A 57,671-nucleotide genomic window follows, 5' to 3' on the forward strand; every position below is an offset into this window, starting at 1 on the left:
AGATGACAGATTATACGACTAAAGAAGAAAAAACAATGCCGATCAGAGAAGAAGAATTAAATGTAAATAAGGAAGATGTTCAAACCGGTGAAGTAGAAATAGGTAAAGACGTCAAAACAGAACAAAGGGATATGGATATACCTGTGAAGCATGATGAAATTTACGTAGAACGCCGTCCAGTGAATGATAATACTGGTGAAGCTTCTCCTGTAAATGACTCAGAAACAATCAGAGTCCCGATCGTTGAAGAACAGGTAGAAGTAACAAAAAAACCGGTTGTAACCGATGAAGTCGTTATCGGAAAACGAACTGTGGAAGAGAATGAGCATGTATCAGAAACAGTGAAGAAAGAAGAGCCTCGTCTCAATAAAGAAGGACATGTCCGGAATCTAGATGATGATGACGATGCTTTAAATCATAAATAACTCTGTATCACCGTAAAAAGACTGATCTAAAAGATATTTTAGGTCAGTCTTTTTTTAGGATAAACATTCATATCTATACAAAAAACCTCAAACCCTTGTTTAACCAAGAAGTTTGAGGTTTTTCTTTCGGTACGTCCCAGGAGAGATTCGAACTCCCGACCGACGGCTTAGAAGGCCGTTGCTCTATCCTGCTGAGCTACTGGGACATGTTTTTGTTTTTTTCGCTTTAAGTATCAGCGACAAGATTTATTATATTAGGATTACAACAATAAGTCAACAGGTTTTTAGAATTTTTTTCATGAGGAAGAAATATTTCTCCCTCATGCTATGTTTCAAATGTGAAATGGCTTTGTAAGCCGGTGATTTCTTGCCCTGTTTGGTCGTAAAATGTTACTGTCGCTTCGTTTTCTGCTAGAGTCAGTATAGCATAGCTTTTTACGTTCCGCACCCGCGGCAGACGTATGCTGCCCGGGTTGATCATGAGTTTTCCGCGCAGCATTTCGCTTCCTGCGATATGTGAGTGTCCGAAGCAGATAATGTCTGCTCCCAGCTCCTCGGCACGATAGTAAACGGTTAAGAGAGACTGTTTAATGCCGTGCAGATGGCCGTGCACCACCAGAATGCGCTTTGACCCGGCTGACAGGATCAGCTCTTCCTCAAAATTACCGGTAAAGTCGCAATTGCCTTTCACAACGGAAAAAGGCCCTAATGCCGGATTCTCCGATTCAAGCTCAGAGTCGCCGCAATGAATCATGAGATCAACTTCTTTTTCATGGCGTTTTGCGATCATGTTAAGCTCTTCTTCCAGCCCGTGGCTGTCGCTGATGATCAGAACTTTCATTCTGCAAGCTCCTCCTTATTCCTCAAGCAGCTGTGACAACTTTTTCAGTGCGTTGGCTCTGTGGCTGATTTTATTTTTTTCATCACTGGTCAGCTCTGCCATTGTTTTATCTTTATCCTTTACGATAAAGATCGGATCATAGCCAAAGCCGTTTTCGCCTTTCGGCTCTTCTGCAATGTAGCCCTCGACATGCCCTTCGACTGTTTTTGTCTCTTCACCCGGAATACTGACGGCAAGCGCGCAGCGGAATCGGGCCGTACGCTGTTCTTTTTCAATGCCTTTCAGTTCCTGAAGCACTTTATTGATATTCGCCATGTCATCTTTTTGTTCGCCTGCATATCGGGCCGAATAAACGCCCGGGCTTCCGCCTAGATTGTCCACAGATAAACCTGAATCATCAGCAATGACCATTTTGTTCACTGCCTTGGCGACGGCTTCAGCTTTGAGAACCGCATTTTCTTCAAATGTGTGGCCGGTTTCTTCGATTTCTTCCAAAAATCCGATGTCCGCTAACGATTTGACATCGTACCCTTTTGGCGCAAGAATGTCTTTGAACTCTTTCACTTTTCCCGGATTGTGCGTTGCAATAATCGCTTCTTTCATGATGATCAAGCCTTTCTGTCTTTATTTCAGTTCTGGCAGGTAATCCCCCAGCACCGCTTTTTGCTTGTCAATCAGCTCTTGGATTCCTTTTTCTGCGAGGCTGAGAAGCCCGTCCAAATCCTCGCGTGAAAACGTCGCTTCCTCTCCGGTTCCCTGAAGCTCAACAAAGCGGCCGCTTCCCGTCATGATGACGTTCATGTCTACTTCCGCGGCGGAATCCTCCGTATAATTTAAATCTAACAGAAGTCCCCGCTCCTTATCAATTCCGACAGAAATCGCTGCTAAAAAGTCAGTGACTGGAGTCTTTTTGAGCACACCTGATTTTACTAGTTTTCCGATTGCGATACCCATTGCAAGAAACGCGCCTGTGATGGAGGCTGTTCTTGTCCCGCCGTCCGCCTGAATGACATCACAGTCTATCCAGATCGTCCTTTCACCGAGCTTTTCCAAATCGACGACCGCACGCAGCGCACGTCCGATCAGACGCTGAATTTCCATCGTTCTTCCGGTAACTTTCCCTTTTGAAGATTCTCTGATCGTCCTTTGATTGGTTGCCCGCGGCAGCATGCTGTATTCCGCCGTAATCCACCCTTTGCCTTCACCGCGCAAAAATGGCGGAACGCGGTCTTCCACAGATGCATTGCAGATCACTTTCGTGTTTCCCGCTGTAATTAAAACAGAACCTTCCGGATGGCTGATAAAATCCAGATCAAATGTGATCGGCCGCAGCTCATCGTGTTGTCTTCCGTCGTGTCTCATGTTTTACCTCCGATTGTATGTACATAAACCTTTTTTGTCCCGGAACTGAATAAAGAAAGAGGCAGCCGGAACGCTAACCTCTTTCTTACTAGTATATCAAAAATCCTAAATTAAAAACTACCCGTATTCACTTGCGACGGTCTTGATACCGGTTTTGAGAGCTTTTCACCTTTTTCATTGACCAACTCCGCCTTACCATTCACTTTTACAGACACGCTCTTCACATCGGGTTGCTCCGTTAATGTCAACACGATGCTGTTTAAGACCTCTGATGAGATCATCTTTGTCTTTTCGTCGGCACTTCCGTAAATCGAGCTGTTAAAATCAAGCGTAACATGGCCCTCTTTGAGCTTTGGTTTGCTCACGAGCTTCACGTTTTCTTGGAAATCCGTTAAAAGGCCGCTTGCCTTGCTCGGGCCATCCGCCAGCTCATTGATTGCGGCTGTAATGTCATTTGTCTCTGAATTGTCGATTCGTTTTGTCACAGGCACATAGTACTCGCTGTCATCTGTTTCTGCTAAATAATAGACTGTCACCGGGTGTGTAGCCGTCATGTCATTGACCCCGGCTGTCTCGATATTAATGCCGTCTTTTCTGCTTAAATCGTCTGAAATCGGAGTGCCGCCCACAGGCATTTCTTTCAGCTCATGCCCGTTAATTCTCATCTTCACTTTATCTACTGAACTAAACTGAGTGAGCGTCCATGTCACCGATTGGACAATTTTTTGTTCATCTTCTTTTTTATAATTTTTAAATTCATTGGAGAAATCAGCTACCGCAGTGCCGTCTTTTTTGATATCAACATTTACCGTTGTATCAGCCGGCAGAACAGCTCTGAACCCATTCGGCAGCATTTCTGTCACAGGTCCGCCTTGAACGAGGTATTCAAGCGCCTGTTTAGCGGTTCCCTCACTTTTTGGAAGGGGCAGCGTCTGTGCTACGACATATCCATTTTTATCAATCAGATAAAGCTCCCTCATGACTGTGGATGATTCTTGATCCGCTTTAGAGGTATCGCTTTTTTTGCTGTCGGTTTTATTTAAATCCGCCCCCGCTTCATCCTTTACATATGAAACATCTTGCGGCGGATCAATTTCCTCGGCTGTTTTATCGGATTGAAACAAACCGCATCCAGATAAAAGCAAGGCAGAGGTGAGACATGTTGCGGCGATGACAGTAGATCCTTTTTTCAGCATACTTTTCCCTCCTAAGGCTGTTTGTACTACTATGTATACGAGCCCTTTCGGGAAATAGACCGTAATCTTTGAATTTATGGCATAAGAAATAAAAAGAAGCGGCAAAAACCCCGCAGCACTTATGCTGCGGGGTATACAAACTATCTATTTACCGGTTCTTGAAGAGAGATGCATTCTACATGACCCACTTCATGGCCGAACCAATCATCAGCAATTTTTGCAAAACGGCTGCGCTCTCCGGTTGTGAGGAATTGATGTTCCGCCGCAAACGGAGACTGATTTAATAAGCCTTTATACGAAAGGATCGTGCTCACTTCCCGTGCGGTTTCATCGCCGGAAGAAATGATTTTCACATGCTCTCCCATGTATCTCTGAATCGCATCTTTTAAAATTGGGTAATGAGTGCATCCTAAAATAAGCGTATCAATGGTTGTGTTTTTCAGCGGGTGCAGTGATGTCTCGACAATTTCATCAGCTGTTTTATCAAGAAATTTCCCGCTTTCTACAAACGGCACGAGCAGCGGGCAGGCAAGATTTTCTACCTTCAGCTCTGTATTTAAAGCCACAAGCGCTTCTTCATAGGCGCCGCTTTTAATCGTATTCTCCGTGCCGATCACACCGATTGTTTGATTCTTCGTTACTTTGATCGCCGTTCTCGCTCCGGGCTGAATGACGCCGACAACAGGAATATCCACTTCACGTTTAATCGCGTCTAAAGCGATCGCTGTTGCGGTGTTGCAGGCAATCACAAGCATCTTAATGTGATGGCTGTTTAATAAGTACTGCGTTAATTCCCGCGTATATTGTAAAACTTCTTCTTCAGGACGCGGGCCGTACGGGCAGCGTTTCGTATCCCCTACGTATATGATATTTTCTTTTGGTAGCTGTCTTATGATTTCCTTAGCAACGGTTAACCCGCCAACCCCGGAATCAATGACTCCAATTGGTTGATCCAACAAAATCGCCTCATTTTCTTTTCATTTCTTGCTGCAGTTTCAACAATGATGTTTCGAAAACGACCACTTCGTCTTCTGAAAACGTCTCAAACATATCGCACAGATATTCCTGCCTTTTTTTGATCACTTCTTGAATAATGCGTTCTCCTTCAGGAAGCAGGTGAATTCTGACGACGCGTCTGTCCGACGGGTCCTTTACCCGCTCGACAAGCGCATTTTTTTGCATACGGTCAATAAGGTCTGTTGTCGTGCTGCATGCCAGATACATTTTCCCCGACAGCTCGCCTATTGTCATGTCTCCAAGTTCATAAAGCCATTGCAGGCCGACAAATTGAGGCGGTGTGATCGCATATTGATTAAGGATTTCTCTTCCTTTTTGTTTAATGATCGCGGCAATGTGGCGGAGTGACTTTTCAATGTCCGCAACATGCTCCAACTGTTTTGATGTCATATGTCCATCCCTCACTCAAGGATTTCTTGACGCAAATAAGCGTTCCGTGTCTATTTTCCTTCTTTTTTAAATAAAATGCAAGACTGATGAAGAAAAAGACGGGGTTTTCAGACTAATGACAAATAACCGGTTCCCTCTTGTAAAGAAGGAATACCGGCAAGAATTAGAGCTCTAGCTCACCCATTCTAAGAAGCTCAACAACGGCTTGCGAACGCCCTTTCACACCCAATTTCTGCATGGCATTTGAAATATGGTTACGAACGGTTTTCTCACTGATAAATAGCTCGCTTGCAATCTCCTTTGTTGTCTTATCTTGAACGAGCAATTCGAACACTTCTCTTTCTCTTTTTGTTAGCAGCGGCTTTGATTGAAATTCTTTCTCCTTCAAGTATTGTAACCCTCCTTGCTAAGGTGAGAGCGAATCTGAAACGAATGGGTTTTGATATAGTCAAGATATCTTATGTAAGGAGCGCGCGGGAGGTGACGTTTACACGAGAAATAGTTCATTGTTTATGCAAGGAGATTTGCTTTTTCACCTTCTGTCCAGCTGACAGCCTTGCCGCTTTTTTTGGAAATCTGCACCATGACAACTGAACCCGTAAAGCAAGGCTCGCCTTCTTGATTTTCTCCGAGGTAATGCAAGGTAAGAGATGCATTGCCGACAGCGCTTGTTTTCACAAAAATGCGCAGCGCTTCATAGGGCATGACCTGCCTCAAATAATCGCATTGCTGGTTGGCTACGACAGTCATTGTTTCTCGATTTTCATTCATCATGTGCAGCTTCTTGAAATAGGAAATCCTGGCTTCTTCAAAATAAATGAAAGGGGTTACATTATTCATATGGCCAAACATGTCTGTTTCTGAAAACCGAACCGATACTTCATCATAAAAGGAAAAGGACGCTCTCCATTGTTCAAACGGTCTATCTATATAAGCCGGCAGTTTCACTACATTCATCTCCTTTTTATCAAAAATAAGCCTCTTCCATGCGGAAGAGGCTTATAATTCTTATACTCTGTCGCTTCCGAAGAAATTGCGGAATGCTTGTAAATTCGTATCTCTGTTTAAGGCTGCAATAGAAGTTGTCAGCGGGATGCCTTTCGGACAGGATTGAACACAGTTTTGTGAGTTCCCGCAGTCTGCAAGACCCCCGTCTTCCATGAGCGCTTCCAAACGGTCGGATTTATTCATCGCCCCTGTCGGATGAGCGTTAAAGAGGCGAACCTGAGACATAGGAGCCGGCCCCATGAAATCAGATTTGCTGTTTACATTCGGGCAAGCTTCAAGACAGACGCCGCATGTCATGCATTTAGATAATTCATATGCCCATTGGCGGCGTTTTTCCGGCATTCTCGGACCGGGTCCTAAATCGTATGTTCCGTCAATCGGGACCCACGCTTTTACTTTTTTCAATGAATCAAACATTCTGCTGCGGTCTACTTGCAAATCGCGCACAACCGGGAATGTTTTCATCGGCTTTAAGCGGATCGGCTGTTCAAGCTGGTCAACAAGCGCCGTACAGGACTGGCGCGGCTTCCCGTTAATGACCATTGAGCATGCGCCGCATACTTCTTCAAGACAGTTCATGTCCCATGTGACAGGAGTTGTTTTTTCCCCTTTCACGTTGACCGGATTTCTGCGGATTTCCATTAAAGCTGAAATCACATTCAGATTCGGACGATAACCGATTTCAAATTCTTCATCATAAGGCGTGCTGTCGGCTGTATCTTGACGGGTGATAATAAACCGTATTGTCTTTTTTTCACTCATGATTATTTCGCCACCTTTTTCTTCGAGTAATCCCGTTTACGAGGTGTGATCAGTGAAACATCGACATCCTGATAATCAAATTCCGGCGCCTCAAACTGCCCAACGTGCTTAGCCATTGTTGTTTTGAGCCACTCATCGTCGTTACGCTCAGGATAATCCGGTTTATAATGCGCACCCCTGCTTTCGTTACGGTTATAAGCGCCGAGTGTAATGACCCTGGCCAGCTGCAGCATATTCGAGAGTTGGCGGGTAAACATCGCACCCTGGTTGCTCCATTTTGTGGTGTCATTGATATTGATTTTTTGGTACCGTTCCATTAATTCCTGAATCTTATCATCGGTTTTCAAGAGCTTGTCATTATGACGGACAACCGTTACGTTGGCAGTCATCCATTCACCAAGCTCTCTGTGAAGCACATAAGCATTCTCGTCGCCGTCCATGCTCATAATATTGGCCCATTTTTCTTCTTCTTTTTTCGTGTGGGCATCAAATAAAGCTGAAGACATATCTTCGACTGAAGATTCCAGGCCGTTTACGTATTTAACCGCATTCGGACCTGCTACCATGCCTCCGTAAATGGCGGAGAGAAGAGAGTTCGCCCCTAAGCGGTTTCCTCCGTGCATAGAGTAATCACATTCACCGGCTGCAAAAAGGCCCGGGATATTTGTCATTTGATCGTAATCCACCCATAATCCGCCCATTGAGTAATGGACTGCAGGGAAGATTTTCATCGGAAGCTTGCGCGGGTCGTCGCCCATAAATTTTTCATAGATTTCAATGATGCCGCCAAGCTTGATATCAAGCTCTTTCGGATCTTTATGAGACAGGTCGAGATACACCATGTTTTCGCCGTTAATGCCTAGTTTTTGATTGACGCATACATCAAATATTTCGCGTGTCGCAATATCCCGGGGCACAAGGTTTCCGTACGCCGGATATTTTTCTTCAAGGAAATACCACGGTTTCCCGTCTTTATATGTCCACACACGTCCGCCTTCACCGCGTGCTGATTCACTCATCAGTCTCAGCTTATCATCACCCGGTATTGCTGTCGGATGAATTTGGATAAATTCTCCGTTCGCGTAATATGCACCCTGCTGATACACGATTGAAGCTGCAGAGCCTGTGTTGATCATAGAGTTCGTTGACTTTCCGAATACAATGCCCGGTCCGCCCGTTGCCATGATGACCGCGTCTGAACGGAACGACTCAATTTGCATATTTGTCAGATTTTGCGCGACAATCCCGCGGCATGTTCTGTCATCATCTAAGACAGCGCCAAGGAATTCCCAGCCTTCGTATTTCGTAACAAGGCCTGCGACTTCATATCTGCGGACCTGCTCGTCCAGCGCATATAGCAGCTGCTGTCCAGTCGTCGCGCCCGCATATGCAGTTCTGTGATGCTGAGTGCCTCCAAAACGGCGGAAATCAAGAAGTCCTTCAGGCGTACGGTTAAACATAACGCCCATCCGGTCCATTAAATGGATGATTGACGGCGCCGCGTCACACATTGCTTTTACCGGCGGCTGATTCGCGAGAAAGTCTCCGCCGTACACTGTGTCATCGAAATGCTCCCATGGAGAGTCGCCTTCCCCTTTTGTATTAACCGCTCCATTTATTCCGCCTTGCGCACAAACTGAGTGTGAGCGTTTGACGGGAACTATAGAAAAAAGCTTAACTGCCGTTCCGGATTCCGCTGCTTTAATTGTCGCCATAAGGCCGGCCAGACCCCCGCCGACTACGATAATGCTTGATTGACTCATGATAGCCCCTCTCCCTCTAGTAATCTAATACTCTTATACAAATGCCAAAATCGCTTTTAATCCTACGTAAGACAATGCAACAAAAATGATCAGCGTTACGTACGTCGAAATTTTTTGAGAACGCGGTGTCACAGTAATACCCCAAGTAACCGCGAACGACCATAACCCGTTCGAAAAGTGGAAAATGGTAGATATCACACCTACAATGTAGAAGCCCAGCATAAAAGGAGAGCTTAAGATATTCGCCATCATATCGAAATTGACTTCAGCGCCAAGCTGTGCCGCGATGCGCGTTTCCCATAGGTGCCAGCTGACGAAAATAAGAGTGATGATACCGGTTACACGCTGCATGACGAAAAGCCAGTTTCTCATATAGCTGTACTGGCCTGCATTGTTTTTTGCAGTAAATGCTATGTACACGCCGTAAACCGCATGATAAATTAAAGGTAAGAAGATAATAAAAATTTCCAAAGCATACCTGAATGGCAGGCTATCCATAAAATGAGCCGCATTGTTGAATGCTTCCGCTCCCCTTGCGGCAAACTGGTTGACAACTAAATGCTGAATTAAAAATATGCCGACCGGTATGACGCCGAGCAAGGAATGCAATCTTCGAAAATAAAACTCTCTGTTCCCAGACATTACTTTACCCCCTAGTTTGATAAGTGCGAAATGTGATAAATCTCTGTCCCCCGCTTCTTTCAATTGTAAGCACTTTATTAAGATTTATTGACAATTTCATTTTACTCCTCCCTCAAAAGGTCGTCAAGAAAACGCGTACATAAATTACAATTTTCCGAATTAAATAGTTGGTTTGAAAATTTTATTTTATTAATATACGTTTATCCTTTATTTTTCACGAGAAATAAAGGATCATTCTGTCAACCTTACCCCTGTTTAAGCTATAATAAACGAAGGAGAGAGGGGAGACATGTTATGAAGAATAAATATGAAGAATCAATACAAAACCTAAAAGAAATTGAACTCAACGCCTACGCCTACGAACTGATCCGAGAGATTGTCCTCCCAGACATGCTTGGCCAAGATTATTCATCCATGATGTATTGGGCAGGAAAGCATCTAGCCCGCAAGTTCCCTCTTGAATCATGGGAAGAGTTTCCGGCTTTCTTTGAAGAAGCCGGCTGGGGAACCCTCACAAATGTCAGCAGCAAGAGACAGGAGCTTGAGTTTGAGCTGGAGGGCCCGCTCGTTTCAAATCGCCTTACATATCAAAAAGAGCCGTGCTTTCAGCTTGAAGCAGGTTTTATCGCTGAACAAATTCAATTGATGAATGACCAGATCGCTGAATCATATGAACAAATCAAAAAGCGGGCAGACAAAGTGGTTCTGACCGTGAAATGGGATATGAAAGATCCTGTTTGATCAAAAAAGGGCGAAGACTTTACAGTCTTCGCCTCTTTGCTTGTCCTTTACACGACCGACGCCTGCTTTGATAGTTCAAACGCATCGTGTAACGCTTCTACCGCTTTCACCATGTCATTTTCGCTTATCACCGTTGAGACTTTAATTTCAGAAGTGCTGACCATTTTTACTTGAATATTCTTTTTCGCAAGGACCGCGAACATCTCAGCCGCTACTCCCGGGTTAGATACCATACCGGAGCCGACGATTGACACTTTGGCCAATTTGCTTTCGGTTTCAATTTGGTCGAATTTCAACGCATCTTTATACTCATCAAGCACGGCCACAGTATTGTCAGTGTCTTCGGATTTGACGGAGAAGGAAATGCCGGTTTTATTGTCGCCTGCCGCTGTTTGAATAATGATATCCACGTTAATGTTCCGTTTCGCAAGTGCGGTGAAAATAGTTGAAAGTGTCGTCAGGCCGTTTGCCAGACCGGAGACTGTAACCCTTGTAATCTGATCCTCAAATGCAATGCCTCTGACAATTAAATTCTGTTCCATGGATGGTTCCTCCTCAATTAATGTTCCCGCTTCGGTTTCTGTACTTGAACGCACTTCTAAAGGCACTTGATAATTCTTCGCAAATTCAACGGCTCTCGGGTGAAGCACGCCTGCTCCTAAGTTGGCAAGCTCCAGCATTTCATCGTATGAGATTCCCGACAGCTTTCTCGCCGATTTCACGTAACGCGGATCGGTTGTAAATACACCGGGCACGTCCGTATAGATATCACACTTATCCGCTTTTAATGCGGCTGCCAAAGCGACAGCGGTTGTGTCTGAACCGCCCCGTCCCAGCGTTGTGATTTGGCCCTCTTCTGTCATGCCCTGAAATCCGGCGACAACGACGATCTTGCCTTCACTGAGCTGATCTTCAACGGCAGATGTGTTGATATCCGTAATTCTGGCGTTGCCATGGACATGTTCTGTGCGGATGCCGGCCTGCCAGCCTGTATAAGAAACCGCGTCATAGCCTTGTTCTTGAAGCGCCATGGAAAGGAGTGAGATTGTAACCTGCTCTCCTGTCGCAAGCAGCATATCCATTTCTCTTTTGCTCGGCTGAGCGGTAATCTGCTTTGCAAGGCTGACTAATGAATCTGTTGATTTGCCCATAGCAGACACCACGACAACGACTTGATGACCTTGTTTTTTTTCAGCAATGGCGCGATTGGCCGCATTTTGAATTTTTTCGGCTGAACCGACAGAAGTACCTCCGAATTTTTGTACGATGAGACCCATACATACCACCCTTTACATTTTGGTTCGTGCGGATGAGGAGAAAGAGCGCTTTGTTCACAATAAAAAAAGCAATGAGAGGAATTCGCTCTCATTGCTTATCAATTAATCATCACGATGATTATGAACAACGAGATAGCCCTCCAAGAAAATGATTTCTTGACAGCCTTACATTTTTTCAATGCACGGCCAGCAAATAAAACAGATGGGGTTTTATTTACTTCGGCGACGCTCCCCTTTCAGCCTTTTTCACAGAAACCATCTTTCTCCAAAGGCTTACTCTTGAAGTTCGCACCTCTATCTTCACCATATTACACGATCTAACTTATGAAATTAGTTCACATTTTATCAGACTTCTTTAAAAAGGACAACGTTATTTTTTCAATTTATCATAAAGCAGCTGCGCCGCCGCGGAAGGAACGCCCGCCTTTTGGATGTCTTCAAGGCTTGCTTCCTTCATTTTTTTGACTGAGCCAAAATGCTTTAATAGCGATTTTTTTCGTTTTTCGCCTATGCCCGGGATGTCGTCCAATACAGATTGAAAAGCGCTTTTCCCCCTGATTTGCCTGTGGAAACTGATCGCAAACCGGTGAACTTCGTCCTGAATCCGCTGAAGCAGGTAAAATTCCTGGCTGTTCCGTTCAAGGTAAATGGCCTCCAGCGGATCGCCTATTAATAAATTCGATGTTCTGTGTTTGTCATCCTTGGCCAAACCGGCAATCGGCACATCCAAGCCAAGTTCATTTTCGAGCACGTCTTTCGCGGCGTTAATTTGGCCTTTTCCTCCATCAATGATAATCAAATCAGGCAGCGGCAGGTTTTCACGAAGCACTCTCGAATACCGCCTTCTGACGACTTCTCTCATTGAGCCGTAATCATCCGGACCTGTAACCGTTTTGATTTTGTATTTGCGGTATTCCTTTTTGTTCGGTTTTCCGTCAATAAACACAATCATGGCCGATACAGGATTTGTTCCTTGAATGTTTGAGTTATCAAATGCTTCAATCCGGTGGGGCGTATAAATATTTAACGCTTCTCCCAATCTCTGAACAGCCCCGATCGACCGCTCCTCATCACGTTCTATCAGAGAGAATTTTTCCTTCAGCGCGATTTTCGCATTTTTATGCGCGAGCATCAGCAGCTCTTTTTTCGCTCCTTTTTTCGGCTGGTGTACGCTTGTTTCCAGCAGCTGCTCAATCATGGTTTGGTCGACACTGTCAGGCACTAAAATTTCCTTCGGCAGGAAGTGATTGTTTTTGGAATAAAATTGGCCGATAAAAGTGAGGAATTCTTCATCCGCTTCCTGATACATCGGAAACATGCTGACATCACGTTCAATGAGCTTGCCTTGCCGGATGAAAAAGACCTGCACACACATCCAGCCTTTGTCATACGCATAGGCGAACACATCACGGTCAACAAGGTCGTTCATCGTCATTTTTTGTTTTTCCATCGTTGATTCAATATGGGCCATTTGGTCGCGGAGCTCCTTCGCCCGTTCAAATTCAAGATTTTCAGCCGCTTCGTGCATTTTTTCTTCCAGTTCTTTTTTGACTTGATTGTAGCCTCCCTTTAAAAAACGGGTGATCTCGTCAACCAGCTGTCTGTTCGTCTCCTCGGAAATATCTTTTACACACGGAGCGAGGCATTGGCCGAGGTGATAATACAGACAAACACGGTCCGGAAGTTTTGAACACTTTCTGAGCGGGTACAGGCGGTCGAGAAGCTTTTTCGTTTCCCTTGCTGCCTGCACGTTCGGGTAAGGGCCGAAATAACGCCCTTTGTCTTTTTTTACATTGCGGGTGACAATCAGTCTCGGATGGCGTTCATGAGTGATTTTAATAAACGGATAGGTTTTATCATCTTTGAGCATGATATTGTATTTCGGATCATGCTTTTTGATTAAATTCATTTCTAAAATCAGCGCTTCCAGATTGGAGGAGGTTACGATATATTCAAAATCCTCTATTTCCGTCACAAGCCGTTGGGTTTTGGCATCATGAGAACCGGTAAAGTAAGAGCGCACTCTGTTTTTGAGCACTTTCGCTTTCCCCACATAGATAATCGTTTGCTGGCGGTCCTTCATTAAATAACACCCGGGCTGATCGGGAAGGAGGGCGAGTTTCTCTTTTATATGTTTGTTCATGCGGTACCCTTCCTTATATTAGTCCTGATTTTTCATTTATATTAAGTGTAACACGAACATTTGTTTTTCACCATTTTCATAATCTGAATATAAAAAAAGCGATCCCGAGTTGGAATCGCCCTGCATCGCCGCAGCCGAATTACATATGTTTGTTTACAAGCTCTTGAAGCGCTTCTTTCGGTTTGAAACCGACAGATGTTTCAACAACCTCGCCGTCTTTTAATACTAGAAGCGTCGGAATACTCATAACGCCGTATTTGCCGGCTGTTTCTTGGTTTTCATCTACGTCGATTTTGACGATTTTCAGTTTGTCGCCCATTTCTTGATCAAGCTCTTCAAGAACAGGTGCAATCATTTTACAAGGTCCGCACCAAGGCGCCCAGAAATCTGCCAGTACGACACCTTCGTTTGTTTCAGCTGAGAACGATTGATCAGTTGCTTTTACGATAGCCATTATTTAATTCCTCCATTTGTGAAATGATGATTTTTAGTATAGCATCTCCCATTCGTTCTTGCTAATTAAATGCTTGAAAATTATGTTTCCCTGTTCAATATTGATTTACTCAGCTTTTTAAGCTGCAAGATCACATGTATTTAACTTGTTTAAAAAACGAATCTAATAATAGCTCCAATCACTACGATGGCTCCGATAATCATTAAAATGGTGCGAAGCATAGGACAACATCCCTTCTATATAAGCATGATACTTTATTATGCCCCGTTGCATGATTTTCAAAACCTAAAAACCCCTGAGCGCTATGACAGGGGTTTTTGGAGCTGCAGCGTTATGCCCCGACGGTGATTAAAACGATTGACATCGGAGGAAGCTTCACTTTCAGCCGGCAGTCTTCGATCGTAAAGCGGTCAAATGCTTCCGGCTTGATGCTGTCCGGCTTGTCAAATGTATTATGGGCGTTCATGTGCTTCGCATGGAGAATGACCCCCGAGCTTTCGTTTATGTTCTCAAGCCCCCTGAGCTTTATCTCCGCATCAGCTTTGTTTTGATGATCAATATTGCAAATGGTGATATTGATGGCGCCCTTTTTGTTTTTCGAGGCTGATATATTGATTTGGGGCATTCTTTCCCCCTTCCATTCATACTCAGCAGCCGTGACGTCTGTCGCCAATAGAGACGCGTCCTGATGCACTTTAAACATCTCGAATACATGGTACGTCGGAGTCAGAAGCATATTTTCTCCATCAGTAAGAATCATGGCCTGAAGCACGTTTACAGCTTGTGCGATATTCGCCATTTGAACACGGCTGCAATGCTTGTGGAAAATATGAAAATGTGAAGCAGCAACCAGAGCATCACGAATGGTATTTTGCTGGTACAAGAAACCGGGGTTGGTGCCAGGCTCAGGATCAAACCAGGTACCCCATTCGTCGATGATCAGTCCGACACGCTCATCGGGATCATATCGGTCCATGATCGTGCTATGCTTTCGGATCAACTCGTCCATATAATCTGCCTTTTTCATCGTAATGAACCATTCATCTTCAGTGAATTCTGTCGCAGAGCCCTTTCCCTTCCAAAAGTCTCCCGGAATAGTGTAATAATGAAGGCTTAATCCGTCCATGAGATTGGCCGCCTTGCTCATGAGTACTTCTGTCCATTTAAAATCATCCACATTCGCTCCGCCGGCAATTTTATAGATTTCATTTCCGCTGTAATTGCGGACATAGGTTTGAAAGCGGCGATATAAGTCAGCGTAGTACTCAGGATGCATATTGCCGCCGCAGCCCCAGTTTTCATTTCCCACGCCGAAATATGTCAGCTTCCACGGGTCCTCTCTTCCGTTTTGTTTTCTCCAGTCTGACATCGGTGTGCCGCCTTCAAACGTCATATATTCCACCCATTCTGACATTTCTTGAACGGTTCCGCTGCCGACATTTCCGCATATATACGGTTCACACTCAAGCATGTCGCACAGCATCATAAATTCATGGGTGCCGAATTCATTTGACTCAATCGTTCCGCCCCAATGAGTGTTCAGCATAGATTTACGATCGCCTACTCCGTTAGCCCAATGATACTCATCCGCAAAGCATCCGCCCGGCCACCTGAGAACGGGAATTTGCAGCCGTTTTAAAGCTTCCAGCACATCTTTTCTTACGCCGTTGACATGAGGAATCTCTGAATCTTTTCCAACCCAAATTCCCTCGTATATCCCTCTTCCTAAATGTTCAGCAAACTGGCCATATATGTTTTTGTTAATGGTTCCTTTTTCAATATCCGTTTGAATAACCGCAGTATTTTTTTTCATCCCCTGACCATTCCTCTCATGTATAAAATGCAGAAGCACCCTAGTGATCTGTCAATCTGCTTTATGTTTACCACAGTTTTACTTAAAGTTTTTGTAAGCGATTTCATAAATCTATCCTATTATATATATTCGTACATGTCAATTAAAAAAGTGAATTTTATATTATTTGTACGTATGTATTTTCAAACACAAAAAACCCCCAGACTCTACAGCCCGGGGGTTTTCTTCTTATGAATGAATATTGATATTTTTAAATTCTTCAGTTAATAAAGGAACGACTTCAAACAAATCACCGACAATCCCGTAATCCGCAATTTTAAAAATTTCAGCTTCCGGGTCTTTATTAATCGCAACAATAACCTTACTGTTCGACATTCCCGCCAAATGCTGGATGGCGCCAGAAATACCGCATGCAATATAGAGATCTGGTGTAACGACTTTGCCAGTCTGCCCGATTTGCAGCGAATAGTCACAGTAATCAGCATCACATGCGCCCCGCGATGCGCCTACAGCGGCTCCTAAAACATCGGCAAGCTCTTGAAGGGGCTGAAAGCCTTCTTCGCTTTTGACTCCCCGGCCGCCGGCGACAATGATTTTAGCTTCTGATAAATCGACGCCTTCTGCGGTTTTTTTGACCACATCCTCAATGATCGTACGCAGATCGGCAATGGATACCTGAACGCTCTCTATGTCGCCTGACCTGCTTTCGTCTTTTTCCAAAGCTTCAATATTATTCGGCCTGATGGTCGCGAACATAAAAGCGTCTGTAGAAATAACGCGTTCAAATGCTTTTCCTGAATAAATCGGCCTCGTAAACACCACATTCCCTCCGGTAACGCTTACATCGGTGGCATCAGAAATCAGACCGGTTTCGAAGCGAGCGGCGAGTTTCGGCGACAAGTCCTTCCCCATTGCCGTGTGCCCCATTATGACGGCATCTGGTTTTTCTTGTTCAATGATTGTACGCAACGCTTGACTGTAGCCGTCTGAAGTATAGTTTGCAAGCTGCGGGTCCTCTGCGGTCAGAACCTTATCCGCTCCGTAATGAATGAGCTGAGGCGCATGATTGGAGACGTTATCTCCGATGAGTACGCCGATGACTTCGCCATTATCAGAAACGGTTCTGCCTGCTGAAATGGCTTCAAAGGTCACATTCCGCAATTCACCGTCTCGAATTTCTCCCAATACGAACACTTTTTTTCCCATCCTAACATCCCCCTGTTTCATTGAATATACGGTTTGCTGGCATTCTAAATGACTTTGGCCTCACTGCGAAGCAATGATACAAGCTCTTTTGCCTGCTCAGCCGGTTCTCCTTCTAAAAGCTTGCCGGCTTCTTTTTTCGGCGGAAGAAAACGCTCGATCGTTTTAATTTTTGCAGAGACATCGTCCTCGTCTAAATCCAGATCGTCAAGTTCAAGCTCTTCAAGCGGTTTTTTCTTCGCTTTCATAATTCCCGGAAGCGACGGGTAGCGTGGTTCGTTTAAGCCTTGCTGTGCGGTGACAAGCAATGGAAGCGATGTTTTTATTTTTTCGACATCCCCTTCTACGTCTCTTTCCGCGTTTGCGTCTTTGCCGTTAATCTCAAGCTTCGTAATCGTTGTTACATAAGGAATATTCAGCAATTCAGCCAGCCGGGGCGCCACTTGCCCAGAGCCTCCGTCAATTGCTACGTTTCCGCCGAGAATCACATCGAATTCCTGATCTTTCATATAGTGATACAAAATCGTGGACACTGCATATTGGTCCGGTTCTTCCAGATCATCCTCAATATTGATCAAAACCGCTTGATCACATCCCATCGCAAGCGCTGTGCGAAGCTCTTTTTCAGCCTCTTCCCCGCCCACGGTGACAGCGGTGATACTTCCCCCGTGCTGTTCTTTTAGCTGCATCGCTTCTTCGATTGCGTATTCATCGTACGGATTAATGATAAATTCCGCTCCCTCATCCTGAATCTTTCCTGCTTCAATGGCGATTTTTTCCTCAGTGTCAAACGTCCGTTTCATCAGTACAAATAGATTCATGATCATATCCCCTTTGCCGCTGCTTTTTTATTCGCCTCTGAATTGAGGCTTTCTTTTCTCAAGAAACGCTTGGATTCCTTCTTTAGCGTCCTCTGATTCAAACGCTTCTCCAAACCTTTTCGCTTCAAGCTTCAGGCTGCCGTCATAGGAGTACACCTTGTTTGAATACAGCAGCTCGATGATTGCTGCCATCGTTTGCGGGCTTTTTTCTGCAAACTTTCCGGCAAGAGCCTTTGCTTTTTCAAGCACTTCTGTTTCATCTTTGGCGCCGATTGACACGAGGCCGAGATCAAGTGCCTCCCGTCCGGTAATCGGTTCTGCCGTTCCCATCATTTCAAGCGCTTTTGCCGGTCCTACATACCGCGGCAGCCGCTGTGTACCCGCAAATCCCGGAATGATGCCGAGATTCAGTTCCGGAAGCCCAAGTTTGGCGTCTTCGGCCGCAATCCTGATATGGCAGGCCATCGCCAGTTCCAGTCCTCCTCCTAAAGCGGCCCCGTGAATGGCAGCAATAATCGGTTTGGAGAAACTTTCAATCCGCTCCATCAGCTGTTGGCCGCGATCCGCCAGAAGCGAGGAGTCTTCACTCGATCTGAGTGAAGTAAATTCTTTAATATCAGCGCCGGCCGAGAAAAACTTGCCCTCTCCGTGTATAATGATACTTCGCACATTCGCGTCGGTCTCAAATTGATCGAGGCAGGTTGACAGTTCGTCTAAAATGCGGCTGGAAAGCGCATTTGCCGGCGGATTGTTAATTGTCACTACAGCAACAAATTGATCGACTGCTAATGATATGGTATTCATATGACAGACCTCCTTTTTATTCTTTATGAAATCCGAATACTAATAAGTCTAATACTTTGTCCGCCAGGGAGGTAAGATCGTATTTTTGATCGTTCATCACCCATGTCGTCACTGTTTCATCAATTGTTCCAAAGACCATCTGCCGGGCGAGGCGAATATCGAGATTTTTCTTAAATTCACCTGACTCGATTCCTTCTGTCAGAATCGATTCTAAAATATTTAGATAGCCTTTTAAAATATCATTAATTTTCTGCCGGAGCTCTAAATTGGACTGGCGGAGCTCAAGCTGAGTCACAATGGCGAGATGGCGGTCATCTGCGAGCAGTGAAAAGTGCTTCGTGATCACCAGTGCGAGCTTTTCTTTCGCAGTCTGTTTTCCTTTGATTTCCTCTTCCATACGCTCAATGAATTGTCCCATTTTTTCTTTAAAGAGTGAAATCAATATATCTTCTTTGTTTTTAAAATAAAGGTAGATGGTGCCGTCTGCGACTCCCGCTTGTTTTGCAATCTTGGAAACTTGTGATTGGTGGTAGCCGTTTTCCGCTATTACTTCTACTGCTGCGTCAATAATCTGCATATACTTGGGTCGTTTTTGTTTCAATGGTCATCGTTCCTTCCTATCTAAATGAATGACTATTCATTCATACCCTTATGATAAAAAGGATTTCTTGCTTTGTCAAGTGATTCCTTTCTTTATGTACCGCCGCCTGACTGAAAACGGACGGCGCTGTCTGTTACGTGATGCGGTTATAATTCGCAGTGTCTTCGTCTGCGACCAGATTTCTTCTTAAAATTTTACCGACTGCGGTTTTCGGAAGCTCCGCTCTGAATTCATACAATTTCGGCACTTTGTAGGGAGCGAGGCGGGCTCTTGCGAAAGCATCCAGCTCAGAAACATCGGCTTTTGCGCCCTTCTTTAATACAACAAATGCTTTGACTGTCTCTCCCCTGTACGAATCGGGCACGCCCGCTACGACAATCTCTTGGATCGCTTCGTGTTCGTACAGCGCCTCTTCGACTTCGCGCGGATAAATATTATAGCCGCCTGCAATAATGACATCCTTTTTCCGATCAGCGATATAGAAAAACCCCTCTTCATCCATATAGCCCATATCCCCGGTGAACAGCCATCCGTCTCTGAGCACCGCAGCCGTTTCTTCGGGATTATTCCAGTAGCCCTTCATAATTTGCGGGCCTTTTACAATGATTTCCCCATGTTCATACGGCCCGACGAATGTGCCGGTTTCTTCTGAGTATATACCAGCATCTGTATTCGGCCAAGGACAGCCGATGCTGCCGGATTTATTTTTTCCCCATAGAAAATTGGAATGTGTGACAGGGGAAGCCTCGGACAGACCGTATCCTTCGACAAGCTTGCCGCCCGTTACTTTTTCGAATTGCTGCTTCACCTCGACAGGAAGTGCCGCCGACCCGCTGAGACAGCTTTTAATGGAAGACAGATCATAACGCTGCAGATCGGGATGATGCAAGAGCCCGATATAGATTGTCGGCGCCCCCGGAAACAGCGTCGGCTTTTGTTTGTCAATCGTTCTGAGTGTGGCCTGCGGATCGAACTTAGGCAGAAGAATCATTTCATAGCCCATTTTCATTGATAAATTGAGAACGGCGGTTAAACCGTATACGTGAAAAAACGGGACGACACCAAGCACTTTTTCGGTCCCTTTTCCCATTTTATACATCCAGGCCGCAGACATCTCGGTATTTGCCTGAATGTTTCGGTGAGTGAGCATGACGCCCTTGGGCGCGCCGGTCGTTCCCCCGGTATATTGAAGAACGGCGATATCATGCTCCGGATCAATCTCCGGTTCAAACACGAGCTCTGATTCCTCCGGCTTTAACACGGACGCAAACGTGTGAATGTTCTCATTTTCGTGATAATCAATATACACTTTTTGCTTTTGGGTGAGCGGATAGAGGATATTTTTCGGAAACGGCAAATAGTCCTTTATGCCGCTCACAATGATATGCTCCACAATTGATAACGTTTTCATTTTTATCGCTTTCGGAAAGAGCAAATCAAGTGTGATGATCATTTTTGCCCCGCTGTCTTTGAGCTGATATTCCAGCTCATGTTCCGTGTATAGCGGATTCGTTTGTACGACGATGCCCCCTGCGTATAAAACGCCGTAATAAGAAATGACCGATTGCGGGCAGTTCGGCAGCATAACAGCCACTCTGTCTCCTTTTTCCAGGCCGTTTTTTTGCAAAAAGGATGCAAGCTTCAAAGCGTCTTTGAACACGTCTTGATAGGTGAGTCTTTTTCCGAGAAAATAAATGGCGGTTTGTTCAGAGAATTGTGCGGCGGAGTTTGTCAGGATGGATTGCAGCGTTTGATTGGGAATATGAAGTTCATGCGGGATGTCATCAGGGTATTCAGAAAGCCATGGCTTTTCAGACTGCATAAAACCTCTCCTTTCTGTTTTGGGTGCGCCCTATTATTATATCAGATGATTGCTTAAAAAAGGAAAAAGAAAGGCAAAACCTCACCTTTCTTTCCTTACGCTATAATGAACAGATAAATAAGACCGATTAACAAAAAAAGTCCCGCTGCCGCGAGCAGCATTTTTGCAAGCTTTTCCATTCATTCCTCGCCCCTTATATACCGGCTGCCACAACAAATGAGAGCCCGACGGATATGACAAATGAGATAAAGCCGACAGCCCGGTTATCGTTCTCGATTTCTTTATCAATTTTAAAACGCGGCGTCAGAAATTCAAAAATAAAATAGCTGACAAGCAGCATAATAAAACCGTATACGCCCCAACCGATCATTTGCAAAAGAGAATTGTGCTGCGCAATGGAGTGCTGAAACACATTCGCAATCCCCAAAATTTTTCCTCCGGTTGCCATTGCCACGGCGAGATTCCCTTTTTGGATTTCTTCCCAGTTTTTATAGGTTGTCACCAGCTCAAAGATACTCAAAAAGAGAACGAGGCACAGTACGGCCACACTGTAATAAGCGGCGATTTCAACAAGCTCGTTTTCCCAAAAATCACTCATGACGATACTCCCTTTTATTTTAATTCAACAATGGTAATTCCGGATCCGCCTTCTCCCGCTTCACCGAATCGGGAGTTCTTCACACTGCGGTGGTTTTTTAAAAGGTCTTGTACCCCTTTTCTTAAGGCGCCGGTTCCTTTGCCATGAATAATGGACACTCTCGGATAGCCGGCCAGAACCGCGTCATCTAAATATTTTTCGACCCGGCTGAGGGCATTTTCGTAGCGTTCTCCGCGCAGATCCAGCTCCAAGGCCACATGGTAATCCTTCCCTTTGACCGCAGCGATTGTTTTTTCCTTTTTAGGTTCAGGAGAAGATTTCATAAACTCTAAATCTTTTTCTTTCACTTTCATTTTGAGAATGCCGATTTGGACATTCCATTCGCTGCTGCCTGTTTTTTCGAGCAAGGTTCCTTTTTGTCCGAAAGTCAGCACCTTCACTTCGTCTCCCGGCTTCAGCTCGCGTTTTTCTTTTTTCTGTTTTGACGGCTGCTTTGATTTCTCAAAGGCGGGCACGGCGTCTTCCAAGCGTTTTTTGGCGTTGATCAGCTCATGGTCCTTGAAGGATTTATGTTCTGATTTGATCAACCGCAGCTCTTGAATGATGTCTTCCGCTTCTTTTGTCGCCGCATTTACTTTTTCAATCGCTTTTTGTTCCGCTTCTTCAAGCAATTTATCTTTTTTGCTGTTCAGCTCAATAATTTGCTGTTGTAGTTCTTTGTGAAGCTTTTCCGCTTCTTTTCTGATTGATTCTGTTTCTGAAAGCTCTGCTTCCGCGCGCTTTTTGCTATGCTCAAGAGAGGCAATCATCGTATCGACTTCGTTATGCTCGGCCGTCATTTCTGATTTCGCTTGTCCGATAATATGCTCTGGAAGGCCGAGACGCCTTGAGATTTCAAAAGCATTGCTTCGCCCGGGAACACCGATTAAGAGCTTATAGGTCGGCGACAGTGTTTCAATGTTAAATTCAACGCTTGCGTTCATGACGCCGTTTCGATTATACCCGTATGCTTTTAATTCGGGATAATGGGTTGTCGCAATAACTCTGGCGTTTGTATGGTGCACCTCATCGAGAATACTCATCGCAAGCGCCGCGCCTTCTTGCGGGTCCGTCCCCGCTCCAAGCTCGTCAAACAGCACAAGGCTGTTTTCATTGACACGCTCTAAAATGCCGACAATATTCACCATGTGGGATGAAAAGGTACTTAAGCTTTGTTCAATCGACTGCTCATCGCCGATATCCGCAAATACATGTTCAAAGACCGCCGCTTCCGATCCTTCTTCCGCAGGAATATGAAGGCCGGACTGCGCCATGACCGTTAACAACCCGAGTGTTTTTAAAGTAACGGTCTTCCCTCCGGTATTCGGCCCCGTAATCACGATTGTCGTGAAGTCGCCGCCCAGTTCAATGTCATTGGCAACGACTTGTTCTGGCGGGAGCAGCGGATGGCGCGCTTTTTTCAAACGAATAAAGCCCCTGTCATTGATAAGCGGTTTTGTTGCTTTGGATGCTTTGGCGTATTTCGCCTTTGCAAAAATGAAATCCAGCGTTTGCAGCACTTGCAGATTTTGAAAGAGCTCATGCGTGTGTTCTGCCGTATGCTCTGTCAGCTCCCGCAAAATTCGTTCGATCTCCTGTTTTTCTTTTACTTTCGCCTGCTGAAGAGAGTTATTCATATCGACAATCGCCTGCGGTTCAATGAATAGTGTCGCGCCTGAGGAGGAGGTGTCATGGACGATTCCTCCGTAGCTGGATCTGTATTCCTGTTTCACCGGTATAACAAATCGGTCGTTTCGAATGGTGACAATCGTATCCGACAGCATTTTAGACGCGGACGAGGAACGCAGCATAGAATCGAGGCGGTCTCTGATTCTTGACTCCAGCGTTCTGAGCTGGGTACGGATGCCTCTTAATGTTTCTGAAGCATGGTCGAGCACTTCACCGTAATCATCGATACACGAATTAATTTCCCGCTCTAATTCGGACAATCCGATTAATTGTTCCGTATATTGATTCAGGAGAGGAATCTCTACACCGTCCTCATACATTGACCCGAGGAAATTCTTCATCTGTTTCACGGCATACAGCAGCCCTGAAATGTCCCGGAATTCCGCAGGGCTCAGCACGCTGCCGATTTCTGCGCGTTTTAAGGCGGCTCTGATATCTGTGACTCCGCCAAACGGAGCCTGTCCTCTCAGACGGATGACACTAGAAGCCTCGTCAACTTCCTCCAGCTGTTTTGTAATCTCTTCTATCGCCGTTGAAGGTTTTAATTCAAGGAGCTTCTCTTTTCCAAGCGAAGAAGCCGCATGCTGGATAACCTGTTCTTTAACTTTATGAAATTCAAGCGATGATAAAACTTTCTGCTGCACGGTTGTGTGAGCCTCCTTACTTAATCGTTGCGCTTCAGGAATGCCTTTACCTCTTTAAGTGACCGGGCATTTAAGACATGTTTCTTTTCAGTCCAGCCTTTGCGCGCGGCGGTTACGCCGGTTTTCATATCATTCAGCATATCTATATTATGGGCATCGGTGTTGATCACCAATGTAACCCCATTGTCATTCGCCTTGATTAAATGCTCTGTCCGCAAATCGAGCCGCGCGGGATTCGCATTTAATTCCAAAGCCGTATTTGTTTTTTTCGCAAGTTCAATCAGCTGGTCGATATCAATCTGGTAGCCTGCCCGTCTGCCGATCAGACGCCCGGTCGGATGCGCGATAATATCTACATGCTTACTCGTCAGGGCCTGTTCGAGCCTTTTCATAATGACGTGCTCCGGCTGGTTAAAGCTTGAATGAATAGATGCGATGACAAGGTCCATTTCTGATAACATGTCATCGTCATAGTCAAGCGTCCCATCAGGAAGGATATCCATCTCGACACCTTTGAAAATATGGAAGTTTTCAAATTCAGCGTTCAGTGCGTCAATTTCCTTTGCCTGCAGCCGCAGCCTTTCCGCCGTCAGCCCGTTTGCGACTTTCAGATATTGTGAGTGATCGGTAATCGCCATATACTCATAGCCTTTTTCCATACAGGCTTTCGCCATTTCTCTGATGGAAAACGCCCCGTCGCTCCATGCCGAGTGCATGTGAAGGTCTCCCTTTATATCATGCGTCTCTATCAGTTCAATCCCATCATGATAGGTGTCCACCTCTTGTCCGCTCTCACGAATCTCCGGCGGAATCAGCGGCAAACCGAAATGCGCGTAAAAGGCCTGTTCACTCGGAAAAGTTTTAACCTCTCCGGTTTCGACTGTTTCCACGCCGTATTCACTGATTCTTTCGCCGCGTTCCTTGGCAATCTGGCGCATTTTAATGTTATGGTCCTTTGAACCGGTAAAATGGTGAAGCGTTGTCGGAAACTGTTCCTCCGTGACAAGGCGGAAATCCACACTCGTTTCATATTCAAAAGAAAGAATGACAGAAACCTTGGTGTCTCCGCTTGCGATGACACTCTTAATAGTTGGAAGCTTCAGCAGCTGCTCTCTTACTTCGGCGGGATTGTCAGTCGCAATAATATAATCAAGGTCTTTTACTGTTTCTCTCGCTCTGCGGAGGCTTCCGGCCCGGGAAAATTTGATAATGTCCGTAAAACCGGACAAGTGCTCTTCAATTTCACCAGCCACACTGAGCGCGTAGCCGATCGGAAAGCGTTCAGGCTGTGTGCCAGCTTCTCCGAGCGCCTGCAATATTTTCTCTTCGGTTTTTTTACCGAATCCGGCAAGGCCTTGGACCTTCTGCTGCTCGCATGCTTCTTTCAGCGAGTCAGCATCATGAACGCCCAGCTCTTTATAAAGCTTGGCGATCTTTTTCCCGCCCAGCCCCGGAAGTTTCAATAAAGGAACCAATCCTTCCGGAACTTCTTCTTTCAGCTTCTCAAGAGTGCCCGACGTCCCTTCATCTATATACTCTTTGATGACGCTGTATGTTCCTTTCCCTATGCCTGAAAGCGACATCATATTGTCCATTTCCGACAAACTGCGGTCATCCTGTTCTAAAGCGGCCGCCGCTTTTCGAAAGGCGGCTATTTTAAACGGGTTGTCCCCTTTTAGTTCCATGTATACTGCAATCGTTTCAAGCAGATTAATAATATCTTTTTTATGCATTTTACAACCCCCAGACATTCACACGTTTCCTGCTTCTCATCATACAAATTTTTTTCATATGGCACAACAAACTTACAATACAAAACCGCTTTAAAAAAACTTCTCCGGGCAAGAGAAGTTTTTATCCGCCGTATTGCGCCCACAGCTCTTGTACAAGCCCTGACAAATACGGTGTATGGTGTATAATGACGTTTGCCAGAGACGATTGCCCCATCATTTGCTGAACGGCATCCACAGGAAGAACCGATGCCACATAAAGCAACACAAACGTAAATAGATAGATTTCCAAAAAGCCGAGAACCGCGCCAAGCGCTTTATTGATTTGTTTAATAACGGGTATACTCGCGACGATATTTAAGAACGACCCGATGATTCTGAGCAAAATTTTGGCGATAATGAATAGAATCACAAACGCGATCGCATTATAATACGCCGTTTCCAAATTCCCCGAGAAAAAGGAGAGCGCCTCTTGGCCCCCGGTAAAATCAGGCGCGGGTATCCATTTCAGATTCGGCGCTACATTTTTGTAAAAAAGCGCCGCGAACGCAATCGAGAGGATAAAGCTCGTTAAATAAATAAATTGAAGAATAAATCCTCTCCTCAGTCCCATAAATGTGCCCATCAGGAGCAAAATCAAGATGATGATATCTATCATAGTTGTTCAATCCTTTTCTTTAAGCTGACGCTCCAGTTTTTCGTATTCCTCTTTTAATTTAATGTAATCATGCACAACATTTACCGCCGTCAGCACAGCGAGTTTATTTATATCCAAATATGGATTTTTTTCATTCATTTCTCTCATTTTATCATCGACAATTCCAGCCACATGCCGCATGTGCGCCTTGCTTTCTTCACCGATAATGGTGAAGTGCTGACCGTAAATGTCAACTGTCGTTTTCGCTTTTCTGCCGTCAGACAACGTTTCTCCTCCATTCCGTGAGAATCCTAGTTCTTATCATACCATGTTTATCAATTGAATGGAAAGACGAGCCTCGCACTGTTATGATACACTGGTATATACAGTGAAAAGTGTAAAAAAAGGAGATTGCTACGTGTCCCATTCAGTGATAAAAGTATCAAAATCTGTTATTGAACAAATGAGAGCGTCTTATGGTAGCTCTCTTAGCCCATCTGTCCCTCAGGGAGCCGTTTTTCAGGCAAAGCCCCCCGGCTGTACCATTACAGCTTATCAATCCGGCAAGGTTTTGTTTCAGGGAAAAAACGCCGCCGCAGAATCCGGACGATGGGGAACTGCAGAAGTTCAGAAGGAAAAAAAGACAGCCGTAAAAAAAACGGCAGATCCGCGCTACGTACCGCCTCAAACGATCGGAATGATGTCAGTCATCGGCTCTGATGAAGTCGGGACAGGCGATTATTTCGGCCCTATGACTGTCGCTTGCGCGTATGTTGATAAATCCAAGCTCGCTTTAATGAAGGAACTCGGTGTAAAGGATTCAAAACACTTAAAGGACCCGCAAATTATCGAAATCGCCAAAAGCCTGATCAAAACCATTCCCTACAGCCTGCTGATTCTGAACAATGAAAAGTACAACAAGCTGCAGGAAAAAGGCATGAGCCAGGGAAAAATGAAAGCACTCCTGCACAATCAGGCAATCGGACATCTATTAAAAAAAATGGACGGCATAAAGCCGGAAGCGATTCTCATTGACCAATTCGCAGAGCCTAGCATTTACTTTAAGCATCTGGCCGGCAAAGACATCGTGAAAGAACGCACTTATTTCAGCACAAAAGCGGAGGGCATTCACCTGTCCGTCGCCGCTGCCTCAATTATCGCGAGGTACTCCTTCTTAATGGAGATGGATAAACTCTCGCGCGAAGCAGGAATGGTGATTCCCAAAGGAGCCGGCCCGCACGTTGATGAAGCTTGCGCAAAACTGATTTTGAAAAAAGGAGAAAGCGCGCTCAGAACGTTTACAAAGCTTCATTTTGCAAATACACAGAAGGCGAAGCGCCTTGTTGAGCGTAAACGATGACCGCATAAAAAAGCTTGCAGATTTCTCTGCAAGCTTTTTATTTAGCCTCTTAAAACAGCCTGATACGTGTCTTCCAAAGCTTTCAGCACTTTTTCATGCGCTTTTGTCACTTCTTCTTCAGTCAATGTTTGTTCAGGGTTTAAGTATTGAAGCGAGAAGGCGACGGATTTTTTGCCTTTTTCCATATGCTCACCTTCGTATACATCAAAGACGGATACTTCTTTCAGAAGCTTTCCTCCCGCTTCTTTAATGACACTTTCAAGCTGGCCGCTTGAGATGGCTGTGTCTGTGACGAGCGCGATGTCACGTGTAACGGATGGATATCTTGGAATAGCCGTGTACACAACAGGCTCTGTTTCCGCTGTTAACAGCGCGTAAAGGTCAAGCTCGAATACATATGTTTCTTTCAAATCAAGTTCTTTTTCCATTGTCGGATGCACTTGGCCGATAAAACCGACCAGCGAGCCGTTCAACAAAATATTCGCTGTCCGGCCGGGATGCATGTTTTTACGCTCTGACTGTACAAATTCAATGCTCGTAAGCATATTTAATTTATCTAACAGCCCTTCTACGATCCCTTTCACCACATAGAAATCAACCGGCTTTTTCTCGCCTTGCCATAGATTTTTATGCCACAATCCGGTTACCGCTCCCGCGACGCGTTCTTTCTCCACCGGCTTTGTGTTCTCCTCCTTCGTTAAGAACACGGAACCTACTTCGTACAGCGCTACTGAATCAGTCTGTCTCGCCAAGTTGTAAGAAACGGATTCAAGCAGATTCGGAATCAAGCTGTGTCTGAGAATGCTTCTTTCTTCACTCATCGGAAGAGACAGCTTGGTGTGAAGTGATTTTTCAATCGCAAATGCGGCTGCTTTTTTTTCATTGGTTAATGAGTATGTCGTCGCTTGTGATAAGCCCGCTCCTTCAAGGAAACGTCTGACTTTTCGGCGTTTCGCCTGATATGGCGTCAATCCGCCTGTCGTTCCCTCCGTTTCAGGAAGTGTCGACGGAATATTATCATAACCGTACAGTCTTGCCGCTTCTTCAATAAGATCCTCTTCGATTTTAATATCGCCCCGGCGTGAAGGAACCGTTACAATCAGCAGGTCTTGTGCTTCTCCGACTGCAAAGCCGAGCCTTTGGTAAATGCTGATCATTTCTTCTTTGCTGATTGTCATGCCGAGCACATTGTTGACTTTTTCAACAGAAACATGAATGTTATTGGCTTCGATTGTCAAATGGTTTTCTTCCGCTGTGCCTGACAGAACTTCTCCGCCTGCATACAGATGGATAAGCTGCGCTGCACGTTCAGCGGCAAGCCGGACACGCGCCGGGTCGATTCCTTTTTCAAATCTTACGCTTGATTCGCTTCTCAGCCCAAGATCTTTAGACGCTTTACGGACCGTCTGTCCATTGAAGTATGCGGCTTCTAGCAAAATCGTGGTTGTATCGTCCCGAACCTCTGATTCCGCTCCGCCCATAACGCCTGCCACAGCCTGGGCTTTTGATCCGTTTGTGATGACAAGGTGATCTGCGGAAAGCTTTCTTTCTTGATCATCCAGCGTGAGAAGTGTTTCATTTTCAGCCGCCTTTCGAATGACAACTTCCTTTGAGCCGAAGCGGTCATAATCAAAAGCGTGGAGCGGCTGACCGTATTCCAATAGAACAAAGTTGGTAATGTCAACTACGTTATTGTGCGGGCGGATGCCTGCATTCATAAGCTTTGTCTGCATCCAAAGCGGTGACGGAGCAATTTTTACATTTTTAATGATTTTTGCCGTATATAACGGATTCGCTTCCTGGTCTTCAATTTTCACTGAAATATAGTCAGCTGCTTTTTCAGCACCTTCTGCATAATCCGTTTGCGGAAGTTTGACCTCAGCTTCTAAAATCGCCGCGACTTCATATGCGACACCAAGCATATTCATTGCGTCTGCGCGGTTTGGTGTAAGTCCGAGCTCTAAAATCGCATCGTCAAGCTGAAGGGCGGCTAATGCGTCACTTCCCGCTTCCGCCTCATTCGGAAAAACGAAGATGCCTTCCGCATATTCCTTCGGCACAAGCTTGCCCTCAACGCCAAGCTCCTGAAGAGAACAAATCATTCCGTTTGACTCTTCACCGCGCAGTTTCGCTTTTTTAATTTTAAAATTGCCCGGAAGCACCGCACCGACTGTCGCGACGGCAACTTTCTGCCCTTTCTCGACATTTGGCGCTCCGCAAATGATTTGTACAGGTTCGTCTGCGCCGATATCCACAAGACACTTATTCAGCTTGTCAGCATTCGGGTGCTGTTCGCGTTCAAGCACATGTCCGATGACAACGCCTTTGATGCCTTCTCCCTTGTACTCGATGCCTTCTACTTCAATACCTGTTCTCGTAATTTTTTCAGCAAGAACAGACGGGTCCATGCCTTTTAGATCAACATAATCTTCTAACCATCTATAAGAAACAAACATCCTTACATCCTCCTCTTACGCCTGTTTAAACTGCGAAATGAATCTGACATCGTTTGTATAGAAATGGCGGATATCATCAATGCCGTATTTCAGCATAGCGATCCGTTCAACGCCCATTCCAAAAGCAAAGCCTTGGTATTCTTTAGGGTCAAAACCGGCCATTTGAAGCACGTTCGGATGAACCATTCCGGCTCCCAAAATTTCAATCCAGCCCGTACCTTTACATACCGAGCAGCCTGTTCCTCCGCATTTAAAGCACGTCACATCCACTTCTACCGAAGGCTCAGTGAAAGGGAAGAAACTTGGGCGAAGTCTGATTTCACGATCTTCTCCAAACATTTTTTTAGCAACCAATTCAAGGGTTCCTTTTAAATCGCTCATTCTGATATTGCGATCAACGACAAGCCCTTCAATCTGCATAAATTGGTGGGAGTGTGTCGCGTCATCATTATCGCGGCGGTACACTTTACCCGGACAAATGATTTTCACAGGGCCTTTTCCTTTATGCTTTTCCATCGTGCGTGTCTGAACGGGTGAGGTCTGCGTTCTCATCAGCGTCTCTTCTGTGATGTAAAAGCTGTCCTGCATATCGCGTGCAGGGTGTTCTTTCGGAAGGTTGAGCGCTTCAAAGTTGTAATAATCCGTTTCCACTTCAGGACCTTCTTCAACGGTATACCCCATGCCGATAAACAAATCTTCAAGCTCTTCAATGACCACTGTGAGAGGATGCCGCCCGCCGCTTTTGGCCGGATTTCCCGGCAGTGTGACATCAATCGTCTGGGCTGCCAGTTTCTTTTTCATTTCTTCTTCTTCAAGGGCGGCGTTCTTTTCAGAAATCGCGGACGCGATGCGTTCTCTTACTTCATTGGCGAGGGCGCCCATTTTCGGCCGTTCCTCAGCAGAAAGCTTTCCCATTCCGCGAAGCACTTCTGTGATCGGCCCTTTTTTTCCGAGGTATTGCACCCGAATGTCGTTGACATCTTTTAATGAGCTTGCTGCTTCTACTTTTTCTACAGCTTCAAGTTCAAGCTGTTTTAGCTTTTCTTCCATCATGTATCCTCCTTTTATGTAAAACCGTACTCGTGTCATATGTCTATAGAAAACAAAAAAACCCGCCCCTTATACAAGGGACGAGTTGTGGCCGCGGTACCACCCTTTTTTTGGACAGACTGATCTGTTCTTAGCTTCATTGACATAACGGAAACTCAAGTTCCGGTTCACCTTTACGCGCGTATGGCGCGGTCCCGGCGACAACTCAAGAGGTGAAATCATTCCCGGCTGCAATAAAAATGCTTTCAGTCAGCGGCATTTTTTCCCTGTAAGGCAGCTTTGTAAGAAATGGATGTCCTCTGTCACGGTTTTTAAAAATATTACTACCTATTATAGTGAAATTCACGCATCAGCGCAACACTATCCTCGTAAGTGGTACAGCAGGACGGCAGCGGCAATCGCCACGTTCAGCGATTCGGCCTGTCCGTATAAAGGCACGTACAAGTTCAAGTCGGTTTTTTCTAAAATGGCTGAGTCGACGCCTGCCCCTTCATTGCCGACAATTAAAGCGAATGAGCCTATCGGCGCGGTCTCCTGAAAGGCTGATCCGTTTTGAAGCGACGTCCCGTACACCTTAACGCCGCTTGCTTTCAATTCCTCAATGAAAACGTGCAAATTCCGTTTGACAATCGGAAGATGAAAATGGGACCCTTGTGCGGACCGCAGTGTTTTTCCATTATAGGCGTCTACTGTGCCGTCTCCGATCACCACCGCATCCATCCCGGCGGCATCGGCCGTGCGAATCATCGTTCCAAGATTGCCCGGATCTTGCACGGCATCTATCAGCAAAAGCCGCTTATAAGAAGTAAGGCTATCCTCAGGCATGCGGCACACAGCGGCAATCTGCTGCGGCGTTTCAGTCTCTGTCACAGCGGAAAACGCGTCTTCACTTAAGATGTAGCAATGAATGGACATGTCCAGATCAGGGGGAATTTCCCCTTCGTCCTTGACGAGAATTTCCTTTACAGCGCCCTCAATTTTCAGCGCTTCTTCTACAAGATGTTCCCCTTCTATAAGAAATGTATTTGTTTTTGTTCGTTCTTTTTTCGTGTGAAGCTTTTTCCAGTCCTTCACTTTTTGGTTTTTGGCCGAATCAATTCGTTTCACTGTCTGCTGTGCTCTCCTTTTTTTAACATGATGTTATTATATCGCAAGAAACGCACATAATAAACCGGGTGCGGGGTTAGAATATACGTATCAAATTTTAGGAAAAAGGAGTTTTTGATATGGATCTTAATTTACGAAATGCCGTTATCGCCAACGTGACCGGCAATAATCAAGAACAGCTTGAGCATACAATCGTCGACGCGATTCAAAGCGGTGAGGAAAAGATGCTTCCGGGGCTTGGCGTATTGTTTGAAGTTCTTTGGCAGCATGCATCTGAAACGGATAAAAATGATATGTTGAAAACACTGGAAGGCGGACTAAAGCCTGCTTAAGGTGTAAACCGGGTGCAGATGCCCGGTTTTTTTATTTTCGCCCTGCCGCTCATTGTATAATAGTGGCTAAGGGGGATCGTTATATGTTATTACAACCTGCTCTGGCGAAAAAAATCATTGCGGAAGTAAAAAAGATGTACGACCGGGAAGTCATTATCGTGAATACGGACGGCAGCATCATCGCAAGCACAAATGATGAACGCATCGGCGGATTCCATGAAGGGGCGCTGATATGTGCAAAAGAGAAACGCAATGTCATCATTACAAAAGAAGATGAAAAGAGATTAAGAGGCGTAAAATCCGGGCTGAATCTCCCTGTCTTTTCAGGCCATCATGTGACTGCTGTTTTCGGCTTGACCGGTGAACCGGAAGAGATACAGCCATACGGGGAGCTGCTGCGGAAAATGACCGAACTGTTCATTAAGGAATCACGGCATCTTGAGCAAATCCAATGGCAGGCCAGAACGCTGGAATCCTTTATGATTGATTGGCTGCAATTGCGGGAATGGTCACCTGGTTTTTTAGAAAAAGCACAGCTGTTGGGCGTCGATCTGACATCGCAGCGGCGCATTATCTTAATTCAAGGGGAAGAAGAATTTACCCGGCATGACATAGAACAAATGACGCATTTATGGAAAAACGACTGTCCTTCCGATCTTTTTGTACGTTGGGGAAATGAAAGGATTCTGATCAATCACGAAGTTTCGGAAAGCGATAAAAAGGAACAGCTGTTACGGCACATTAACTCCCTCTGTTCGTTTGCTGAGCGCGCGGGAAATGGTCAGCATGTCTCAGCCGGCGTCGGGCAGGCTGTTATAAGCTCACGTGTGATACGGTCATACGAACAAGCCGAAAAAGCGCTCTCTGTCAGTATCAAACGCCGTACTGCCGTATGTGAGGAGGATCTTAAGCTGGACATGTGCCTTGCTGATATCAGGCCGGCAACCCGGGCTGAATTTTCCAGAAGGGTGCTTCAGAAGACAGTGGACAACGAAGAGCTCATGAAGACCATGCGCACGCTGTTTAGCAGGCACTTGTCTTTAAAACAGACGGCAGAAACGCTTCATATCCACATTAATACCTTGCGCTACCGTCTCGAAAAATTGGAAAACTTAACTGGATGCAGCTTTAACCGGACAGAAGATATCGTTACCTTATATTTGGCGCTATATTTTTTAGATGATCATACAAATCAAATAAATACAGAGGCCGATTTTTCAGATGTTTCTCCATATTAAACACTTCTTTTTTTCTTTACAATAGATTGAAAGCGTTTTTCTGATCAGAGGGGGAAGGACATAGTGATATCTAATGAGGTAAAGAAACAGTTGATAGAGGTGGCAGGAGAGGAAAACTATGATGATTCAAAAGCGGGCCGCCTCGTGTATTCCTATGATGCGGCTCCGCAATTCCAGTCAATGCCTGATGCTGTCATCGCGCCGCGTGACAAATATGAAGTCTCGCGTATTTTAACCATTTGCAATAAGCATCGCATACCGATTGTCCCGAGAGGCTCAGGCACAAATCTGTGCGGCGGCACTTGTCCGACTGAAGGAGGTCTTGTTCTTTTATTTAAACACATGAACCGAATTCTTGACATTGATGAAGAAAATTTGACCATCACTGTCCAGCCGGGCGTGATTACGCTTGATATGATTCTACAGGCGGAAAGCAAGCAATTGTTTTATCCGCCTGATCCGAGTTCTATGAAAATATCTACGATAGGCGGAAATATTAACGAAAATTCCGGCGGCCTTCGCGGGTTAAAATACGGCGTCACCCGTGACTATGTAATGGGCCTGGAAGTCGTGCTGGCAAACGGGGATATCATCCGCACAGGCGGAAAGCTTGCAAAAGACGTAGCGGGATATGATCTGACGCGCCTTTTTGTCGGATCAGAAGGAACACTCGGCATCGTAACGGAAGCCATATTGAAATTAGTGCCAAAGCCGGAAACGAAGAAAACATTACTCGCACTCTATGAAAATATCGATGCCGCCGCTCAGACGGTATCCGCCATTATTGCGGAAAAATTGATACCGGCCACACTTGAATTTCTCGATCAGCCGACATTACAGGTCATCGAGGATTATGCCAAAATCGGGTTGCCTACAAATGCAAAGGCCGTCCTTTTGATTGAGCAGGATGGGTCTTATGATACGGTCGCACGTGACATGGAAAAAATTGAGGCGATTTGCAAAAAAGGCGCAGCCGTATCCGTTCAGGCCGCTCAAACGGAGGAGGAAGCGTTCGCCCTGACCGAAGCGCGGCGCTCCGCCCTTTCCGCACTTGCCCGATTGAAACCGACAACCATCTTGGAGGATGCCACGGTTCCGCGGTCAGAAATCGCAAATATGGTCAAAGCGATTAACGATATCGCCGCTAAATACGACCTATCCATTTGCACATTCGGGCATGCGGGAGACGGCAACCTTCATCCGACCTGCACGACTGATTTAAGAAATACGGATGAAATGGAACGTGTCGAACAGGCATTTGAAGAGATTTTTGAAAAGGCCATTGAACTCGGCGGAACCATTACCGGAGAACATGGAGTCGGGGTTGTGAAAGCTCCTTACTTAGAGATGAAGCTGAAAAAAGAAGGCATTTCGGCGATGAAGGCGGTAAAAACCGCGTTTGATCCGCACAATATCTTAAATCCGGGCAAAATGTTTGCAAGTGATTCCAGAAAACGAGTGGTGGTGGAGAGATGACAACGGCAAAAGAAATGGAGCAGATACAAACAGAATTCAAGGAACGCATGGATGAAGGAGAGCTGCTGAATTGCATGCGCTGCGGTTTCTGTCTCCCGTCCTGCCCAACATATATTGAATCAGGATTTCAGGAATCCCACTCGCCGAGGGGCCGCATTGCTTTAATGAAGGCTGTAGTTGACGGCAAGATTGAGCCTGACGAGGATGTCGAACGATCGCTTGCGCTTTGCCTCGGATGCCGCGCCTGTGAACCTGTCTGTCCGTCAGGCGTCAATTACGGCCAGCTTCTTGAAGAAGCGAGAGATATCATTAATCAAAATAAAAAACACTCGCTCGGTGTGCGGCTTATTAGAAAAACGGCTTTTAAAGAGCTGTTTCCGCATCAAAACCGAATGCGCACCGCCGCCGGCCTTATCGGTTTATATCAGCGGTCGGGATTGCAGGCAGCGGTACGAAAAACAGGGATGCTCCGCATATTGCCGGAACATCTGCGCACGATGGAAAAGGTTCTGCCGCCTGTGCCTAAAAACAAAGAAATGAAAAATCGCCCCCGTATACTGCCGGCGATCGGCCCGGCTAAAAAACGCGTCGCCTTTTTCTCCGGCTGCTTAATGGATACGATGTTTTTGCCAACCAACGACGCTACCGCCAAGCTGCTGCAGCTGGCCGGGTGCGATATCGTCATACCTGATGACCAGGCGTGCTGCGGAGCACTGCACGGGCACAGCGGTGAAAAAGAATTGGGGAAAGAGCTGGCCAAACGAAATATCATGGCCTTTGAAGCGCTTGAGGCGGATTATATCATTACCAACGCCGGGGGATGCGGCGCCTTTCTCATTGAATATGACCATTTGCTGAAAGACGATCCTGAGTGGTCAGAACGCGCTGCGGTATTTGTCCAAAAACTAAAAGACTTTTCGTCCGTGCTGGTCGAGCTTGATTTTGATAAAAAAGGGTTGAAGCTTGAGACACCTCAAGTAATCACCTATCAAGACTCCTGCCACCTGCGAAATGTCATGCATACATCCAAAGAACCGCGCAAGCTCCTAAAAAGCATTGAAGGAGCGGAATTCAGAGAAATGGAAAAAGCGGATAGCTGCTGCGGTTCAGCGGGAATTTACAATATTGTTGAATCAGACATGTCTATGAAAATCTTAGACAGCAAAATGCGCACCGCAAAAGCAACGCAAGCCGCTGTGATTGTCACGGCCAATCCAGGCTGTCTTTTACAAATGAAGCTCGGCATTGAACGGGAAGGCTTGGGCGGACAGGTTCGGGCGGTCCACCTTGCGGATTTATTGCTGGAAGCCGCTGAATCAAAAGTGATAACTGACAAAAGCCAACACATTTAACACGAGTCGGCTTTTGTCATCCTTTGAACGGGGCTGTCCCACGTATTTAGGGATGATTTATTCTACAGGGCTGCAAATTTCAATATAATGGCCGTCGGGGTCCGCAACATAGGCGACCGTCTGGCCCCACGGCTTTACTTTTGGCTCAGACAGAATGGAAACGCCTTCTCCTCTTAATTTCTCAATCACTGCACCCACATCTTCAGTCACAAACCCCAATTCAAATGTTTGTGAATATCCCGCTTCCTCCGGTATATCCAGCGGGGTAATTTCCCTCACATTCTTTCTCGTATTAAAAGCCAATATCGCAGAGCCTGTATCAAACTCTACATACGTATCATGCTGGGCTCGAACCGTCAGCCCTAAAATATCTTTGTAAAAATGCAGCGAGCGTTCCCCGTCCGACACATAGAGAATAACGTACCTCATGGATAGATTCATATTCTTCTTGCCTCCTTTTATTGTTCTATCATTCTGCTCCTCCCCTATCTTCTCCTTTTTTATTTTTTAGTTGAAAAATCAGATGCAGAAAGATACTCCCCCACATGACCAAGAGCCTGTTTAGAAAACGGGCTCTTGGTCAACTTGGTATTCACGCTCATTATCCCGGAATGGATGCTTCCATTCTTAAACTCGGATCACGCCACATTTGGGTCCATTTTTTCACAGCCGCAATGATGATTACCAAACCTAACAGGAGCATAATGATGGATAAAGCCCCATTCAGAACACTGTATCCCGCCGCTTCCGGATTTAAGTATACGTAACGCACCATCCAATACCCTGCATAGTTGACGGTGACATATAAATAGGCGAGCGGAATCAGGCATGTCAGGATATAACGCCGCTTATCAGCAATTTTCAGCACAATCGTCGCGCCGATAATTAATCCGACAGATGCCATGAGCTGATTGGAAACGCCAAACAGCGCCCAAATGGAGCCGATATCGCCTGAATAAAGAAGGTATCCCCACATCAAGCAGGCCAGTGCGCTGGCAAATACAGATCCGGGAAGCCAATCTGTTTTTTTCAAAGGCTTATAAACCTCTCCGAAAAAGTCTTGAATTAAATAGCGGGCCACACGGGTCCCTGCATCAATAGCCGTTAAAATAAAGACCGCTTCAAACATAATGACGAATTGGAAAAAATATGAGGCCAGATGGCTGAAAAACGGCATTCCGGTAAAAATATAAGTCATGCCGACCGCAAGTGTAACGGCGCCTCCTGTTCTGCCTTCTAAATCCAGGCCGATTTCACGGCTCAATTCAGGCAAGTGTACAACATTCATTCCAAGCGTACGAAATACTTCCGGCGTGCTGTTGATCGCAAAATAATCAGCAGGCTGCAAGGCGGTGGCCGCGATCAGCGCCATGATGCCGACAAGACACTCCACAAGCATCGCGCCAAAGGCGACCGGCTTCATATCACTCCATTTATTAAGCATCTTCGGCGTTGTTCCCGAACCGACAAACGCGTGAAATCCTGAGATCGCCCCACAAGCGATCGTAATCGAAATAAACGGCCAGACAGGTCCCGCAAGCACCGGCCCTCCGCCTTTTACAAACTCCGTAAACGCCGGAAACGGAATAGCTGGATTTACAATAAACACTCCCGCAATCAGTGCGATAAATACCCCTATTTTCATAAAGCTGCTTAAATAATCCCTGGGAGCGAGCAGAAGCCATACAGGAAGCGCCGCCGCAAAGAAAGCATAGACCGGCAGCGCGATTGCAAGCGTTTTCGTTTCAAGGGTCAGAATATCTCCCAGCGCGGTTGTCTGCACCCATGGACCAATAAATACTCCTGCCAATAAAAAGAGGAATCCCACAGTGGAAGCGAGCTTTAGATTTCCGGTTTTTTTATAATAAATACCGACGCCCATCGCTATTGGAATGGTAATACCCACGGCAAATGTCCCCCAGGGATTGCGTTCCAAAGCATGCAGCACAACCATTGACAACCCTGCCATCGTGATTGTGATAATAAACAGCATTGAAAGCCCCGTACAAAAACCCGCGACAGGCCCAAGCTCGTCTTTCGCCACTTCTGACAGCGATTTTCCGTTTTTCCGCATGGACGCGAACAAGACGACTATATCGTGAACGGCTCCCCCGATAACCGCTCCGATTAACAGCCATAACAGCCCTGGCAAATAACCGAATTGCGCTGCAAGTATCGGCCCGACAAGAGGACCGGCAGCGGCTATGGCGGCAAAATGGTGGCCGAATGTGACCCATTTATTCGTAGGCACATAGTCTTTTCCATCTTCGTGTGTGTGAGCCGGCGTCGGTTTGTCATCATTCACTTTCAGTACCTTTACCATCATAAAGGTTCCATATAAACGATAAGCAATCGCCAATATACACATTGACGCTATCACAATTGTAACCGCATTCATTTTCCCCCATCCCCTTTGCTGTTTTTTACAAATATATCACAATTCAGGGACTAAAGGCGGTGGTTTTTCCATTTCTCATGAGAAAAAGCCGGCTGATGATGCCGGCTTACTTGAATGTGCATTATTACTTTTGAAGACGGATCACATTCCATGAAAGCGGTGTGAATTGAGCTTTCAGTTCTCCTTCTGACTTAGAAGAAGTTCCATTGGCATGCGGTACGACATTTTTTCTGTTTTTTTGGTTTGTTGCTTTGATATCTTCATGTTCAAGCACAATATGCTCGATGATGCGATAGGATTCAAACCCTCTTAACGAAATGTCTGTCTCCATCGGTTCCTCACTCTTATTCACAGCAAAAACCGTCAGTGTCTGATCCTCATCATGATAAACGGCAGCCGCATCCACATATGGCACATCCGTAAAGTCTGCACAGTCATACTTTGGAGAAGAGATAATTGGCTTAAGCGATTCCCCTCTTCCGTAAACAGAGGCATGCATGTACGGATAGAAAATCGGCTGTCTCCATGCTTCTCCGCCTTTTTCAGTCATAATAGGCGCAATCACATTCACAAGCTGTGCGAGACATGCAATTTTCACACGGTCAGCGTGCTGCAAAATCGTAATGAGAAGCGAGCCGATCAATAAAGCATCTTCGAAATTATAAATATCTTCCAAAATCGGCGGCGCTTCCATCCATGGCTCTACTTTTTTATCAGCTTCGTTAGAGTGGTACCACACATTCCACTCATCTAATGAAAGATGAATGGTTTTTTTACTGCGTTTTTTCGCCTTCATATAGTCGCATGTCGCGGCAACAGACTTAATAAAGTGGTCCAGATCCATGGAACGGGCTAAATAGTTTGGCAGGTTGTTCTCCCGGTTTCCGTAGTACGTATGAAGGGAGATGTAATCCACATGATCATACGTATGCTCAAGCACCTTCGCTTCCCAATCAATAAATGTCGGCATACTGCTGTTTGAACTGCCGCAGGCAACCAATTCAATCGAAGGATCCACCCATTTCATGACTTTTGCCGTCTCAGCAGCAAGCCTTCCGTATTCCTCGGCTGTTTTATGTCCGATCTGCCACGGGCCGTCCATCTCATTTCCTAAGCACCATGTCTTAATTCCGTAAGGTGCTTCATAACCGTGGGACCTTCTCAAATCACTCCAATAAGAACCTGACGGATGATTGCAGTATTCCACGAGGTTGCGGGCTGCGTCCATGCCTCTCGTGCCCAGATTGACAGCCATGTTGACCTCGGTGTCCACCTTTTTGGCCCATGATAAAAATTCATTCGTACCCACTTCATTGGTTTCCGTCGTTTTCCATGCCAGATCAAGCCGCCTTGGGCGGTCTTTAATAGGGCCTACGCCGTCCTCCCAGTTGTAGCCGGATAAAAAGTTGCCGCCCGGATACCGAATCAGAGGCACCTGCAATTCCTTAATGAGCGACTGGACGTCCTTTCGAAAACCTGATTCATCTGCTTGAGGATGATCCGGTTCGTAGATGCCTTCATATACCGCCCGGCCCATATGCTCGATAAATGAGCCGTAGATACGCTTATCTACTTGACCGATTTTATACTCTTTATCTATGATCATTCCCGCTTTTTTCATATTGTTTCCTCCTAATTTATATTATCCTTTTACCCCGCCCACTGTCAGTCCGGAGATAAAATACTTTTGGAAAAACAAGAAGATAATGATTACCGGTAAAATCGCAAAGACTGAGCCGGAAATCAGCATGTCATAGTTGTTGCCGTATGGACTGAGCAAGCTTGACAGCCCGATTGGAAGCGTAAACATTTCTTTTGACCGAAGCACAATGAGCGGCCAGAGGAAGTTATTCCAGCTGTTCAGGGACTGAAGGATAATCATCGCCCCAAAGGCCGGCTTCATGAGCGGCGCCATAATTCTGAAAAAGATGCCAAATTCCGTACACCCATCCATCCGCGCCGAGTCCAGCAGATCTTTCGGCAGTCCGAGCGCATATTGCCTGAAAAAGAAAACCGCGACAGGCGAGACAATGAAAGGCAAAATCACACCCGTATAGGAATCGATCAGATGCAGCCCCACTGTCAGCTTAAATAACGGAAGCATCATAACTTCAAGCGGCACCATCATAATGATGAGCACCAGAACAAAGATCAGGTTCCTGCCTTTAAATTCATATACCGCAAGCCCGTAACCAATCATTGAAGAAAAAAACAGAGTTAACACCGTTGTTAATAAACCCAAAACAATGCTGTTAAAAAACCATTTGAAATAAATACTGCCGCCATGAAATAAAAACGTGTAATTATCAAAACTCAGCACATCCGGATCTATTTTCAAATTCAGCCCGATCCGCAAAAGCTCTGACGACGGCTTTAATGAACCTAACAGCAAACAAAGCATCGGAAAAATATACAGCAGGCTCAGCATGATAAAAAACAGAGTCAGAGCGATTCTGTAAACGGCAAACCGGTTGCTGTTCTGCATAGATTACCCCTCCCCCTTAAACGAACCTGACAGTTTTAAAGAAATCAGGCTGACAATAAGAATAACGAGCAAAAGCACAATCCCGATCGCCGCTCCGTACCCCATTTCATTGTAAGCAAGCCCTTGCTGATACAAATACCCGACAAGCGTGAGGCCGATATTACCCGGGGAATTATTTTGCCAAAGAACATAGCTCTCTTCGAACATCCTAAATCCGCCGATAATGCTGATCGTCAGGACATATACCGATACAGGCTTTAAGAACGGCAAAGTGATATGGCGGAATTTTTTCATTGTATTTGCTCCGTCGATATCAGCCGCCTCATACAGCTCTTTCGGCACATTTTGCAGCCCCGCTAAAAAGTACAGTATATTAATACCCATCCATCTCCATGAAGCAAGCATGACCATCAGAAACATGCCGGTGTGCTCATCGTTCAGCCAATTTCGCGGAGAAACGCCGATTTTAATAAGGAATGAATTGGCCAGTGACGTATCCATTTCTCCGTAAATCAGGCGAAAAATAATCCCTGCAACAATGGTGGATGTCAAAGCCGGGATAAACAGCGCCGATTTAAATACGTTTCTGAACTTTACTAATTTTGAATTCAGAAGGATGGCCAGAAGCAATGGAACCGGGATCAACACAATCAGTGTCCAAACCGTATATTCCAGCGTATTAAAAAGAGCTGTATAGAATGTCGGATTAAGAAGTGCGGTGTAGTTGGAAAATCCGACAAACGAAACCTCCCCCGGCAGTATTCTTTGAAAGCTCATGATGAAAACACTGATGATGGGGTACAGAAAGAAAATAAGAAATGAGATGACAAATGGAGCTGTAAACAGATAAGGCGCCGCTTTTTTCGAGTACAAGACACTCCGCCAGACGGATTCCTTCGCCGTTGAGGGAACGGGTTGAACCGTCCCCGTCTTCACAGGTTTCATAGAGAACCTCCCCGCTTTCATGTTTTGAATACGAGTCTATTTATCTTTTAATTCACCTGCCGCCCTGTCTAAGGCTTCTTCAGGCGTTTTTTGCTGTGTCTTGAGCGCGTCGAACAGCACATTCCTGATCACGAGATCAGATGCCTTGGCGAAATCCTCATCTAAATAGATCGGATTAATTTCATCCTTAATATCGAGAAGCACAGAGAAAATGTCAGTTCCGTTTTGAAAGTAATCTGTGTATTGGTTTTTCTCTTTTAATTCTTTCGAATCCCACACATCCCACCGGAGCGGATCAAACCCCAGCACACTCCAAAGCTTTTTATTCCCTTCCTTGGAGCCTTTCGCAAAAACCAGGAACTCTTTTGCCAATTCTTCGTGTTTCGCTTGTTTCGGCACGACTGTGGCCGTTCCGCCAAGACCTGCTGAGCGGTCGCCGCCTTCTTCCCACGCCGGAAGCGGCCGTATCGCCATCTTCCCTTTTAAATCCGGCATATAATCTATAAACCTTCCCATATACCAGATAGGCATAAGAACGGAAGCCGCTCCTCCCTGATTCATAAATCCGTAGTATTCTTCACTATGATGTCCGCCGCCGGGTGCAGCGATCGTCGTTTTATCATTGATCATGTCTTTTAAATATTGAAGGGTCTTTGCATTTGTTTTGTTATTGATAATCAGCTTTCCATCTTTATCAAAGTAACCTGAGTTTTGCTGTGAGATCATGGAGAGGAACGTGCCGGAATCATTCGTTTCCACCGTTCCCATCGGCTTGCCGGTCGCCTTGCGTACTTTCTGGCCGGCTTTCCGGTAATCATCCCACGTTTTGATATCATCGGGATTGACTCCCGCCTTTTTCATAATGTCCATGTTATAAAACATTACTGTCGTCCCTACATGTGTATCAAGCCCGTAAAGCTTTCCGTCCTTACTGTATAAAGTAAGCCTCGCCTCAACGAACTTGTCCCGATCCTTTTGGATAAGAGGCGTTAAATCGGCAAGCGGAATGTCCGAGCCTTTCAAAAAGTTCGAAAATCGTGCTAATTCAACATCCGCGATATCCGGCAGGCCCTCTCCCGCTATTAATGAAATGGAGAGATTGTCGTGCATTTGGCCGTATGGATAAACAACCGTGTTTAATTTAATTTTTCGATCTGGATACTTCGCATTCCACTCTTTCACCATTTCCAGATAAAACTGTTCATGAAGTCCGTTAAAAGTCCAAAAGGTCAGCTCCGTTTCACCCGAATTCCCGGATGACCGTTCTGCTGCGCACCCGGTTAATAATGATGTGAGAAGCATAATAAGCAAAAGAAAACAGGCAGTCATTTTTTTCATCTTGTTACCCCTTCCGCTGGAGGTGCGGGCTTATTGGTACAGGCCATTTTTTAAAAGCGTTTCGTTTTCGTTTATGATTCTCAGGCCGGTATAACGCTCTCTTAGTGTATGTGCGTTTTTTAAGGCGTTTTTTACAGACTCTCCGTCTACACCGATTTCGCCAAAATACGCGGGGCCTCCGGCTGATTTCAGCCAGCCAGCCAGTGTCTTTCCTTCCGGGAGTCCTTCATAAATTGATTGAATGATGTCCCGGCGGTCCGTAGAGAATTCGCTCAGGTTCTCATGTTTGGCAAGTTTTCTGTACGTATCAGTCAGCAATACAGCCGCGCAGCCCACCTTTGCTCCGTGAAGGATTTGGGGCTTGTTCTTCTTCATTAACTCCATTTCAATCCAATGTGATACATGATGTTCTCCCCCTGAAGCCGGGCGGGAATGGTCCAAGGCGAGCATGACAAGGCCCGATACAATCAAGGCTTCCATCAAGATACGAATGCCGGTTTCAGTTTTAGAGGCAATTTCCTTGGTGTTTGCAATACAGTTGTTAAGCGATTCCTCTACAAGACGCGCGCCCGTATGAGAGTAAGGCTCATCAGCCAGCTGATGCGATATTTTCCAATCCGCTAAAGAGGTGATTTTTCCGAGCATGTCACCGAATCCGGCTGCCACCATCGGCTGAGGTGCTGATTTTAACAAATCGACATCGGCGAATAACGCAATCGGCGCCTTCGTCTGAACCGTTGTTTTTGTTCCGTACAAAATGACAGGCGCCCCGGCTGATGTAAATCCGTCAACAGAGGGAGCAGTCGGAAATGAGATAAAAGGCAAATCCCGGTGAAAGGCGGCAAAACGGACAATATCATGAATGGTTCCCGATCCGACAGCAATAAAGGAATCAATTGTTTTCGGGGCTTGAATGAGAGTATGAATAAGCGATCGTTCGTCTGCCGTCACATCACCCGCTTCATTGTCAGGAATGGCAATGCTTTTCACTTGAATGCCCTCATGATCAATGGCGAGCTCCAAATTGCGGCCAGCAATGCTGTAGGTGGTTTGGTCGCATATGATCGCAATGTTTTGATAGCCTTTCCTTTTCAGAAAATGAACCAGGTCCTGAGCTGCTTGTTTTCCCAGTACAATTTCCTCTACTGCCAAAGGCGATACAGTCTCGCCCGCTTTTTCGAAAGTCTGCTGAATGTCTGACGCGAGCTGCTTCATAAGAGAATCCCCTCCTCAGCCAATTTGTTCAGATCCTTTATAGATTCCAGCACAAAATCAGGCTCATAAAGTCGCGCTTCTCCAGGTTTGCTTGAGCCTGTAAGAACTAAAGCGCTTTTCATTCCATACAATTTTCCCATCGCAATATCTGATTCGATGCTGTCTCCGATAATCATACATTCACCAGCAGTAAGCTGCATCGCATTACAAGCGGCTTCCGCCATCAGCCATGACGGCTTCCCGACAACAAGCTCTGTTTTTGCCTGAGCGGAAGCTTCAATTGCGCCAATCATGCCAGCAACATCAATTGCATTGCCGTCTTCTCTGGGAAAATAACGATCTTTGTTGGTGGCGATGATCCGCGCACCAGAGGCGGCCGCTTGAAAAGCTTGATTCAAATCTTGATAGGTAAGCGATTCATGAAGAGAGATGATGAGCCAATCCGCTGCCTTAGGTTCATTTGCCATTTGAATGCCGGCCGCATTCAGCTCGTCAATCAAGCCCTCTTCTCCAAGCACCCACACGGCTGAATCGCTGTAATGTTTTTTTAAAAACGCTGCTGTGACGCTTGAGGACAGCACGATTTCACTTTCCACTGCGTCAATCCCGGCTTCGAGCAATTTTTTTCTGCACATGTTTCTGGAAATGTTTCCGCGATTACTTAAGAATACGACCTTCTTATTCATTCTCCGGAGCATACAAATCGCTTCTTTGGCTCCTTCGATCAGCTCATTTCCTCTGAAAATTGTTCCGTCTATATCAATAAGAAATCCGGACGGTGATACGAAGGCCTCATGACTGGCCATAATACGCATTCGCTCCGTGTTTCCGATAAAAGTGCTTCTCATGCAGCACTGTATTAATCGGGCTGATATTCTGATTCAGCATGATTGAATGAAAAGCCATTTCGGCAACCGTTTCTAGCACGACGGCATTGTGAAGGGCATTAAGAGCGTCTGTCCCCCAGCAGAACGGGCCATGATTATTGACCAGAACACCGGGTACCTGCTCATACTTTTGGTTTTTGAACGTTTCGGCGATGACTTTGCCTGTATTATGCTCATAATCTTTCACAATTTCTTCGTCATACATTTCCCTCGTACAGGGAATCGCGCTGTCGAAGTAATCTGCATGTGTCGTTCCGAGAGCAGGGATATCTCTTCCGGATTGAGCCCAGCTGGTCGCCCAATGTGAATGTGTGTGAACGATGCCGCCGATATTCGGAAACGCTTTATACAAGTAAAGGTGGGTCGGGGTGTCAGAGGACGGCTTCAACGAGCCTTCTATGATTTCCCCGTCCAAATTGAGAACCACTAAATCATCAGCCGTTAACTCGCTGTATTCAACCCCGCTCGGTTTAATCACAATTCTTTCATTTTCTCGGTCTATTCCGCTTACATTCCCCCACGTAAAGGTCACAAGCCGATGCTCCTGGAGCTTTAGATTAGCGGTCAGCACTTCTTTTTTTAACGTTTCAAGCATGGTCATCCCCCTTTTGATTTCTTTTAGCGAGAGAGGCAAAATGGCCGTTCTTTAACGTTTTAAGTCGCTTCATCACATGATTTTCTTTTCCGAAATATTGAACCAATTCTTTATATTCCGCGTACAAGGTATCATATATTTCGGCATGCTCAGCGTTAGGTTTATAGGAATGGTCTTTCAATTTGCCCATATGCGCAGCTGCCTCTTTGATGCTTTCGCAGCCCCCGTTTTCTTTCCCGGCAGCAAGCGCGCCGAATATCGCAGATCCTAACGCCGGCGCTTGCGGGGAGCCAGACAATTTAATTTCCATATTGGTGACATCCGCATAAATTTGCATAATAAATGGATTTTTCTCGGCAATTCCTCCTGCGGCGTAAAGCTCTTCAATCGGTACACCGTTTTCTCTGAAGGTTTCGATAATCATTCGCGTGCCGTACGCCGTCGCTTCAACCAAAGCCCTGTAGATGTCTTCCGGCTTCGTCAAGAGTGTCATGCCAAGCAGCATCCCCGTTAAATCAGCATCAACTAAGGTTGAGCGATTTCCGTTCCACCAGTCAAGCGCAAGCAGACCGCTTTCTCCCGGCTTTTGAAGATCGGCTTTTTGACTCAGCAGCTCGTGAATGCCTGTATGTTTCTCCTTTGCTTCTTTCTTGTAATCTTCCGGTACATGATGCTTCACAAACCATTCAAAATGGTCGCCTACACAAGATTGACCGGCCTCGTATCCTGCGTATCCGGGGAGAATTCCGTTATCTACCACTCCGCACATGCCCGGAACAATATTCACTTTTTCACCAAGCAGCACATGGCATGTCGATGTTCCCATAATCATCAGCATCTTTTTAGGCTCTGTGATGCCGACCGCAGGAACAGATACATGGGCGTCCACATTGGCGACCGCAACAGCCGTGCCCGGAAGAAGACCGGTCAGCTGCGCCATTTTTTCCGTGAGCCCGCCCGCTTTTTCTCCTACTGAATAAACAGAACCGCTTAATTTATCTTCTGTAATCGTTTTCATTAAAGGGTGTAAAGCATTAAAGAATTCAGCGGACGGATATCCTGTTTTCTCACTCCATATCGCTTTATACCCTGCTGTACAATTGCTTCGTTTCAATGAACCGCACAACTGATACACAATCCAATCGGCCGCTTCGATGATCCGGTCTGCCACATGATAAATATGCGGAGCTTCTTCGGCAATCTGCATGATCTTAGGAATCATCCACTCAGAAGAAATCTTTCCACCATATCTTTGTAAGAAAGGCTCTCCATTTTCCGCTGCTATGGCATTGAGACGGTCCGCATATTTTTGAGCCGCATGGTGCTTCCACAGCTTTACATAGCTGTGCGGCTCCGCTTCGAACTCCGGCTGCATACATAGCGGCTCTCCATAACGGTCTATTGGCAAAATGGTGCAAGCCGTGAAATCGATGCCGATGCCGATGACGTCCTCAGGCTGAATCCCCGTCTGTTCAAGAAGTGACGGAATTGTTGTCTCCAATACTTCAAGGTAATCGCCAGGATGCTGAAGCGCCCAATCACGCGGGAGCTTTTCCCCGGTCTTCGGCAAAGCCGTATCAATCACGCCGTGCTTGTATTCCTTAACAGCGGCTGCCAGCTCTTCGCCTGTTTTGACATTTACCAGCACCGCTCTTCCCGATAATGTACCAAAGTCCACACCTATCGTATATGTCATACATGTCCCCCCTATCTTTGAAGCCGGTAAAGCGCCTCATTCCATTTCAGTTCATTTTTCAGCTGATGAATTGAAGTATCATGAGAAATCAGAATACTTTCAATACCTGCCATTTCAGCCCAGTCCATCATTTGATCGGCTGTCAGTTGATATGATAAACACGTGTGGTGCGCGCCTCCCGCCAAAATCCAAGCCTCAGCAGCCGTTTTTAGTGAAGGTTCAGGCTTCCACAAAACACGTGCGACCGGAAGATGCGGCATTTCTTTTTCAACTTCCTGCCCGTTTACTTCATTCAGCACCAGACGAAAGCGCCCGCCGATATCAATCAAGCTCGCTTGTATTGCTGTGCCGCCTATTCCGTTAAACACCATCCGAGCCGGATCTTCTTTATCTCCTATAGACAAGGGATGAACCTCTATTTTCGGCTTATCAAGCGCGACAGTTGGACAAACCTCAAGCATATGCGATCCCAGAATCATTTCCTTCCCCGGTTCAAAGTGATACGTATAATCTTCCATGAAGGATGTCTTTTTCCCATCTGCCATGATTTTCATCATCCGCACGAGCGCCGCCGTTTTCCAGTCTCCTTCACCAGCAAATCCGTATCCTTTGGCCATCAAACGCTGAACGGCCAAGCCCGGAAGCTGTTTCATTCCGTGGAGCACTTCAAATGAAGTTGTAAATGCGGTATACCCGCCTTTTTCAAGGAAAGAGCTTAAGCCCAGTTCAATTTTGGCCTGTTCCTTAATGGATGCAACCTTCGATTCGTCTTGTTTCGTTTCCTCACTGATGTCATAAAGCCTGTCATATTCATTGAAAAGCGCTTCGATTTCGTCCTCCGTAATACCATTCATGACATCAACGAGGTCGCCTATGCCGTAGCCGTCAACCTGCCAGCCGAATTGAATATGCGCGCCGACCTTATCTCCGTCCGTTACAGCTACATGACGCATGTTATCTCCGAAACGGGCAACCTTTATATTCCTGCTTTCGTTTAATGCAGCCGCCGTATTCATCCACTGAGACATATCGTGTTTCACTTCTTCGTCATCCCAATAGCCGACGACGACTTTTCGGATTTGCCCCATTCTTGAATTCATATAGCCATATTCCCGGTCGCCATGGGCGGATTGATTGATATTCATAAAATCCATGTCAATCGATTCCCATGGAATATCCCGGTGATATTGAGTGTGCAGATGCATAAGCGGTTTTCGGTAAGACGTAAGACCTTCTATCCACATTTTAGACGGAGAAAATGTGTGCATCCAAGTGATGATTCCGGCGCAATTCTCATTGAACTCCGCTTCCCTTAACAACTGTCTGACAGTCTGAGACGAGGTCACCACAGGCTTATGCTTAATCGTATATCTTGAAGACAGGGCACTAAGCCCTTCACAAATCGCTTTTGCATGTTTATCAACAATTTGTAATGTTTCCTCCCCATATAAATGCTGACTTCCCGTTACAAACCAAAATTCATAATCCTTCGTCGGCAGCACATTCATTTCCCCTCTCTTTTCAAAATAAAGCGGTTTCATTTTTATCAAAAAGTACGGATCAATAATCAATAAATCAATATATAAAATAATTCGTACGAACAAATTCATTATAGTAATAAGGTACATTTACTGTCAATCATTTTTGTATTCTTTTTTAATAAAAGCATCAGAGTTTCAGAGCGTTGCAGGTTAGAAGTAACACACATCAGCCATAAACACCACAAAAAAACGCCCAGCTGCCAATTTCACATATTGAATCGGCAGCTAAGCGTTTAGATTGGAAGCACTCAGTTTTCTAGTGCTTGAAGCCAAACACGATGATTCTCTTTTATAGAAAGTCAGGAAAAACCTTTGCTTCGCGCGCCTGAACACGGTCATGCCCAAAGAAAACCTTTGACGGCTGGACTTTTTCGATAAGCCCTTTCATTCGTTTTATAGATCTGACAGTCGATTCAGAATCATAGGATAAGAATGGAACGCCATTGTCAAAATTCTCTCTTGTATAAGCTACATCAATAGTCAGCAATATGGGGCCTGAATGTTCTGTTGTGACGAGAACCGATTGGTGACCCGGCGAATGTCCTGGCGTAAAGAAAATTTGAACGCCGGGCGCCACTTCGCGGTCACCTTCAATTATATGGTACTGTAAGTCTGGCAATCTGCATTCTTCGGGTGAATAATCATCATTTCCCATAGCGGCATCAAATTCGGCTTGCTGAATGAAAATAGGCGTTTTGGGAAAATGTCCGTTTCCTCCAGCATGGTCGAGGTGTAAGTGTGAGCTGATCACCGCTTGAATATCACCTGCACGATAGCCGGCAGACTTTAAAATATTCACTATTTTATCGTTTGCCGTCATTTTCGGAACAACCCGGCCTTCTCTTTTTGTTCCTTTGAAATATTCAGGATTGTTAACAAAAGCATCGGGCATCCCTGTATCAATTAAAATGGGCCCGTCAGTTGTTTCCAACAAAAAAGACCAAACCGGCATTTCGAGTAATCGGCCTGGCGCAAGGTTTTTGTTGACAGCTGACTGATCAAGATAACAGGAGCCGGCAGGCAAAAAATAAAGCTTTTTGACAGTCATTCATATCATCCTTTTATTCAATAAAATATAATACTGTATCAATACGAGTGAAGTATTCTTCTTTTCCACGGCATATTCGTTATTCATTTGTTTTTATAGCGTGCTTCTTTAAACGTCGGAGGCAGAATCGGTTCAATACCTTCTAAGTCCAGTTCCTTCAAACTTTGAAGAGAAGATAAAAAGTGCTTGAACGCCTCTTCAGCTGTGTCCATTTCTTTATTGTCTCTGCCATTGTTCAAGTCGGCGTTTGTTAAAGATGAAATCCCTTGCTTTTGTCCCATTGATTTATCCCCCTCTAATGATAAGCAGTTCATCATTCTTCTCATTTTATTGATAACTCCGGATGCTTCTTATGCCAATCAGTGTTTAACTCATAGGCGTAACCGATGCCGAGCACAGTTGCCTCGTCAAAAGGTCGGCCGATTAGCTGCAGATTAATTGGCAGACCTGAAGGTGAAAAACCGCACGGCATTGATAAGCTGGGGAGGCCGGTTAGATTAGTCGGCGCGGCAAAATGAGTTAGACGTAGTGACTTTTCGTAAAGTTCGTCATCGTCTGCCCGCGGTGCAGTCAGCGGCATTGCCGGAGTCAATAAAACATCGATTCCGGTCAAAGCTTTTAGAAAATCATCTGTAAGCAGATGGCGGGCCCGCTGTGCTCGTAAGTATGCGGAAGCCGGAACATGCCTGCCATTTTCAAGCATCATTTTTACGTCCGTTCCATAATCTTCCGGGTGTTTATCGAGCCATTGCTCATGAGCTGAAAACATTTCTCCTAACATGATGGCCATCGTTGCGCCTTTAGCATGCTTCATAAGCTGCAGACTGACTTCAACAATTTCTGCTCCCATTTCCCGGAATTTATTGATTGCCGCCTGCATAGCAGTTTCCACCTCCGGGTCCAGATTGTCGTAATAATAGTTCGTCGGCAGACCAATCTTCACTCCCTTAAGACCATCGGAATACATCCGAATACCGGGCGGAGGCAAATCAACCGTTGATTCATCTTTCGGATCGAAACCAGACATCACATCCAGACACAAAGATGCGTCTAACACACTGCGGGTCAGCGGACCGGCATGATCCAGCGACCAGGCCATAGGAATGATTCCGTATCGGCTGACACGACCATATGTCGGCTTCATGCCGACAACTCCGCAGCATGCAGCAGGAATACGGATTGAACCGCCCGTATCTGATCCTGTTCCTAAATAAGCCATTCCTGCCGCTACAGCAGAACCTGATCCTCCGCTTGAACCGCCCGGAACCACATCGGGATTCCAAGGGTTAAGGCAAGGACCAAAATATTCGCTGTTAGTCGTCATTCCTGCCGCGAATTCGTGCGTCTGCACTTTCCCGAGTAAGACGGTCCCTGCATCCGCCAGTTTGGCTGCAACGGTTGAATCATAATCGGGAACAAAATCCTTTAAAATTTTTGAACTTGCCGTCGTCCGTATCCCCTTTGTGTAATAAAGGTCCTTATGCACGATCGGAATCCCATGCAAAGGCCCTTTATACCTTCCCTGCATAATATCTTTTTCAGCCTGTTTTGCCTGTTCTGCTGCCAGCTCAGCGGTTTGAGAGACAAATGCGTTTAGCTTAGGGTTGAAGCGTTCAATCCGCTTCAGCATCAGATCTGCAATTTCCACTGGTGACACTTCACGTTCCTGAATTTTCTCTGCCATTTCATGAATTGCGGCAAAGGAAAGTTGAGAATTCAATGTTCTCATTTAGATCGGCCCCCATGTTTGTTTACTATGTACATTCCTCATTCGGACAAAATGTCCGTTTCAAACGAATAAAAAAACGGACATTTTGTCCGGTTTCGATTTCATTATAATGGAAACAATGTCCGTTCGTCAATCAATTAATTTTCACAAAAGAATTGTTCGGAACTTTAAAAGTGATAAATCGGCATGATCCCTTTAAACAGCATCTTTGCTTTCATCAAAAGGGGACCATCAAGGCTGCCGATCAATTTTTCAATCCATCTATAAAAATCCGCTGCAATCCTTGCAAAATTTGTTCAGTGGAGAATCCCTGATCTTTCAGATGAAAATCAATATTAAAAAGGGTAGCCAGCAGTGTTTCAACCGTATAGGGAACATCTACGGCAGAAGCTTCTCCCGTATCAACAGCCTCCTGCAATAGCCTTCTGCAAGTAATACGCATCCATTGGTAGAGCGGTGATTGAAATGGACGATATCCCGATGATGCCCGGCTTACGGAGCAAAGCCAAGGAACCCGCTTCTCAAGAAAAGCGATAAATTTCATTATCACTTGATATAAACGCTCTAAAGCTGTTTCTTCTGAAGTCTGATCAAGATAGGAATCTATTTCTTCAAAGAGGGGCTGACACTCTTCACGCACGACTTCTATACAAATGTCACCCTTTTCTGTGTAGCGCCGGTATAAGGTCGCCTGTCCGACCCCTGCCATTTTTGCAATCTGGTGCATGTTAACTGCCTCAACACCATGTTCGATGAAAAGCTCTTTTGCCGACTCCAAAATTCTTCTGCGGTTTATCTCCTCTCTTGGAAGTTTTAAAGATGTAGGTTTTTTTTCCATTAAACATTCTCTCCTCACAACACAACTCGGACAAATTGTCCATTTCAACATTATGAATGATTTTGCCGACTAAGGCAAATACCACAGAAGATCATCCACATTCTACACTTAAAATAAGAAAAAGCCCTTTTATAAAAAAGAGCTTACTACGGAATAAACCTATTGTGAAAGGGCTTCGCGGCGTGTATTTTTAATAGGATGGCCAGCCCGAGCTCCAATTGAGATCATTGATTAAAAGCTTCGGAATGCCGTTGTTATTCGCGTCATACGCATGGCGCACTAAAATGTTGCCGTTTACGATATCTTGTCCGCCCGGGCCTTTCCATTGCTCGTTTCCTGAATCAAGTATCGTGCCTCCGCCGTCAAGCATACTTTTACCGCTTTTATCAAGATAAGGGCCCGTGATGTTTGCAGATCTTCCATAAGCGATTTTATAGGTGCTGTTTACGCCCGCACAGCATTTATCAAATGATACCATTAAATGATAGTAGCCGTTCTGATACGTAATGGTCGGAGCTTCGAGGGCGTCGCTGTTATTCGGTCTGGCAGCTATGGAATAAAGTGAGCCGGTCGGTTTCATTGTATCTTTGTTCAGCTTCGTTAGTTTAATGCCGCTCCAAAACGATCCGAAAGCAAGCCATGGATTCCCGTCCTTGTCAATCGTCAGCTCCGGATCAATGGCGTTGTAATTATTGGCGCTGGTCGAACGGATGACAAGCCCCTCATCTTTCCAGCTTCCCGAGCTGACGCTTGTTGTGGAAGCGAGGCCGATAGCAGATGTGTTGCTGCCGAAAGCGGAAACGGAATAATAAAGCCAGTACTTTCCATTGTAATACTGAATATCAGGAGCCCACTGGTTTTTCTCATAATTCGGCACGTAATTGCCCCACCATGATAAAGGCGTGCTGAAAACTGATTTTTGTACGCTCCATTTTTTCCCGTCCGAGGATTTTAAAACACGCAGACCTTTTTCTTCGGTCAAACCAGTTCCAAAAGCGTACCATGAGCTTCCTTCTTTCACCATGGTCGGATCATGAAGCAGCTCATTTGACGCTCCCCAAAATGCAGCAGATGCCGGAGAAGCGGAAGTCAATAACAAACCTGCTGTCAGAGCAGCGCATGAAAAGTGAAATAACCGTTTAAATCTTCTCTTTTTCATTTTAGCAAAACCTCCTGTATTCATTTCGGAAAACGCTTACAAAATTGTGCTGATCCCCCTTTCTTCATAGATGATTTCTATAAATACTGTTAGGTAAAATGTACGGACAATTCTGCGTCTCCCCTTATTGTAGCCACTCGCCGTAAATTTGTACAGACAAAAAAATAGAATCCGCCATTCAAGACGGATTCTTACGCATCTTTATTGATAAGTGATTTGATCGACGGTTTTGCGGTCTAATTTTTTAATGACCTCTGTTATCAATTTCACGGCATTTTCATAGTCATCACGATGCAGCATTGCCGCATGGGTATGAATATAGCGGCTTGCAATGGTGATAGATAAGGCAGGCACACCGTTAGCCGTTAAATGGATGGAACCTGAGTCAGTTCCTCCGCCGGAAAGTGATTCAAACTGATATGGGATTCCTGCTTCTTCAGCTGTATTGACAACAAAATCACGCAAACCTTTATGAGAGATCATTGAAGCATCATACAGCATAATTTGCGGACCTTTGCCCATTTTGCTTTGCGCCTCTTTTTCCGAAATGCCCGGTGTATCACCGGCGATACCGACATCAACGCCAAACGCGATATCCGGCTGAATCGCATGCGCCGCGGTTTTTGCGCCGCGGAGTCCCACTTCCTCCTGAACCGTTCCTACACCATAGACGACATTAGGATGGTCGCTATTTTGCAGGCCTTTCAGAACATCAATCGCAATCGCGCACCCAATCCGGTTGTCCCACGCCTTTGCAAGCAAGTGCTTTTCGTTGTTCATCACCGTAAATTCAAAATAAGGAACAACTTGATCTCCAGGCAGAACTCCCCATTCCATGGCTTCTTCACGGCTGGAAGCTCCGATGTCGATAAACATATCTTTGATTTCCACAGGTTTCTTTCTCGCCTCAGGAGGCAATATGTGGGGCGGTTTTGAACCGATAACCCCTGTAATATCCCCTTTTTTCGTTACGACAGTGACACGCTGGGCAAGCATAACCTGTGACCACCAGCCTCCCACAGTCTGAAAGCGCAGAAAACCTTTATCGCTGATTTGCGTCACCATAAAACCGACTTCGTCCAAATGGCCGGCCACCATGATCTTCGGACCGTTTTCCAAGCCCGTTTTCTTTGCGATTAAACTGCCTAATCGATCTGTTGTGACGTCATCAGCAAATGGCTCTATGTATGATTTCATCACTTGTCTGACTTCTCTTTCGTTCCCCGGAATGCCTTTTGCGTCTGTTAATTCTTTAAGCATGGTTAACGTTTCGTCTAGCTTTGCCATGTTGCAAACCCTCCTTCATCTTTCCTACATTCTTATTATACAAAACCTATCGGTAACCATACGAATATTTCACATGAAATGGGGTAATTATTTTAGACAGCCGAAACATTTCTTTTAAAAAAAGTGAAACCTTTTGCTTCACCCTTCGTATTACATCAGATAATGATTATGAGGGAGGTGCCTTCAACCAATGATTATCATCATTCTCCGGCTTGCTTTGCTCGCCTTTCTTGCCTATTGCATATACGTCGCGGTCAGATTTTACACAAATCCAAAAAGAAGGCTGAAGCTGGCCCAGTCAAAAGAACATTTTTATATTGTCGATGAACAGAAAAATGCAAGAAAGAATTTTCAGCTGACTTATAAAGGCGTACTTTTTGAAGGAGAAAAGCATATTCCTTCCAAGGATCATCCGCTCTTTATCCATACCATCTTTGTGTGGACGGAATCTCCAGAAAAGCTGGCTGCCTTTTCAGCGAAAGATTTTAAGGATATAGAACAAAAGGTGAATGAGCGTTATCCGGATTGTAAGATTGATTGGGACCAGCCGATAAAGCTGGCTAAATCAAAAAAAGCAGAAGAGCGATAATCGCTTTTCTGCTTTTTTACAAATCAAACGGACTATAATAAATAGCGACAAAAACAGCTTCAATCACTAAAAGCAGCGGCACGCCGTACATAAAAGACCGGTGCTTTGTTTTATGTCTGAAGGTTTGCATCCCCAGCCAAACACCTAAAGCTCCAAACGCAATCGCCACAAGCCAGATTCGTTCCTCAGAAATCCGCCACCTGTGCTGCTGCGCCCTTTTTTTATCGGCGCCCATGATCCAAAATCCGCAAACATTGATCAGCATGATATATATTAAAACAGCCATTCTTTATCTCATCCTTTATATAAAAAGGCCGCTCTGAGAGAGCGGCCCGGCATATTACTTGTCTAACTGAGCTTTAGCAGCATCAGCAAGCTGGTTGAATGCAGTAAGATCGTTTACAGCAAGATCAGCAAGCATTTTACGGTTTACTTCGATACCAGAAAGCTTAAGACCGTGCATCAAACGGCTGTAAGAAAGACCGTTCATACGAGCAGCAGCATTGATACGAGTGATCCAAAGCTTACGGAAATCACGTTTTTTCTGACGACGGTCACGGAAAGCATAGTTTCCAGATTTCATGACCTGCTGGTTAGCTACTTTGTATAATGTATGTTTTGAACCGAAATAACCTTTTGCTAATTTAAGAACCTTTTTACGACGCTTACGTGTAACAGTTCCGCCTTTTACTCTTGGCATTAGATTTCCCTCCTAATTGTTCCTTGTCCGATTACTTGATGTTAGCAAGCATTTGTTTGATGCGTTTGAAGTCTCCTGCGCTTACTACAGCACTTTTGCGCAGCTTACGCTTTTGCTTTGTTGATTTGTTGGCAAATAAGTGACTTGTATATGCATGAGAACGTTTTAACTTCCCAGAACCTGTCTTTTTAAAACGTTTAGCAGATCCGCGGTGAGTTTTCATTTTTGGCATGGGATTTCCTCCTTATTGCTTTTCGTTTTTCGGCGCAAGCATCAAGAACATGCTGCGGCCGTCCATTTTTGGTTTTGTTTCAACTGTCGCAACTTCAGCACAAGCTTCAGAGAAACGGTCCAATACGCGCTGTCCGATTTCTTTATGCGTGATCGCGCGGCCTTTAAAGCGGATAGAAGCTTTCACTTTATCGCCT

At 45.5% G+C, this 57,671-nt stretch carries 57 protein-coding genes, 1 tRNA gene, 1 pseudogene and 1 riboswitch (2 of these 60 only partly in view); of the genes and pseudogenes, 9 read left to right on the forward strand and 50 right to left on the reverse strand.

Annotated features, from left to right (window positions below; all coding sequences use genetic code 11):
* On the forward strand, window positions 1-425 hold the 3' portion of the coding sequence (locus tag AAHT65_RS21180; protein ID WP_061670269.1) for a YsnF/AvaK domain-containing protein. It extends 421 nt beyond the left edge of the window; 425 of the gene's 846 nt are visible here — the last part of the coding sequence; the start codon falls outside the window, past its left edge; it ends in the stop codon at window positions 423-425.
* A 132-nt stretch (window positions 426-557) separates the two neighbouring features.
* On the opposite strand, the gene AAHT65_RS21185 is transcribed toward AAHT65_RS21180, so the two are convergent.
* The 12 genes from AAHT65_RS21185 to sdhC all read right to left on the reverse strand — a co-directional run bounded on the left by AAHT65_RS21185 (window position 558) and on the right by sdhC (window position 9,406).
* Window positions 558-631 (reverse strand) — tRNA-Arg (locus AAHT65_RS21185).
* A gap of 119 nt (window positions 632-750) precedes the next feature.
* The gene (locus AAHT65_RS21190; protein WP_003325197.1) at window positions 751-1,266 is read right to left on the reverse strand and encodes a YfcE family phosphodiesterase; all 516 of its coding nucleotides are present in this window, start codon (window positions 1,264-1,266) and stop codon (window positions 751-753) included.
* Window positions 1,267-1,281: 15 nt separating this feature from the next.
* Window positions 1,282-1,878, reverse strand: coding sequence for an XTP/dITP diphosphatase (locus tag AAHT65_RS21195; RefSeq protein ID WP_088117699.1), 597 nt, complete (start codon window positions 1,876-1,878; stop codon window positions 1,282-1,284).
* A gap of 12 nt (window positions 1,879-1,890) precedes the next feature.
* A complete protein-coding gene (gene rph / locus AAHT65_RS21200) occupies window positions 1,891-2,628 on the reverse strand; it encodes a ribonuclease PH (RefSeq protein WP_094232532.1) in 738 nt (245 codons plus the stop codon).
* A 110-nt stretch (window positions 2,629-2,738) separates the two neighbouring features.
* A complete protein-coding gene (locus AAHT65_RS21205) occupies window positions 2,739-3,824 on the reverse strand; it encodes a GerMN domain-containing protein (protein WP_061670270.1) in 1,086 nt (361 codons plus the stop codon).
* A gap of 140 nt (window positions 3,825-3,964) precedes the next feature.
* Complete coding sequence (gene racE / locus AAHT65_RS21210) at window positions 3,965-4,783, reverse strand: glutamate racemase (RefSeq protein WP_087941853.1); 819 nt, start codon at window positions 4,781-4,783, stop codon at window positions 3,965-3,967.
* Between the two features lie 7 nt (window positions 4,784-4,790).
* Entirely contained in the window at window positions 4,791-5,231 is a 441-nt protein-coding gene (locus tag AAHT65_RS21215; protein WP_003325192.1) for a MarR family winged helix-turn-helix transcriptional regulator, read from the reverse strand.
* 163 nt (window positions 5,232-5,394) lie between these two features.
* Window positions 5,395-5,619, reverse strand: a complete 225-nt coding sequence (gene gerE / locus AAHT65_RS21220) for a spore germination transcription factor GerE (RefSeq protein WP_003184172.1) — start codon at window positions 5,617-5,619, stop codon at window positions 5,395-5,397.
* 122 nt (window positions 5,620-5,741) lie between these two features.
* Window positions 5,742-6,179 (reverse strand): acyl-CoA thioesterase, encoded by a 438-nt coding sequence (locus AAHT65_RS21225; RefSeq protein WP_088117702.1) that lies wholly within the window; start codon window positions 6,177-6,179, stop codon window positions 5,742-5,744.
* A gap of 60 nt (window positions 6,180-6,239) precedes the next feature.
* Window positions 6,240-7,001: a succinate dehydrogenase iron-sulfur subunit gene (gene sdhB, locus AAHT65_RS21230; protein WP_003325190.1), complete on the reverse strand. Its 762-nt coding sequence runs from the start codon at window positions 6,999-7,001 to the stop codon at window positions 6,240-6,242.
* 2 nt (window positions 7,002-7,003) lie between these two features.
* Entirely contained in the window at window positions 7,004-8,764 is a 1,761-nt protein-coding gene (gene sdhA, locus AAHT65_RS21235; RefSeq protein ID WP_003325189.1) for a succinate dehydrogenase flavoprotein subunit, read from the reverse strand.
* A gap of 33 nt (window positions 8,765-8,797) precedes the next feature.
* On the reverse strand, window positions 8,798-9,406 hold the full coding sequence (gene sdhC, locus AAHT65_RS21240; RefSeq protein ID WP_003325188.1) for a succinate dehydrogenase cytochrome B558: 609 nt from the start codon (window positions 9,404-9,406) through the stop codon (window positions 8,798-8,800).
* A 294-nt stretch (window positions 9,407-9,700) separates the two neighbouring features.
* Between sdhC and AAHT65_RS21245 the strand changes: the two genes are divergently transcribed.
* Entirely contained in the window at window positions 9,701-10,147 is a 447-nt protein-coding gene (locus AAHT65_RS21245; protein ID WP_010789410.1) for a YslB family protein, read from the forward strand.
* A 47-nt stretch (window positions 10,148-10,194) separates the two neighbouring features.
* Here AAHT65_RS21245 and AAHT65_RS21250 read toward each other — a convergent pair whose 3' ends face one another.
* The 14 genes from AAHT65_RS21250 to zapA form a co-directional block, all read right to left on the reverse strand.
* Window positions 10,195-11,424 carry an aspartate kinase gene (locus tag AAHT65_RS21250; RefSeq protein WP_061572628.1) on the reverse strand — a complete coding sequence of 410 codons (1,230 nt, stop codon included), beginning with the start codon at window positions 11,422-11,424 and terminating at the stop codon, window positions 10,195-10,197.
* Between the two features lie 125 nt (window positions 11,425-11,549).
* Window positions 11,550-11,729: riboswitch (Lysine riboswitch) on the reverse strand.
* A 65-nt stretch (window positions 11,730-11,794) separates the two neighbouring features.
* A complete protein-coding gene (uvrC, locus tag AAHT65_RS21255) occupies window positions 11,795-13,567 on the reverse strand; it encodes an excinuclease ABC subunit UvrC (RefSeq protein ID WP_061572627.1) in 1,773 nt (590 codons plus the stop codon).
* A gap of 139 nt (window positions 13,568-13,706) precedes the next feature.
* Window positions 13,707-14,021, reverse strand: coding sequence for a thioredoxin (trxA, locus tag AAHT65_RS21260; RefSeq protein ID WP_003325184.1), 315 nt, complete (start codon window positions 14,019-14,021; stop codon window positions 13,707-13,709).
* 331 nt (window positions 14,022-14,352) lie between these two features.
* The gene (locus AAHT65_RS21265; protein WP_061670273.1) at window positions 14,353-15,834 is read right to left on the reverse strand and encodes an alpha-N-arabinofuranosidase; all 1,482 of its coding nucleotides are present in this window, start codon (window positions 15,832-15,834) and stop codon (window positions 14,353-14,355) included.
* 228 nt (window positions 15,835-16,062) lie between these two features.
* Window positions 16,063-17,040 (reverse strand): electron transfer flavoprotein subunit alpha/FixB family protein, encoded by a 978-nt coding sequence (locus AAHT65_RS21270; protein WP_343310782.1) that lies wholly within the window; start codon window positions 17,038-17,040, stop codon window positions 16,063-16,065.
* Window positions 17,041-17,084: 44 nt separating this feature from the next.
* The gene (locus tag AAHT65_RS21275; RefSeq protein WP_061572624.1) at window positions 17,085-17,858 is read right to left on the reverse strand and encodes an electron transfer flavoprotein subunit beta/FixA family protein; all 774 of its coding nucleotides are present in this window, start codon (window positions 17,856-17,858) and stop codon (window positions 17,085-17,087) included.
* 27 nt (window positions 17,859-17,885) lie between these two features.
* Complete coding sequence (locus tag AAHT65_RS21280; RefSeq protein ID WP_061670275.1) at window positions 17,886-18,662, reverse strand: enoyl-CoA hydratase; 777 nt, start codon at window positions 18,660-18,662, stop codon at window positions 17,886-17,888.
* 16 nt (window positions 18,663-18,678) lie between these two features.
* The gene (locus tag AAHT65_RS21285; protein WP_106360437.1) at window positions 18,679-19,263 is read right to left on the reverse strand and encodes a TetR/AcrR family transcriptional regulator; all 585 of its coding nucleotides are present in this window, start codon (window positions 19,261-19,263) and stop codon (window positions 18,679-18,681) included.
* 133 nt (window positions 19,264-19,396) lie between these two features.
* The gene (locus AAHT65_RS21290) at window positions 19,397-21,085 is read right to left on the reverse strand and encodes a long-chain-fatty-acid--CoA ligase (RefSeq protein ID WP_010789418.1); all 1,689 of its coding nucleotides are present in this window, start codon (window positions 21,083-21,085) and stop codon (window positions 19,397-19,399) included.
* A 193-nt stretch (window positions 21,086-21,278) separates the two neighbouring features.
* A complete protein-coding gene (locus AAHT65_RS21295; RefSeq protein ID WP_003325177.1) occupies window positions 21,279-21,683 on the reverse strand; it encodes a DUF350 domain-containing protein in 405 nt (134 codons plus the stop codon).
* A gap of 14 nt (window positions 21,684-21,697) precedes the next feature.
* Window positions 21,698-24,055, reverse strand: coding sequence for an endonuclease MutS2 (locus AAHT65_RS21300; protein ID WP_343310784.1), 2,358 nt, complete (start codon window positions 24,053-24,055; stop codon window positions 21,698-21,700).
* 20 nt (window positions 24,056-24,075) lie between these two features.
* Window positions 24,076-25,788, reverse strand: a complete 1,713-nt coding sequence (polX, locus tag AAHT65_RS21305) for a DNA polymerase/3'-5' exonuclease PolX (protein WP_199680947.1) — start codon at window positions 25,786-25,788, stop codon at window positions 24,076-24,078.
* A 121-nt stretch (window positions 25,789-25,909) separates the two neighbouring features.
* Complete coding sequence (locus tag AAHT65_RS21310; protein ID WP_003325174.1) at window positions 25,910-26,443, reverse strand: CvpA family protein; 534 nt, start codon at window positions 26,441-26,443, stop codon at window positions 25,910-25,912.
* Window positions 26,444-26,449: 6 nt separating this feature from the next.
* The gene (gene zapA / locus AAHT65_RS21315; RefSeq protein WP_003325173.1) at window positions 26,450-26,707 is read right to left on the reverse strand and encodes a cell division protein ZapA; all 258 of its coding nucleotides are present in this window, start codon (window positions 26,705-26,707) and stop codon (window positions 26,450-26,452) included.
* A 133-nt stretch (window positions 26,708-26,840) separates the two neighbouring features.
* Here zapA and rnhC point away from each other — a divergent pair, with 133 nt between their 5' ends.
* Window positions 26,841-27,782, forward strand: coding sequence for a ribonuclease HIII (gene rnhC / locus AAHT65_RS21320; protein WP_343310786.1), 942 nt, complete (start codon window positions 26,841-26,843; stop codon window positions 27,780-27,782).
* Window positions 27,783-27,823: 41 nt separating this feature from the next.
* Here rnhC and pheT read toward each other — a convergent pair whose 3' ends face one another.
* Entirely contained in the window at window positions 27,824-30,238 is a 2,415-nt protein-coding gene (gene pheT, locus AAHT65_RS21325) for a phenylalanine--tRNA ligase subunit beta (protein WP_088117710.1), read from the reverse strand.
* 15 nt (window positions 30,239-30,253) lie between these two features.
* The gene (gene pheS / locus AAHT65_RS21330; RefSeq protein ID WP_343311571.1) at window positions 30,254-31,288 is read right to left on the reverse strand and encodes a phenylalanine--tRNA ligase subunit alpha; all 1,035 of its coding nucleotides are present in this window, start codon (window positions 31,286-31,288) and stop codon (window positions 30,254-30,256) included.
* An 85-nt stretch (window positions 31,289-31,373) separates the two neighbouring features.
* Between pheS and AAHT65_RS21335 the strand changes: the two are divergent.
* A pseudogene (locus AAHT65_RS21335) lies at window positions 31,374-31,574 on the forward strand (hypothetical protein); the annotation flags it as partial.
* Between the two features lie 74 nt (window positions 31,575-31,648).
* Here AAHT65_RS21335 and AAHT65_RS21340 read toward each other — a convergent pair.
* Window positions 31,649-32,395, reverse strand: coding sequence for an RNA methyltransferase (locus AAHT65_RS21340; protein ID WP_343310788.1), 747 nt, complete (start codon window positions 32,393-32,395; stop codon window positions 31,649-31,651).
* Between the two features lie 119 nt (window positions 32,396-32,514).
* Between AAHT65_RS21340 and sspI the strand changes: the two genes are divergently transcribed.
* From sspI to AAHT65_RS21360, 4 genes are all read left to right on the forward strand, one after another.
* Window positions 32,515-32,727: a small acid-soluble spore protein SspI gene (sspI, locus tag AAHT65_RS21345; protein WP_003325168.1), complete on the forward strand. Its 213-nt coding sequence runs from the start codon at window positions 32,515-32,517 to the stop codon at window positions 32,725-32,727.
* A gap of 83 nt (window positions 32,728-32,810) precedes the next feature.
* Window positions 32,811-33,965: a CdaR family transcriptional regulator gene (locus AAHT65_RS21350; protein ID WP_106360433.1), complete on the forward strand. Its 1,155-nt coding sequence runs from the start codon at window positions 32,811-32,813 to the stop codon at window positions 33,963-33,965.
* 63 nt (window positions 33,966-34,028) lie between these two features.
* Window positions 34,029-35,441 (forward strand): glycolate oxidase subunit GlcD, encoded by a 1,413-nt coding sequence (glcD, locus tag AAHT65_RS21355; RefSeq protein WP_106360432.1) that lies wholly within the window; start codon window positions 34,029-34,031, stop codon window positions 35,439-35,441.
* Window positions 35,438-36,793, forward strand: coding sequence for a (Fe-S)-binding protein (locus AAHT65_RS21360; protein WP_343310789.1), 1,356 nt, complete (start codon window positions 35,438-35,440; stop codon window positions 36,791-36,793). Before glcD ends, AAHT65_RS21360 begins: the two co-directional genes overlap by 4 nt.
* Before the next feature lie 57 nt (window positions 36,794-36,850).
* Here the strand turns inward: AAHT65_RS21360 and AAHT65_RS21365 are convergent, their stop codons facing one another.
* From AAHT65_RS21365 to AAHT65_RS21445, 17 genes are all read right to left on the reverse strand, one after another.
* On the reverse strand, window positions 36,851-37,162 hold the full coding sequence (locus AAHT65_RS21365; RefSeq protein ID WP_373422341.1) for a VOC family protein: 312 nt from the start codon (window positions 37,160-37,162) through the stop codon (window positions 36,851-36,853).
* 232 nt (window positions 37,163-37,394) lie between these two features.
* Window positions 37,395-39,191 (reverse strand): carbon starvation protein CstA, encoded by a 1,797-nt coding sequence (gene cstA, locus AAHT65_RS21370; RefSeq protein ID WP_106270802.1) that lies wholly within the window; start codon window positions 39,189-39,191, stop codon window positions 37,395-37,397.
* Between the two features lie 124 nt (window positions 39,192-39,315).
* Window positions 39,316-40,812 carry an alpha-N-arabinofuranosidase gene (locus AAHT65_RS21375; RefSeq protein WP_343310790.1) on the reverse strand — a complete coding sequence of 499 codons (1,497 nt, stop codon included), beginning with the start codon at window positions 40,810-40,812 and terminating at the stop codon, window positions 39,316-39,318.
* Between the two features lie 21 nt (window positions 40,813-40,833).
* Entirely contained in the window at window positions 40,834-41,676 is an 843-nt protein-coding gene (locus AAHT65_RS21380) for a carbohydrate ABC transporter permease (protein ID WP_010789431.1), read from the reverse strand.
* 3 nt (window positions 41,677-41,679) lie between these two features.
* Entirely contained in the window at window positions 41,680-42,621 is a 942-nt protein-coding gene (locus AAHT65_RS21385; protein ID WP_010789432.1) for a carbohydrate ABC transporter permease, read from the reverse strand.
* Window positions 42,622-42,657: 36 nt separating this feature from the next.
* The gene (locus tag AAHT65_RS21390; protein WP_106270797.1) at window positions 42,658-43,959 is read right to left on the reverse strand and encodes an ABC transporter substrate-binding protein; all 1,302 of its coding nucleotides are present in this window, start codon (window positions 43,957-43,959) and stop codon (window positions 42,658-42,660) included.
* Between the two features lie 30 nt (window positions 43,960-43,989).
* Window positions 43,990-45,174, reverse strand: coding sequence for a sn-glycerol-1-phosphate dehydrogenase (locus tag AAHT65_RS21395; protein WP_343310791.1), 1,185 nt, complete (start codon window positions 45,172-45,174; stop codon window positions 43,990-43,992).
* On the reverse strand, window positions 45,171-45,989 hold the full coding sequence (locus tag AAHT65_RS21400) for an HAD-IIA family hydrolase (RefSeq protein WP_106270794.1): 819 nt from the start codon (window positions 45,987-45,989) through the stop codon (window positions 45,171-45,173). Before AAHT65_RS21400 ends, AAHT65_RS21395 begins: the two co-directional genes overlap by 4 nt.
* Window positions 45,967-46,656 carry an L-ribulose-5-phosphate 4-epimerase gene (gene araD / locus AAHT65_RS21405; RefSeq protein ID WP_061572605.1) on the reverse strand — a complete coding sequence of 230 codons (690 nt, stop codon included), beginning with the start codon at window positions 46,654-46,656 and terminating at the stop codon, window positions 45,967-45,969. The genes AAHT65_RS21400 and araD overlap by 23 nt, the downstream gene beginning before the upstream one ends.
* Window positions 46,649-48,352 carry a ribulokinase gene (gene araB / locus AAHT65_RS21410; protein WP_343310792.1) on the reverse strand — a complete coding sequence of 568 codons (1,704 nt, stop codon included), beginning with the start codon at window positions 48,350-48,352 and terminating at the stop codon, window positions 46,649-46,651. The genes araD and araB overlap by 8 nt, the downstream gene beginning before the upstream one ends.
* Before the next feature lie 11 nt (window positions 48,353-48,363).
* On the reverse strand, window positions 48,364-49,854 hold the full coding sequence (gene araA / locus AAHT65_RS21415) for an L-arabinose isomerase (RefSeq protein ID WP_343310793.1): 1,491 nt from the start codon (window positions 49,852-49,854) through the stop codon (window positions 48,364-48,366).
* A gap of 328 nt (window positions 49,855-50,182) precedes the next feature.
* Complete coding sequence (gene aiiA / locus AAHT65_RS21420; RefSeq protein ID WP_343310794.1) at window positions 50,183-50,941, reverse strand: quorum-quenching N-acyl homoserine lactonase AiiA; 759 nt, start codon at window positions 50,939-50,941, stop codon at window positions 50,183-50,185.
* 83 nt (window positions 50,942-51,024) lie between these two features.
* Window positions 51,025-51,222: a hypothetical protein gene (locus AAHT65_RS21425; protein WP_343310795.1), complete on the reverse strand. Its 198-nt coding sequence runs from the start codon at window positions 51,220-51,222 to the stop codon at window positions 51,025-51,027.
* A gap of 41 nt (window positions 51,223-51,263) precedes the next feature.
* On the reverse strand, window positions 51,264-52,670 hold the full coding sequence (locus AAHT65_RS21430) for an amidase (protein ID WP_343310796.1): 1,407 nt from the start codon (window positions 52,668-52,670) through the stop codon (window positions 51,264-51,266).
* 244 nt (window positions 52,671-52,914) lie between these two features.
* A complete protein-coding gene (locus tag AAHT65_RS21435; protein WP_010789442.1) occupies window positions 52,915-53,508 on the reverse strand; it encodes a TetR/AcrR family transcriptional regulator in 594 nt (197 codons plus the stop codon).
* Window positions 53,509-53,698: 190 nt separating this feature from the next.
* Window positions 53,699-54,667: a glycoside hydrolase family 43 protein gene (locus AAHT65_RS21440; RefSeq protein WP_088117721.1), complete on the reverse strand. Its 969-nt coding sequence runs from the start codon at window positions 54,665-54,667 to the stop codon at window positions 53,699-53,701.
* 201 nt (window positions 54,668-54,868) lie between these two features.
* Entirely contained in the window at window positions 54,869-55,954 is a 1,086-nt protein-coding gene (locus AAHT65_RS21445) for a M42 family metallopeptidase (RefSeq protein ID WP_013390618.1), read from the reverse strand.
* 190 nt (window positions 55,955-56,144) lie between these two features.
* Here AAHT65_RS21445 and AAHT65_RS21450 point away from each other — a divergent pair, with 190 nt between their 5' ends.
* Window positions 56,145-56,543, forward strand: coding sequence for a hypothetical protein (locus AAHT65_RS21450; RefSeq protein WP_003325143.1), 399 nt, complete (start codon window positions 56,145-56,147; stop codon window positions 56,541-56,543).
* Window positions 56,544-56,559: 16 nt separating this feature from the next.
* Here AAHT65_RS21450 and AAHT65_RS21455 read toward each other — a convergent pair whose 3' ends face one another.
* The 4 genes in view from AAHT65_RS21455 to infC are tightly spaced (at most 54 nt apart) and all read right to left on the reverse strand, a layout consistent with a single transcriptional unit that may run on beyond the window.
* Window positions 56,560-56,829: a DUF1294 domain-containing protein gene (locus tag AAHT65_RS21455; RefSeq protein WP_003325141.1), complete on the reverse strand. Its 270-nt coding sequence runs from the start codon at window positions 56,827-56,829 to the stop codon at window positions 56,560-56,562.
* A 54-nt stretch (window positions 56,830-56,883) separates the two neighbouring features.
* On the reverse strand, window positions 56,884-57,243 hold the full coding sequence (gene rplT / locus AAHT65_RS21460) for a 50S ribosomal protein L20 (protein WP_003152495.1): 360 nt from the start codon (window positions 57,241-57,243) through the stop codon (window positions 56,884-56,886).
* A 31-nt stretch (window positions 57,244-57,274) separates the two neighbouring features.
* Window positions 57,275-57,475: a 50S ribosomal protein L35 gene (gene rpmI / locus AAHT65_RS21465; RefSeq protein ID WP_003325140.1), complete on the reverse strand. Its 201-nt coding sequence runs from the start codon at window positions 57,473-57,475 to the stop codon at window positions 57,275-57,277.
* Window positions 57,476-57,487: 12 nt separating this feature from the next.
* Window positions 57,488-57,671 carry the 3' portion of a translation initiation factor IF-3 gene (gene infC / locus AAHT65_RS21470; RefSeq protein ID WP_071543361.1) on the reverse strand. 338 nt of this gene lie beyond the right edge of the window, so 184 of the gene's 522 nt are visible here — the last part of the coding sequence; its start codon lies beyond the right edge, outside the window; its stop codon occupies window positions 57,488-57,490.

The organism is Bacillus atrophaeus, assembly GCF_039519175.1.
In the GTDB taxonomy this organism is placed as follows: Bacteria; Bacillota; Bacilli; order Bacillales; family Bacillaceae; genus Bacillus; species Bacillus atrophaeus.

Coding starts and splice junctions, on each gene's coding strand:
- AAHT65_RS21190 (WP_003325197.1), bottom strand. CDS start 1,266: ATGAAAGTTCTGATCATCAGCGACAGCCACGGGCTGGAAGAAGAGCTT.
- rph (WP_094232532.1), bottom strand. CDS start 2,628: ATGAGACACGACGGAAGACAACACGATGAGCTGCGGCCGATCACATTT.
- AAHT65_RS21205 (WP_061670270.1), bottom strand. CDS start 3,824: ATGCTGAAAAAAGGATCTACTGTCATCGCCGCAACATGTCTCACCTCT.
- AAHT65_RS21215 (WP_003325192.1), bottom strand. CDS start 5,231: ATGACATCAAAACAGTTGGAGCATGTTGCGGACATTGAAAAGTCACTC.
- sdhB (WP_003325190.1), bottom strand. CDS start 7,001: ATGAGTGAAAAAAAGACAATACGGTTTATTATCACCCGTCAAGATACA.
- sdhA (WP_003325189.1), bottom strand. CDS start 8,764: ATGAGTCAATCAAGCATTATCGTAGTCGGCGGGGGTCTGGCCGGCCTT.
- sdhC (WP_003325188.1), bottom strand. CDS start 9,406: ATGTCTGGGAACAGAGAGTTTTATTTTCGAAGATTGCATTCCTTGCTC.
- AAHT65_RS21245 (WP_010789410.1), top strand. CDS start 9,701: ATGAAGAATAAATATGAAGAATCAATACAAAACCTAAAAGAAATTGAA.
- AAHT65_RS21250 (WP_061572628.1), bottom strand. CDS start 11,424: ATGGGTCTCATCGTACAAAAATTCGGAGGTACTTCTGTCGGTTCAGCC.
- uvrC (WP_061572627.1), bottom strand. CDS start 13,567: ATGAACAAACATATAAAAGAGAAACTCGCCCTCCTTCCCGATCAGCCC.
- trxA (WP_003325184.1), bottom strand. CDS start 14,021: ATGGCTATCGTAAAAGCAACTGATCAATCGTTCTCAGCTGAAACAAAC.
- AAHT65_RS21265 (WP_061670273.1), bottom strand. CDS start 15,834: ATGAAAAAAAATACTGCGGTTATTCAAACGGATATTGAAAAAGGAACC.
- AAHT65_RS21270 (WP_343310782.1), bottom strand. CDS start 17,040: ATGGGAAAAAAAGTGTTCGTATTGGGAGAAATTCGAGACGGTGAATTG.
- AAHT65_RS21275 (WP_061572624.1), bottom strand. CDS start 17,858: ATGAATCTATTTGTACTGATGAAACGGACGTTTGACACTGAGGAAAAA.
- AAHT65_RS21280 (WP_061670275.1), bottom strand. CDS start 18,662: ATGAATACCATATCATTAGCAGTCGATCAATTTGTTGCTGTAGTGACA.
- AAHT65_RS21290 (WP_010789418.1), bottom strand. CDS start 21,085: ATGCAGTCTGAAAAGCCATGGCTTTCTGAATACCCTGATGACATCCCG.
- AAHT65_RS21295 (WP_003325177.1), bottom strand. CDS start 21,683: ATGAGTGATTTTTGGGAAAACGAGCTTGTTGAAATCGCCGCTTATTAC.
- polX (WP_199680947.1), bottom strand. CDS start 25,788: ATGCATAAAAAAGATATTATTAATCTGCTTGAAACGATTGCAGTATAC.
- AAHT65_RS21310 (WP_003325174.1), bottom strand. CDS start 26,443: ATGATAGATATCATCATCTTGATTTTGCTCCTGATGGGCACATTTATG.
- pheT (WP_088117710.1), bottom strand. CDS start 30,238: ATGTTTGTTTCTTATAGATGGTTAGAAGATTATGTTGATCTAAAAGGC.
- pheS (WP_343311571.1), bottom strand. CDS start 31,288: ATGGAAGAAAAGCTAAAACAGCTTGAACTTGAAGCTGTAGAAAAAGTA.
- sspI (WP_003325168.1), top strand. CDS start 32,515: ATGGATCTTAATTTACGAAATGCCGTTATCGCCAACGTGACCGGCAAT.
- AAHT65_RS21350 (WP_106360433.1), top strand. CDS start 32,811: ATGTTATTACAACCTGCTCTGGCGAAAAAAATCATTGCGGAAGTAAAA.
- AAHT65_RS21360 (WP_343310789.1), top strand. CDS start 35,438: ATGACAACGGCAAAAGAAATGGAGCAGATACAAACAGAATTCAAGGAA.
- cstA (WP_106270802.1), bottom strand. CDS start 39,191: ATGAATGCGGTTACAATTGTGATAGCGTCAATGTGTATATTGGCGATT.
- AAHT65_RS21375 (WP_343310790.1), bottom strand. CDS start 40,812: ATGAAAAAAGCGGGAATGATCATAGATAAAGAGTATAAAATCGGTCAA.
- AAHT65_RS21380 (WP_010789431.1), bottom strand. CDS start 41,676: ATGCAGAACAGCAACCGGTTTGCCGTTTACAGAATCGCTCTGACTCTG.
- AAHT65_RS21385 (WP_010789432.1), bottom strand. CDS start 42,621: ATGAAACCTGTGAAGACGGGGACGGTTCAACCCGTTCCCTCAACGGCG.
- AAHT65_RS21390 (WP_106270797.1), bottom strand. CDS start 43,959: ATGAAAAAAATGACTGCCTGTTTTCTTTTGCTTATTATGCTTCTCACA.
- AAHT65_RS21395 (WP_343310791.1), bottom strand. CDS start 45,174: ATGAAGCAGCTCGCGTCAGACATTCAGCAGACTTTCGAAAAAGCGGGC.
- AAHT65_RS21400 (WP_106270794.1), bottom strand. CDS start 45,989: ATGCGTATTATGGCCAGTCATGAGGCCTTCGTATCACCGTCCGGATTT.
- araD (WP_061572605.1), bottom strand. CDS start 46,656: ATGCTTGAAACGTTAAAAAAAGAAGTGCTGACCGCTAATCTAAAGCTC.
- araB (WP_343310792.1), bottom strand. CDS start 48,352: ATGACATATACGATAGGTGTGGACTTTGGTACATTATCGGGAAGAGCG.
- aiiA (WP_343310794.1), bottom strand. CDS start 50,941: ATGACTGTCAAAAAGCTTTATTTTTTGCCTGCCGGCTCCTGTTATCTT.
- AAHT65_RS21425 (WP_343310795.1), bottom strand. CDS start 51,222: ATGGGACAAAAGCAAGGGATTTCATCTTTAACAAACGCCGACTTGAAC.
- AAHT65_RS21430 (WP_343310796.1), bottom strand. CDS start 52,670: ATGAGAACATTGAATTCTCAACTTTCCTTTGCCGCAATTCATGAAATG.
- AAHT65_RS21435 (WP_010789442.1), bottom strand. CDS start 53,508: ATGGAAAAAAAACCTACATCTTTAAAACTTCCAAGAGAGGAGATAAAC.
- AAHT65_RS21440 (WP_088117721.1), bottom strand. CDS start 54,667: ATGAAAAAGAGAAGATTTAAACGGTTATTTCACTTTTCATGCGCTGCT.
- AAHT65_RS21445 (WP_013390618.1), bottom strand. CDS start 55,954: ATGGCAAAGCTAGACGAAACGTTAACCATGCTTAAAGAATTAACAGAC.
- AAHT65_RS21450 (WP_003325143.1), top strand. CDS start 56,145: ATGATTATCATCATTCTCCGGCTTGCTTTGCTCGCCTTTCTTGCCTAT.
- AAHT65_RS21455 (WP_003325141.1), bottom strand. CDS start 56,829: ATGGCTGTTTTAATATATATCATGCTGATCAATGTTTGCGGATTTTGG.
- rplT (WP_003152495.1), bottom strand. CDS start 57,243: ATGCCAAGAGTAAAAGGCGGAACTGTTACACGTAAGCGTCGTAAAAAG.
- rpmI (WP_003325140.1), bottom strand. CDS start 57,475: ATGCCAAAAATGAAAACTCACCGCGGATCTGCTAAACGTTTTAAAAAG.